This is a genomic window from Clostridium sp. SY8519 (assembly GCF_000270305.1).
In the GTDB taxonomy this organism is placed as follows: domain Bacteria; phylum Bacillota; class Clostridia; order Lachnospirales; family Lachnospiraceae; genus SY8519.
The window spans coordinates 2605921-2663591 of record NC_015737.1; the positions used below are offsets into that span (position 1 = coordinate 2605921).

Annotated in this window: 55 protein-coding genes, 2 tRNA genes and 1 other RNA gene (2 of these 58 only partly in view); 3 read left to right on the forward strand and 55 right to left on the reverse strand. The window is 51.6% G+C overall.

From position 1 onward, the window contains the following. The 40 genes from CXIVA_RS12045 to CXIVA_RS12235 all read right to left on the reverse strand — a co-directional run. Nucleotides 1-1468, reverse strand: partial view of a molybdopterin-dependent oxidoreductase gene (locus tag CXIVA_RS12045; protein WP_013978320.1) — the 5' portion only. Its footprint begins 1121 nt before the window's first position; only the first 1468 of its 2589 coding nucleotides appear in the window; the start codon lies at nt 1466-1468; the stop codon falls past the left edge of the window. A 197-nt stretch (nt 1469-1665) separates the two neighbouring features. Continuing rightward, the gene (locus tag CXIVA_RS12050; protein WP_013978321.1) at nt 1666-2676 is read right to left on the reverse strand and encodes an MBL fold metallo-hydrolase; all 1011 of its coding nucleotides are present in this window, start codon (nt 2674-2676) and stop codon (nt 1666-1668) included. A 119-nt stretch (nt 2677-2795) separates the two neighbouring features. After that, nucleotides 2796-3275 carry an 8-oxo-dGTP diphosphatase gene (locus CXIVA_RS12055; RefSeq protein WP_013978322.1) on the reverse strand — a complete coding sequence of 160 codons (480 nt, stop codon included), beginning with the start codon at nt 3273-3275 and terminating at the stop codon, nt 2796-2798. 3 nt (nt 3276-3278) lie between these two features. Further along, nucleotides 3279-4322: a tRNA preQ1(34) S-adenosylmethionine ribosyltransferase-isomerase QueA gene (gene queA / locus CXIVA_RS12060; protein WP_013978323.1), complete on the reverse strand. Its 1044-nt coding sequence runs from the start codon at nt 4320-4322 to the stop codon at nt 3279-3281. Between the two features lie 93 nt (nt 4323-4415). Continuing rightward, nucleotides 4416-6833 (reverse strand): phenylalanine--tRNA ligase subunit beta, encoded by a 2418-nt coding sequence (gene pheT, locus CXIVA_RS12065; protein WP_013978324.1) that lies wholly within the window; start codon nt 6831-6833, stop codon nt 4416-4418. A gap of 15 nt (nt 6834-6848) precedes the next feature. Next, the gene (gene pheS, locus CXIVA_RS12070) at nt 6849-7868 is read right to left on the reverse strand and encodes a phenylalanine--tRNA ligase subunit alpha (protein ID WP_013978325.1); all 1020 of its coding nucleotides are present in this window, start codon (nt 7866-7868) and stop codon (nt 6849-6851) included. A 35-nt stretch (nt 7869-7903) separates the two neighbouring features. Beyond that, on the reverse strand, nt 7904-9235 hold the full coding sequence (locus CXIVA_RS13570; protein WP_013978326.1) for a YihY/virulence factor BrkB family protein: 1332 nt from the start codon (nt 9233-9235) through the stop codon (nt 7904-7906). Nucleotides 9236-9337: 102 nt separating this feature from the next. Then, a non-coding RNA gene (gene ssrS / locus CXIVA_RS13680) (6S RNA) lies at nt 9338-9514 on the reverse strand. 78 nt (nt 9515-9592) lie between these two features. Further along, the gene (gene cdd, locus CXIVA_RS12080) at nt 9593-10114 is read right to left on the reverse strand and encodes a cytidine deaminase (RefSeq protein ID WP_083835033.1); all 522 of its coding nucleotides are present in this window, start codon (nt 10112-10114) and stop codon (nt 9593-9595) included. Next, nucleotides 10066-10710 carry a deoxyribose-phosphate aldolase gene (gene deoC, locus CXIVA_RS12085; RefSeq protein ID WP_013978328.1) on the reverse strand — a complete coding sequence of 215 codons (645 nt, stop codon included), beginning with the start codon at nt 10708-10710 and terminating at the stop codon, nt 10066-10068. The genes cdd and deoC overlap by 49 nt, the downstream gene beginning before the upstream one ends. A gap of 3 nt (nt 10711-10713) precedes the next feature. Next, nucleotides 10714-11103 carry a hypothetical protein gene (locus tag CXIVA_RS12090; protein ID WP_013978329.1) on the reverse strand — a complete coding sequence of 130 codons (390 nt, stop codon included), beginning with the start codon at nt 11101-11103 and terminating at the stop codon, nt 10714-10716. Nucleotides 11104-11185: 82 nt separating this feature from the next. Further along, nucleotides 11186-12670: a threonine synthase gene (gene thrC / locus CXIVA_RS12095; protein ID WP_013978330.1), complete on the reverse strand. Its 1485-nt coding sequence runs from the start codon at nt 12668-12670 to the stop codon at nt 11186-11188. A gap of 55 nt (nt 12671-12725) precedes the next feature. Next, a complete protein-coding gene (gene leuD, locus CXIVA_RS12100) occupies nt 12726-13217 on the reverse strand; it encodes a 3-isopropylmalate dehydratase small subunit (protein WP_013978331.1) in 492 nt (163 codons plus the stop codon). A 14-nt stretch (nt 13218-13231) separates the two neighbouring features. Next, nucleotides 13232-14488 carry a 3-isopropylmalate dehydratase large subunit gene (leuC, locus tag CXIVA_RS12105; protein ID WP_013978332.1) on the reverse strand — a complete coding sequence of 419 codons (1257 nt, stop codon included), beginning with the start codon at nt 14486-14488 and terminating at the stop codon, nt 13232-13234. Between the two features lie 80 nt (nt 14489-14568). Beyond that, on the reverse strand, nt 14569-15585 hold the full coding sequence (ilvC, locus tag CXIVA_RS12110; protein ID WP_013978333.1) for a ketol-acid reductoisomerase: 1017 nt from the start codon (nt 15583-15585) through the stop codon (nt 14569-14571). A gap of 36 nt (nt 15586-15621) precedes the next feature. Continuing rightward, nucleotides 15622-16125 carry an acetolactate synthase small subunit gene (ilvN, locus tag CXIVA_RS12115; RefSeq protein ID WP_013978334.1) on the reverse strand — a complete coding sequence of 168 codons (504 nt, stop codon included), beginning with the start codon at nt 16123-16125 and terminating at the stop codon, nt 15622-15624. Nucleotides 16126-16272: 147 nt separating this feature from the next. Then, nucleotides 16273-16959, reverse strand: a complete 687-nt coding sequence (locus tag CXIVA_RS12120; protein ID WP_013978335.1) for a UDP-N-acetylglucosamine pyrophosphorylase — start codon at nt 16957-16959, stop codon at nt 16273-16275. Further along, a complete protein-coding gene (locus CXIVA_RS12125; RefSeq protein WP_013978336.1) occupies nt 16959-18998 on the reverse strand; it encodes a DNA topoisomerase in 2040 nt (679 codons plus the stop codon). Before CXIVA_RS12125 ends, CXIVA_RS12120 begins: the two co-directional genes overlap by 1 nt. A 155-nt stretch (nt 18999-19153) precedes the next feature. After that, nucleotides 19154-20239 (reverse strand): aspartate-semialdehyde dehydrogenase, encoded by a 1086-nt coding sequence (gene asd / locus CXIVA_RS12130; RefSeq protein WP_013978337.1) that lies wholly within the window; start codon nt 20237-20239, stop codon nt 19154-19156. Between the two features lie 148 nt (nt 20240-20387). Then, nucleotides 20388-21791: an argininosuccinate lyase gene (argH, locus tag CXIVA_RS12135; protein WP_013978338.1), complete on the reverse strand. Its 1404-nt coding sequence runs from the start codon at nt 21789-21791 to the stop codon at nt 20388-20390. A 32-nt stretch (nt 21792-21823) separates the two neighbouring features. Beyond that, nucleotides 21824-22504 carry an epoxyqueuosine reductase QueH gene (locus tag CXIVA_RS12140; RefSeq protein ID WP_013978339.1) on the reverse strand — a complete coding sequence of 227 codons (681 nt, stop codon included), beginning with the start codon at nt 22502-22504 and terminating at the stop codon, nt 21824-21826. A gap of 151 nt (nt 22505-22655) precedes the next feature. Beyond that, the gene (locus tag CXIVA_RS12145) at nt 22656-23558 is read right to left on the reverse strand and encodes a DUF5688 family protein (protein WP_041727936.1); all 903 of its coding nucleotides are present in this window, start codon (nt 23556-23558) and stop codon (nt 22656-22658) included. 278 nt (nt 23559-23836) lie between these two features. Beyond that, nucleotides 23837-23986, reverse strand: a complete 150-nt coding sequence (locus tag CXIVA_RS14140; RefSeq protein WP_158309843.1) for a hypothetical protein — start codon at nt 23984-23986, stop codon at nt 23837-23839. Nucleotides 23987-24235: 249 nt separating this feature from the next. Then, nucleotides 24236-24308 (reverse strand) — tRNA-Thr (locus tag CXIVA_RS12155). 70 nt (nt 24309-24378) lie between these two features. Next, nucleotides 24379-25929, reverse strand: coding sequence for a glycogen synthase GlgA (gene glgA, locus CXIVA_RS12160; RefSeq protein WP_013978342.1), 1551 nt, complete (start codon nt 25927-25929; stop codon nt 24379-24381). Continuing rightward, nucleotides 25926-27602 (reverse strand): DNA repair protein RecN, encoded by a 1677-nt coding sequence (recN, locus tag CXIVA_RS12165; protein WP_013978343.1) that lies wholly within the window; start codon nt 27600-27602, stop codon nt 25926-25928. The genes glgA and recN overlap by 4 nt, the downstream gene beginning before the upstream one ends. A 26-nt stretch (nt 27603-27628) precedes the next feature. Continuing rightward, nucleotides 27629-28081, reverse strand: coding sequence for an arginine repressor (argR, locus tag CXIVA_RS12170; protein ID WP_013978344.1), 453 nt, complete (start codon nt 28079-28081; stop codon nt 27629-27631). Nucleotides 28082-28083: 2 nt separating this feature from the next. Next, the gene (locus CXIVA_RS12175) at nt 28084-28971 is read right to left on the reverse strand and encodes an NAD(+)/NADH kinase (protein ID WP_041727939.1); all 888 of its coding nucleotides are present in this window, start codon (nt 28969-28971) and stop codon (nt 28084-28086) included. A 2-nt stretch (nt 28972-28973) separates the two neighbouring features. Beyond that, entirely contained in the window at nt 28974-29801 is an 828-nt protein-coding gene (locus CXIVA_RS12180; protein ID WP_013978346.1) for a TlyA family RNA methyltransferase, read from the reverse strand. After that, on the reverse strand, nt 29798-31663 hold the full coding sequence (dxs, locus tag CXIVA_RS12185; protein ID WP_013978347.1) for a 1-deoxy-D-xylulose-5-phosphate synthase: 1866 nt from the start codon (nt 31661-31663) through the stop codon (nt 29798-29800). Before dxs ends, CXIVA_RS12180 begins: the two co-directional genes overlap by 4 nt. Nucleotides 31664-31707: 44 nt before the next feature. Next, nucleotides 31708-32595, reverse strand: coding sequence for a polyprenyl synthetase family protein (locus tag CXIVA_RS12190; protein WP_013978348.1), 888 nt, complete (start codon nt 32593-32595; stop codon nt 31708-31710). Nucleotides 32596-32626: 31 nt separating this feature from the next. Beyond that, nucleotides 32627-32866, reverse strand: a complete 240-nt coding sequence (xseB, locus tag CXIVA_RS12195; protein WP_013978349.1) for an exodeoxyribonuclease VII small subunit — start codon at nt 32864-32866, stop codon at nt 32627-32629. Further along, entirely contained in the window at nt 32863-34152 is a 1290-nt protein-coding gene (gene xseA, locus CXIVA_RS12200) for an exodeoxyribonuclease VII large subunit (protein ID WP_013978350.1), read from the reverse strand. Before xseA ends, xseB begins: the two co-directional genes overlap by 4 nt. Next, complete coding sequence (nusB, locus tag CXIVA_RS12205) at nt 34149-34559, reverse strand: transcription antitermination factor NusB (protein ID WP_013978351.1); 411 nt, start codon at nt 34557-34559, stop codon at nt 34149-34151. Before nusB ends, xseA begins: the two co-directional genes overlap by 4 nt. A gap of 71 nt (nt 34560-34630) precedes the next feature. Beyond that, entirely contained in the window at nt 34631-35008 is a 378-nt protein-coding gene (locus CXIVA_RS12210; RefSeq protein WP_013978352.1) for an Asp23/Gls24 family envelope stress response protein, read from the reverse strand. 106 nt (nt 35009-35114) lie between these two features. Beyond that, entirely contained in the window at nt 35115-37118 is a 2004-nt protein-coding gene (ligA, locus tag CXIVA_RS12215; protein ID WP_013978353.1) for an NAD-dependent DNA ligase LigA, read from the reverse strand. Next, nucleotides 37105-37944, reverse strand: a complete 840-nt coding sequence (locus CXIVA_RS12220; protein WP_013978354.1) for a pseudouridine synthase — start codon at nt 37942-37944, stop codon at nt 37105-37107. Before CXIVA_RS12220 ends, ligA begins: the two co-directional genes overlap by 14 nt. A gap of 107 nt (nt 37945-38051) precedes the next feature. Then, nucleotides 38052-39398 (reverse strand): SH3 domain-containing protein, encoded by a 1347-nt coding sequence (locus CXIVA_RS12225; RefSeq protein WP_013978355.1) that lies wholly within the window; start codon nt 39396-39398, stop codon nt 38052-38054. A 131-nt stretch (nt 39399-39529) separates the two neighbouring features. Beyond that, nucleotides 39530-43825, reverse strand: coding sequence for a Cna B-type domain-containing protein (locus CXIVA_RS13575; RefSeq protein WP_013978356.1), 4296 nt, complete (start codon nt 43823-43825; stop codon nt 39530-39532). A 59-nt stretch (nt 43826-43884) separates the two neighbouring features. Next, nucleotides 43885-44319, reverse strand: a complete 435-nt coding sequence (locus CXIVA_RS12235) for a hypothetical protein (protein WP_013978357.1) — start codon at nt 44317-44319, stop codon at nt 43885-43887. Nucleotides 44320-44574: 255 nt separating this feature from the next. On the opposite strand from CXIVA_RS12235, the gene CXIVA_RS12240 reads away from it, so the two are divergent. After that, nucleotides 44575-44646: transfer RNA gene (locus CXIVA_RS12240), tRNA-Arg, on the forward strand. A gap of 150 nt (nt 44647-44796) precedes the next feature. On the opposite strand, the gene CXIVA_RS12245 is transcribed toward CXIVA_RS12240, so the two are convergent. Together CXIVA_RS12245 and aroD are read right to left on the reverse strand one after the other, a co-directional pair. Then, nucleotides 44797-45324: a shikimate kinase gene (locus CXIVA_RS12245; protein WP_013978358.1), complete on the reverse strand. Its 528-nt coding sequence runs from the start codon at nt 45322-45324 to the stop codon at nt 44797-44799. After that, nucleotides 45321-46097, reverse strand: a complete 777-nt coding sequence (gene aroD / locus CXIVA_RS12250; RefSeq protein WP_013978359.1) for a type I 3-dehydroquinate dehydratase — start codon at nt 46095-46097, stop codon at nt 45321-45323. Before aroD ends, CXIVA_RS12245 begins: the two co-directional genes overlap by 4 nt. 198 nt (nt 46098-46295) lie before the next feature. Here aroD and CXIVA_RS12255 point away from each other — a divergent pair, with 198 nt between their 5' ends. After that, nucleotides 46296-47165 (forward strand): shikimate dehydrogenase, encoded by an 870-nt coding sequence (locus CXIVA_RS12255; protein WP_013978360.1) that lies wholly within the window; start codon nt 46296-46298, stop codon nt 47163-47165. 21 nt (nt 47166-47186) lie between these two features. Further along, the gene (locus CXIVA_RS12260) at nt 47187-48215 is read left to right on the forward strand and encodes a 3-deoxy-7-phosphoheptulonate synthase (protein WP_013978361.1); all 1029 of its coding nucleotides are present in this window, start codon (nt 47187-47189) and stop codon (nt 48213-48215) included. Here the strand turns inward: CXIVA_RS12260 and CXIVA_RS12265 are convergent. From CXIVA_RS12265 to rny, 13 genes are all read right to left on the reverse strand, one after another. Continuing rightward, a complete protein-coding gene (locus tag CXIVA_RS12265; RefSeq protein WP_013978362.1) occupies nt 48212-48751 on the reverse strand; it encodes an NUDIX hydrolase in 540 nt (179 codons plus the stop codon). The two genes, CXIVA_RS12260 and CXIVA_RS12265, sit on opposite strands and share 4 nt — an antisense overlap. A 22-nt stretch (nt 48752-48773) precedes the next feature. Further along, on the reverse strand, nt 48774-49265 hold the full coding sequence (queF, locus tag CXIVA_RS12270; RefSeq protein WP_013978363.1) for a preQ(1) synthase: 492 nt from the start codon (nt 49263-49265) through the stop codon (nt 48774-48776). Between the two features lie 138 nt (nt 49266-49403). Continuing rightward, complete coding sequence (gene queC, locus CXIVA_RS12275) at nt 49404-50084, reverse strand: 7-cyano-7-deazaguanine synthase QueC (RefSeq protein WP_013978364.1); 681 nt, start codon at nt 50082-50084, stop codon at nt 49404-49406. 118 nt (nt 50085-50202) lie between these two features. Further along, entirely contained in the window at nt 50203-50787 is a 585-nt protein-coding gene (gene folE, locus CXIVA_RS12280) for a GTP cyclohydrolase I FolE (RefSeq protein ID WP_013978365.1), read from the reverse strand. Nucleotides 50788-50790: 3 nt separating this feature from the next. Then, the gene (gene queE / locus CXIVA_RS12285) at nt 50791-51468 is read right to left on the reverse strand and encodes a putative 7-carboxy-7-deazaguanine synthase QueE (protein ID WP_013978366.1); all 678 of its coding nucleotides are present in this window, start codon (nt 51466-51468) and stop codon (nt 50791-50793) included. Nucleotides 51469-51502: 34 nt separating this feature from the next. Continuing rightward, nucleotides 51503-51922, reverse strand: a complete 420-nt coding sequence (queD, locus tag CXIVA_RS12290) for a 6-carboxytetrahydropterin synthase QueD (RefSeq protein ID WP_013978367.1) — start codon at nt 51920-51922, stop codon at nt 51503-51505. Nucleotides 51923-52118: 196 nt separating this feature from the next. After that, the gene (locus CXIVA_RS12295; protein WP_013978368.1) at nt 52119-53090 is read right to left on the reverse strand and encodes an SseB family protein; all 972 of its coding nucleotides are present in this window, start codon (nt 53088-53090) and stop codon (nt 52119-52121) included. Further along, entirely contained in the window at nt 53083-53556 is a 474-nt protein-coding gene (locus tag CXIVA_RS12300) for a hypothetical protein (protein ID WP_013978369.1), read from the reverse strand. Before CXIVA_RS12300 ends, CXIVA_RS12295 begins: the two co-directional genes overlap by 8 nt. Nucleotides 53557-53631: 75 nt before the next feature. Further along, the gene (locus tag CXIVA_RS12305; protein ID WP_013978370.1) at nt 53632-54327 is read right to left on the reverse strand and encodes a S1 RNA-binding domain-containing protein; all 696 of its coding nucleotides are present in this window, start codon (nt 54325-54327) and stop codon (nt 53632-53634) included. Continuing rightward, complete coding sequence (gene lepB, locus CXIVA_RS12310; RefSeq protein ID WP_013978371.1) at nt 54327-54983, reverse strand: signal peptidase I; 657 nt, start codon at nt 54981-54983, stop codon at nt 54327-54329. Before lepB ends, CXIVA_RS12305 begins: the two co-directional genes overlap by 1 nt. Before the next feature lie 14 nt (nt 54984-54997). Continuing rightward, entirely contained in the window at nt 54998-55906 is a 909-nt protein-coding gene (gene epsC, locus CXIVA_RS12315) for a serine O-acetyltransferase EpsC (RefSeq protein ID WP_013978372.1), read from the reverse strand. A 36-nt stretch (nt 55907-55942) separates the two neighbouring features. After that, on the reverse strand, nt 55943-56695 hold the full coding sequence (locus CXIVA_RS12320) for an exodeoxyribonuclease III (RefSeq protein ID WP_041729159.1): 753 nt from the start codon (nt 56693-56695) through the stop codon (nt 55943-55945). A 226-nt stretch (nt 56696-56921) separates the two neighbouring features. Continuing rightward, nucleotides 56922-57671, reverse strand: partial view of a ribonuclease Y gene (rny, locus tag CXIVA_RS12325; protein ID WP_013978374.1) — the final stretch only. The gene runs 813 nt beyond the window's last position; 750 of the gene's 1563 nt are visible here — the last part of the coding sequence; its start codon lies off the right edge, out of view; it ends in the stop codon at nt 56922-56924.

Consider the following 57671-nt stretch of genomic DNA (forward strand, 5'->3'; position numbering starts at 1 on the left):
CCCTCAGCATATAGGCAAAGGACATTCCCGCTGCGGAACGGTTCGGCTCATCCGGCACGCTCCACCACTGCCCGGTACTGGAATACCGCAGCTTGTACTGTCCGGCATAGGTGGACAGGCCGTCCCCCAGATGTCCGTAATTCCCGGTCAGCGCGCAGAGCAGGGCCATTGCCCTTCCCTTCAGATCCCCGTGATACCACTGGTAATTGGAAGCTCCGTAAATAATATGCAGCGGTTTGACCGTGGCAATCTCCCGTGCCAGCCGCTTGATTTCCGAAGCCGGCATATCAGACATTTCTTCCACACGTTCCGGCGTGTATTCTGCCAGCATCTGTCTGGTCAGTTCAAAGGTCGGACAGCAGGTCACCGTCTTCCCGTTTTTCAGCGGTACCTTTATTTCTCCTTCCAGCTGCGTATTCAGCGGCAGATTCAGTTTTTCCGGATTTACCGTAATGAGCTTTCCGTTATAAGCCACATAGGCTTCCCGGTACTCCGGCATTCCCGCAGGCACAGACAGTCCTTTGACCTCTCTGGCCAGCAGACGTTTTTTCGTGTCTTTCCGTATCAGAAGCGGCATATCGGTATAGGTACGCAGGAAATCCGCATCATACAGTTTTTCATCCAGGATCACTTTGGAAAATCCGTTTGCCACTGCCGCGTCACAGGATGGCTTAATGGAATACCACTCATCCGCCTTGGATGCGGTCGCTGTGAAGCAGGGATCAAATACCAGGACTTTGGTTCCGTTTTCCCTTGCTTCCGTCAGAAAATGGGCATCCGGAATACGGGTCTGCAGCGGGTTGGATCCAAAGACAATCAGATATTTCGCGTCTGTCCAGCAGTAGGTATCCAGTTCTTCACTTTGTACGCCGAAGGTTTCCGGCGCGGACATGGGAAGATCCCCGTTCATTTCATAACCACCCAGAACGCTGAATCCGTTCAGGGTCGCCAGGCGAATCAGCGCACCCTTGCATACATGTCCGGTACCTGCCACCTGAACGGTCACAGCCACCGACTCCGGGCCGTATTTTTTTATGATTTCCCGCAGTTTATCTCCGGTATAATCCAGGGCAGTGGTCCAGTCCACATTCTTATAGTCCGCCGGGTTTGTGGAACCCGGTTTGCCGACACGGATCTGCGGCCCTTTCATGCGCTGGGGGCCGTAAATTAAGTTGGAGTAGGACAGCCCTTTCAGACACCCCCGGGGATTATGCTCCGGGTCCTCATAATCCGATGCCTGTATGATATATTTGATCTCCTCATTCTGTACACATGCCTTCTGGCCGCATCCTCCGGTACAGTTGGGAGAACAGGTCGTTCTGACATACTTCAGATCCGGTGCTTCCGCCGCTGATGCCTGATGCTCTTCTGCCGCGTATTCAATTCCGCCTACAGCGGCAGCCGCCCCGGCGGCAGCAGAAGCTTTCAGAAATGATCGTCTGGTCATTTTCAGCTTATCTTCTAACAAATCATTCTCCTCCTTTTTCATGCTCCAAAGCAGATTCCGCGTACATAGCTTCCCTGCTGTCTGCTTTTCCGTTGTAATCATTTTAGAAAAAAGCATAAAAAAAAGAATCGGGGGATTCCCTTTCCGTTCCATGGGGGATTCCCTCGATTCGATTTCATTTCTCTTCTGTTTTTTTGGTTCTGTCTGAAAAACAACTGCTAAAAATCTGTCAGGCTCCGCTCGCCCGGCTCATTGCGCAGGATCCCATCCTGCATGACCGTCTGCACATATCCTCTCCGGCGCAGAAATTCCAGACAGGCAACGGTCTCATTCATCATTCTTCGTTTTTTCTGCTCAGAGGCCGGGATCTGCTTTTTCTGCTGTTTCAGAATACTCAGCAATAACTCATAGGCAGACAGGCCCGGACTCCGGTTCACCGTCTGATACAGCTGAAGAATCATCAGATAATACTGATTCCAGATGGCCTGAATCCGCCCGCGGTATTCCCCTGTCAGATCCCCGTGTCCCGGAAGCGCCCGCTTCACCATCAGCTCCTTCATATAATCCAGGCTGTCCAGCATCTTTTCCACCGCGCTGCCCCCTTCCGGCCAGAGTTCCACCGACGGCGTACCGTCGTACTGCAGCATATCGCCGGTAAAAAGCAGGCCTTCCTCCGGAAGGAGATAACAGATATGGCCCCGGGTGTGTCCGGGGGTATGAATTCCGCGAAGCGTCACTTCGCCAATGGGAATCTCCGCTCCGTTCTGCACCGGCTGATAATTCAGGTTCTGCTGTACTTCCTCCTGTATCTGCAGAATCTGCTCATAGACCCTGACCTGTTCCGGCGGAAATCCTTCCCGCAGATACAGACAGGTCAGAAAGCGTCTGGAAGATGTGCCGGTCAGATTCGGAAGATCCTGTGCGCCGATATAGACCGGACATTTTTCCGGAAGAAACGACGGAATTCTGGTAAGCCGTCCCTCGTGGGCATGGGTAAACAAAAGCTTCAGCCGGGAGGGATCCACTGCCCATGCGTCCAGGCGTCTCTGTATTTCTGCCCGGGTCGCCCGTTCGTGAAGCGGAAGCCCGATAATCCCTGCCTCTGCCCCGCTGACCACCAGATAACAGTTGCCGATTCTTCCATCCGGTTCTTCATACCGGATACGCTCAATGACCGGCGTCTTTCCTACACACTCCGCCATATCCTCTGTGTCCTCTCTTTCAGGCATTCCGCCGAATTATCCTTTCTGCATGCGCACGTCTGTACAGCCGCGCAGAAGATATCATCTATCATACAGGAGTGTGCCAGAGGAAAAAAGAGGGAATCCCCCAAAAAATACTGAAATTTTTATGAAGAAACCGGGAGAACCGATACGCCGTCTACCCGGCACTCCGTGAGCGTATCCCCCCGGTAGGACAGCTTCATGGAAAAAAACGGATCCTGCCGCATCAGTTTCTTCAGAAAAATCCGATCCCCTTCCCACAGGTTCAGCGACCCGATCCGGGATTTCGGCACCCATTCCAGCTCCCCCTCATTGCAGTCCGTCAGTGTTCCGGTAAATCCATCCGCTGTATACAGGCAGATAAACTCTTCTTCATAATCCTCCGCCAGAAAGGTCAGAAATCCGCGAAACTGCCAGCTGGTCAGCGTCAGCCCCGTTTCTTCCCTTACTTCCCGCAGCAGGCATTCTTCCGGCGACTCCCGATCCTCAAACTTGCCGCCGACACCGATCCATTTATCCCGGTTGATATCATTTTTCTTGGTGGTGCGGTGCAGCATCAGATAGCAGTCATTCTGTTCGATATAGCATAACGTAGTCATCAGCATCGGCTATTCTCCACATAAATCATCGGTAAGAAACATCGCGTCCCCAAAACTGAAAAACCGGTATTTTTCTTTTACCGCCTCCCGATACGCCGCAAGCACATGCTCTCTGCCGGCCAGCGCCGAAACCAGCATAATCAGTGTGGACTGGGGCAGATGAAAATTCGTAATCAGGCAGTCCATGACTTTAAACCGGTACCCCGGATAAATGAATATATCGGTCCATCCGCTGCTTTCCTTCAGATTTCCCTCTTCATCCGCGGCAGATTCAATGGTCCGGCAGCTGGTGGTTCCGACACAGATCACCCGGCCGCCGGCCCTGCGGGTCGCGTTGATCTGTTCCGCGGCCTCTTTTGTAATGGAATAGTATTCGGAATGCATATGGTGTTCGGTCACTTCTTCCACCTTTACCGGGCGAAAGGTTCCAAGTCCCACATGCAGAGTCACTTCCGCGATCCGGATTCCGGCGTCCCGAATCTGCTGCAGCAGTTCCGGCGTAAAATGCAGGCCGGCGGTAGGTGCGGCAGCGGATCCGTCATATTTGGCATAAACCGTCTGGTAACGATTCCTGTCTTTCAGCTGGTGGGTAATGTAGGGCGGAAGCGGCATCTGTCCCAGCTGATCCAGGATTTCCTCAAAAATCCCTTCGTAGGAAAACCGGATCAAGCGATTGCCCTCTTCCGCAATTGCCTCCACCTCTCCGGTCAGCAGACCGTCGCCGAAAATCACCCGGGCACCCGGCTTCATCTTTTTTCCCGGGCGCACCAGCGTCTCCCACAGATCTTTTTCTATACGCTTCAGTAAAAGAATTTCAATCTGCGCGCCGGTGCCTTCCTTGACCCCGTACAGTCTGGCCGGTATTACCTTTGTGTTGTTCAGCACCAGGCAGTCGCCCGGTTTCAGATACTGCGGAATCTCATAAAACCTGTGGTGGCGGATCTGACCGGTATGTTTGTCCAGTACCATCAGTCTGGACGCGGAGCGGTCTTCCAGGGGGTCCTGCGCAATCAGCTCCTCCGGCAACTCATAGTCAAAGTCTTTTACATTCATGTTTGTTTCTCTCCAGTTTCTGTTTCTTTTAAAACGCCAGCAAAGCCGTGAACAAACGCAGGCATGCTTCGTCTGATCACGGCCTTGGCATCATTATTGTCTTAAATCAATTCCCAGGGAATGCAGTCCGTCCATGATCTTTGTCATCAGGGACTGGATATCTTCCTCTGTCAGGGTACGGTCTGCCGCACGGAACGTCAGCTTATAAGCCAGGGATTTGTATCCCTCTTTAACCTGCTCTCCTTCGTAAATATCAAAGAGCTCGATTTCTTCCAGTTTTCTGCCGCCCCGCTGCAGGAACAGGTTCTCGATCTCGCCTGCGGTCACTTCCTTCGGTACCATCAGGCTGAGGTCTCTGGTTACTGCCGGATATCTGGCAATGCCGGTGTATTTCTTATCGAAGTTGACATACAGCATCAGCGACGGCAGATCCACGACGGCAAGCAGCGCCCGCCCTTTCATGCCGTATGCGGCAATCACCGTGGGATGCACTTCTCCCAGCCAGGCAATCGGCTGTCCGTCATAATATACTTCCGCCTGCCGGCCCGGATGCAGATAGGGCCGTCTGCCTTCTGCCCGGTATTCTCTGCGTTCCTTCAGTCCCAGCTGGTCAAAGAGTTCTTCCAGCACACCTTTCAGATCGAAGAAATCGCCGTCTCCATACATGCCGTAAGTCAGCTGCATGCGCTCATCCGGCAGTTCGGTCAGCGGAAGGGCCTTCGGGATGTAGATATTGCCCATTTCGTACAGGCGGCAGGTTTTGTTTCTTCGGTTGTAGTTTGTGGCCAGGGAAGTCATCATTCCGTTGACGGAAGAGGTACGCATGATACTGTAATCCTCTCCCAGCGGATTGGAAATCACAATCGCCTGACGCAGGGGATCCTCCGCCGGCAGAAGCAGCCGGTCAAACACCTTCGGACTCTCGAAGGAATAACACATGCCCTGGCTGAATCCGCAGAATTCTGAAACTTCCCGCACTTTTGCCTCTACCCGCAGTTTGAAAGAAAGTCCGCCGGCTGTGGCCTCTCCGCTCGGCAAAGTCTCCGGGATTCTATCGTAGCCGTAGAAACGCGCCACTTCTTCCGCAATATCCGCGTCCCGCAGCAGATCCTGCCGCCAGGAGGGGCAGAGGATTTCATTGGTTTCGGGATCATAGGTCAGATAGACACGGGTCAGATATTCCAGCATTTCCTCTCCGGTCAGATCGGTTCCCAGAAGGGAATTGATCCAGTCCGGCTCAAAGGGAATCCGGTGTCCTTCTTTTTTCACCGGATACACGTCCACCGCGCCGCCGACTACTTCTCCGGCGCCCAGCAGCTCAATCAGATAGCAAGCCCGGTTCATCGCTTCCATGGCGAGGTTCGGATCCAGACCCTTTTCAAATTTTGCAGACGCGTCGGTACGAAGTCCCGCCTTCCGGCTGGAAAGACGGATATTGGTCCCGTCAAAGCATGCCGCCTCAAAGAGCATGGTTTTCACCTGATCCGTAATCATGGAATTCTCGCCGCCCATGATGCCGGCCAGTCCGATGGGCTTTTCACTGTCACAGATCATCAGCATGGAATCGTCCAGTTTCCGTTCCTGGCCATCCAGTGTGACAAAGGTCTCACCGGCAGTTGCCCGGCGCACCTGAATCTCATGTCCGGCAATCGTATCCAGGTCATAGGCATGCATCGGCTGGCCCATTTCCTCCATGACATAATTGGTGATATCCACGATATTGTTGATGGGCCGTATTCCATGGGCTGCCAGGCGGTGCTGCATCCAGGCCGGCGAAGGCGCCAGATGAATGTTTTTTACGACACGGGCCGTATAGCGGGAGCACAGATCCGTATCCTGTACGGATACCCGGATGTAGGAATTCACGTCTTCTGCGTTTCCGGTCTCCTTAATTTCCGGTGCCCGGTATGGAAGCTGAAAAGTAGCGGCTGCCTCCCGGGCAATTCCCATAACGGAAAAGCAGTCCACACGGTTGGAGGTGATCTCATATTCGATCACGGCGTCGTCCAGTCCCAGATAGGCCGCCGCGTCTTCTCCCACCGGCGCGTCTTCCGGGAAAATATAGAGGCCGTTTTCCGGCGCGTCCGGATAGAAATCCCTGCTGGAACCCAGTTCTTCAATCGAACACATCATTCCGTCGGATTCCACGCCTCTGAGTTTTCCTTTTTTAATCCGAATGCCGCCCGGTGTCCGGGAGCCGTCATGTCCGCCGGCCACTCTTCCGCCGTCCAGCACTACCGGCACTTTTGCGCCCTGCACAGCGTTCGGCGCCCCGGTGACAATCTGGATGGTCTCTGTTCCGATATCCACCTGACAGATCACCAGTTTGTCCGCATCCGGATGGGGCGCGATCTCCCGGATCTGTCCGATTACAATTTTGTCCAGATCCTCGTTCAGCACCGTAAAGCCCTCGCCTTTGGATCCGGACAGCGTCATCGCGTCCATATATTCCTGCGGGTCTTTGTCAAGTCCCGGCACATATTCCTTTATCCATGATAATGAGGTAACCATTTTCCATTTTCTCCTTTAGAACTGTTTTAAGAAACGAAGGTCATTTTCATACAGCAGACGCATATCGTCAATCTCATATTTCAGCAGCGCGATACGCTCCAGGCCGACGCCGAAGGCAAATCCGGAGTACTCCTTCGGATCAATTCCCACCATTTCCAGCACATGGGGATGCACCATACCGCAGCCGAGAATCTCGATCCAGCCTTCCCCTTTGCAGAACCGGCAGCCGGATCCGCCGCACTTAAAGCATGTCACATCCATTTCCGCGCTTGGTTCGGTAAACGGAAAATGATGGGGACGGAATTTGACTTTGGTATCTTTTCCGAACAGTTCCTGGGCAAACACTTTCAATGTGCCCTTCAGATCCGCAAATGTAATATTTTTATCGATTACCAGGCCTTCCACCTGATGGAAGGAGGGGGAATGTGTCGCGTCCACTTCATCCGCCCGGAAGACACGTCCCGGCGCAATCATACGAATCGGCAGACGTCCCTGCTCCATCATATGAATCTGTACGGAAGAAGTCTGGGTACGCAGAAGGATGTCCTTGTTGATGTAAAAGGTATCCTGCTCATCCTTTGCCGGATGGTTGGCGGGAATGTTCAGTGCCTCAAAATTATAGTAGTCATATTCCACTTCCGGGCCTTCCACTACTTCATAGCCCATGCCGACAAAAATCCGTTCTACTTCTTCCAGCGCGATGGTATTCGGATGACTGTGTCCCACCCGGTTCTTCGGCGCCGGAAGTGTCACGTCGATCGTCTCGTTATCGAGGCGGCGCAGCAGTTCCTGCTGCTCCATTTCCCGTTTTCTGGCATCCAGCTGGCCTTCAATTTTTCTGCTGGCCTCATTGACCATCTGCCCCACTTTCGGGCGGTCCTCCGGTGCCACATCCTTCATTCCTTTTAATACCGCTTTTAATGTGCCCTTCTTTCCGAGCACAGACACCCGGACTTCATTCAGGCTGTTCAGATCCTCTGCAGCGGCAATCTGAGCCATTGCCTCATCCAGAATCTTTTTCAGTTTTTCTTCCATAAAAACTCTCCCTGTATGCTATCAAAATACTTTTTTCAGCGTCTGCGGCGCTTTCTGCGCTGCAGTTTATAGGACTTGCGGATTTTGTTTCCTTTGTCCGCAAGACGCACAATCCGATCCGGCGCTTCTTCCACCACCGGCCGGGTAATTCCCGGAAATGGCAGGATACTGAACGGATCGTCTTTTCTGCTGTCTTTTTTTCTGCTGTCTATCTCTTCCTGCGATGCAGTGCTGTTTTCCGACGGGTTTTCCTGTTCCTGCGGTTTTCCGCCGCTGTCGGAAGTCTGCTGTTCCGGCGGTTCCGTCAGATCATGCAGCAGAGGTTCTCCGGCCGCACCCGGCTTCCGTTCGGATCCTGGCGGGAAAGAAGCGGACCGTCTGTTTCCCCTTCCTGCAGCGGATTTGCTCCGACCGGCCGATGGCGCCGGCTGGTTATAATCATCCTCCAGTACCCGCCGCTGCCGCAGTTCCCGCAGTTTTTCCTCGAAGGGATCTTCTTCATCCGGCACATATTCCAGTCCCTGGGCAGCCGCCCGTTTGGCGGCTTTGCTCCGTTTGAACTCGGCAATAATCATCTCCAGGGCATAGTTTACTTCCCCGCAGGCAAAGAAAATGATCATGCAGATGTCCAGCCAGAACGCCACAATGACAATGGTAGTCAGGCTGCCGTATAAGGAAAATCCGTTAAAAAACCGAATGGCAATAGACAGGAAGAAGGAAAACACATACCAGGCCGCCGTACAGCCAATGGCTCCAACCAGCTGACTGCGGAAAGTACAGACATGGTTCGGAATCGCCTTGTAAATAAAGGCAAAAATAATAGTCAGAACCGCAAAAATGATCAGCAGTCTTCCCTTCAGCAGAAAATCAAAGATCTGACTGGCGGCTGTAAACCGTCCGGCGCCCAGCGCTTTCAGCTTCTCTCCGAATACCACCAGAATCAGTACCAGAATGATCCCGAGAATCAGCAGAAATGTCTCTATCATGGCCCGGGCCCGCAGTTTGAACCAGTTACGGGTCTCTTTCACTTCATATATTTCATTCAGCCCGTTTCGCAAGCTGTGGATACATTTCGCAGATGAGTAGACAGCAAAGATTACCGTAATAATCATGGCTTTTGCTGAATTGGTATATACTTCTTTTACAATCGATGCCACCCAGGGAGACACCTCGCCCGGCAGTATATAATGAATCGTCTTTACCACCGTATCCTGAGAAATCGGCGTATAGCGAATCAGTGAAACAAAAACAAGCAGAAAAGGAATCACCGACAAAATGATAAACAGAGCTGCCTGCGCTGCATAAGCCGTGATATTATCTTTCGTTATTTTCTTTGAAAAGTAAGCAATAATCGACTGGTAATTCATGGAATTTATACACCTACAGAGCCTGTCCCCGGATTCGCGATCCCCCGGATGCTCTGAACTGGAAAAAGAAGCTGCGGCATAACGCAGCTTCTTGATCTTAAATATACTCCCAAAATGCCGGCCCTGTATTTTGAGTCCTAGCGTGTGCTAGGTGGGAATCCGCAGCATATCCCTCTGTCATCCGTTCAGGACGGCACGACATAAGAACAGCAATTATGAGAAGCCCTGATAAAAAATGTAGGTTCAAAATTACAGGGTTGTCGCACATCTCAGGATATTCGTTTATTTTCTATAAAGTATTATACTAGTTCCTGTCAGTTTTTCAATACTTCAATTTCACGAAAATGGTATCTGTGTTCAGACAGTTTCCTCTGACTGTCTTCCAAGACTGCCCTTTTTCAATGAAAACCCGTGGAGAAACAGCTGCTCTAACGTCATCACCCGATACGCCTTGTCCTTTCTGCACATAATCACGGCAAATTCGCCGGAGCAGAATTCCGACAGTACCTGTCTGCAGATTCCGCAGGGGGACACATAATCCGTACTGTCGCTGATGATTACCAGCTGGGTAAACGCTCTTTTTCCATCACTTACCGCTTTCAAAAGGGCTGTGCGCTCCGCACACACTGTGGCGCCGTAGGAAGCATTTTCCACATTGCACCCGGTATAGACGCTCCCGTCATCACACAGGAGCGCTGCTCCCACATGAAAGCCGGAATAAGGGGCATACGCTTTTTCACGCGCTTCTTCTGCCCGGTCAATCAGTTCTTTTATGGATGTCTGCATCTGTACCATCTCCTTATGGGCTGCTTTTCCGGATAGGAACCGCCTTATTCTTCCAGCATGCAGATGGCGCTGCTGGTCCCGATCCGGGAGCAGCCGGCTGCAATGTAAGCCTCAAATTCCTCCCGGGTGCGGATCCCGCCGGAGGCTTTGATCTTAACATCCGGACCGATGTGTTCCCTGATCAGTTTCACATCCTCCAGCGAAGCGCCTGCCGTGCCAAATCCGGTAGAGGTTTTGATATAATCTGCACCGGCATCTGTCACGACCTGACACATGCGGATCTTTTCCTTATCCGTCAGATAACAGGTTTCAATAATCACTTTTAAAATTTTATCCGGAATCAATGCGCGGACCGCGCGGATCTCTTCCTCAACTTCCCGGTAAAGCCCTGCTTTCACCATGCCGATATGAACCACAAGATCAAATTCATCGGCACCATCCTGCAGCGCCTGGCGGGTTTCGGCCAGTTTTGCCTCCAGGGAGCAGTTGCCCAGGGGAAACCCGATCACGGTACCGATCTTCAGATTCCGGAAACAATCGTGGGCCTTTTTTACATAACTGCTGGGAATACATACGGAGGCCATCCGAAAGGTCAGGGCTTCCGTACACAATTTCTGAATATCCGCCCAGGTCACATACGCTTTCAGCGCTGTGTGATCCACGTAGCGGAACAATGCTTCTTTTTTCATAATTTACACATACTTCTTCTTTGCTTTTTTCAGCGTAATAAAAAACCAGACAATCGCAATGACAAATGCTGCCAGAACGATCATCTCCAGCTTTCCGAGATGCAGCCAGAAATCTGTGATGATCCCGAAAAAGCCGTAAAGAATGCACAGAATTCCAAAGATTCTGGTCTTCGGTGACATATAATTGCAGAATGCATTCGGTTTTCTTGCCCGGAGCAGTTCCTCGTTTGATAAGAGCCACTGCATCGGTTCGCCGGTTTTCTGCATTTTATTGGCCGCGTACACGGAGTAGGCCCCGTAAATCAGCAGAATCACATTGAATACGGTCATAAAATGACCCTGCGTAATGTCAAGACTCTGCGCACTCTGTGTCAGAAACGCCACTTCTGTCATGCTGTTTTCCTCATATCCGTATGCGTTCCCGGCAGGACACATTCCTGTGCTCCGCCGGGAACCACTGTCTTTGTTTTACTGTCTATTTCAGAAAATCTCTTACCACATCCGGCATCTCATTGATCTCGCATACCGTCTTATGGCGTACCGGCGCGCTGCGGATCTCCTCGATTGCCCGCGGCACTTTCACGCCGGACAGTTCGGACAGTTTGTCCACCAGTTCAAAATCTCCCAGATCCACGGATTCCGGATGGATGGCGTTCATGACGCTTCTGGAAAACTTAAACGGACTTGCCGTGGAAGCGATCACTGTTTTTTTCGTATCCCCGGTTTCTGCCAGATACTTTTTATACACTTTAGCGGCAACAGCCGTATGCGTATCAATGACATATCCGGTCTTTTCATAAATCTCACGGATGACATCCGCAGTCTCCGCCTCCGTCGTGTAATTCCCGTAAAAGACAGCCAGCTGCTCCCGCATTTCCGGGGTGATTTCATACTTTCCGCTGGTAACCAGCGCCTGCATCAGCGCTTTGTTCTTTTCGGAATCATTCCCGCAGATCCGGTAAATCAGACGCTCCAGATTGCTGGAAATCAGGATATCCATCGACGGGGAAGAGGTCAGGATAAACGGTCGGTTTTTATCATAGGTGCCGGTGGAGAAAAAGTCAAACAGCACTTTGTTCTCATTGGAAGCGCAGAGCAGACGGGCAATGGGCAGTCCCATGCAGCGGGCATAGAAAGCGGCAAGAATGTTGCCGAAATTGCCGGTGGGAACCGTTACATTGATCTGCTCTCCCTCCTGAACCGCGCCCCGGCGGATCAGCTGCGCATAGGCATAGACATAATATACAATCTGAGGAACCAGACGGCCGATGTTGATGGAATTGGCAGAGGAGAACTGGAATCCCCTGGCATTGATCTCAGCGTTTAATGCCGGATCGGAAAACATCTTCTTTACTCCGGTCTGCGCCTCGTCAAAATTGCCGTGGATTCCCACTACCATGGTATTCTCACCCTTCTGGGTAACCATCTGTTTTTCCTGAATCGGGCTGACACCGTTTTTCGGATAAAATACAACGATCCGTGTGCCTTCCACATCAGCAAATCCGGCCAGGGCCGCTTTTCCGGTATCTCCGGATGTGGCGGTCAGAATCACAATATCATTGGTGACTTTGTTTTTTCTGGCTGCAGTAATCATCAGATGGGGCAGAATGGACAGCGCCATATCTTTAAAAGCTATTGTGGCTCCGTGAAACAGCTCCAGATAATAGGCTCCGTCTTTTTCCACAAGAGGCGCGATCTCTTCTGTGTCAAACTTGGAGTCATAGGCGCGGGCAATGCAGGTTTTTAATTCTTCTTCGGTAAAATCCGTCAGAAATCTGCGCATTACCTCATAGGCCACTTCCTGATACGTCATTTTGCTCAAAACGTCCATTGGCACATCCAAACGGGGTATTTCCGTCGGAACATAGAGTCCGCCGCCGCCGGCCAGCCCGTTCAGAATCGCCTGGGAGGCTGTTACCTTTTCCGATGAATCTCTGGTATTTTCATATAAGATTGCCATTCTCAATCACTCCTGTATTGTATTTCTCTGTCAGACCCGGGTAGCAGTCTGTCTGTTACTTTCCCTGATTAATGTAATTGACCAGACCTTCACAGTCAATGATTTTCTGCATAAACGGAGGAAACGCCTGTCCCTGATAGGTTTTTCCGGTTGTCTGATCGGTAATCACACCGCTGTCAAAATCAACTTCCACCCGGTCTCCCGCCGCAATCTCCTTTGCGGCTTCCGGACATTCAATGATCGGAAGGCCGATATTGATAGCATTGCGGTAGAAAATCCTGGCAAACGTCTCTGCGATAACGCAGCTGACACCGGCAGCCTTGATCGCGATGGGCGCATGCTCCCGGGAAGACCCGCAGCCGAAGTTTTTTGCGGCTACCATAATGTCTCCCTGCTGTACTTTATGCACAAACTCCTGATCGATATCTTCCATACAATGCTGCGCCAGCTCCTTCGGATCCGAAGAGTTCAGGTATCTGGCAGGAATGATTACATCGGTATCTACATTGTCTCCGTATTTGAAGACGGTTCCGTTGGCTGATTTCATCTGTACTCCTCCTTTTATGCTTCCGGTCCGCTGATTTTTCCGGTCAGGGCGCTTGCCGCTGCCACTGCCGGGCTGGCCAAATATACTTCAGAATCCACATGGCCCATACGTCCCACAAAGTTGCGGTTGGTCGTGGATACGCAGCGCTCACCGGCCGCAAGGACTCCCATGTATCCGCCCAGACACGGACCGCAGGTGGGTGTGCTGACCACGGCGCCTGCCTCGATAAATATCTTCAGAAGCCCCTCTTCCATGGCCTGCAGATAGATCTCCTGTGTAGCGGGAATAATGATGGTTCGGACATGATCAGACACTTTCTTCCCCTTCATGATCTCTGCGGCCATCCGCAGATCGGAAATGTGTCCGTTGGTGCAGGAACCGATCACGACCTGATCAATCCTTACGTCGCCTACTTCATCAATGGTACGTGTGTTTTCCGGAAGATGCGGGAAGGAAACCGTCGGCTTCAGTTCGGACAAATCGATGGTGTAAGTTTCTTCGTATACCGCATCCTCATCGGCGGTATATTCTGTATATTCCTGCGCGCAGTGCTCTTTCAGGTACGCGCGGGTAATATCATCCACCGGGAAGATTCCGTTCTTTCCGCCTGCTTCAATCGCCATATTGGCAATCGAAAAACGATCGTCCATATTCAGATACTGAATGCCGTCACCGGTGAATTCCATGGATTTGTACAGCGCGCCGTCCACACCGATCCTACCGATGATGTGCAGAATGACATCTTTGCCGCAGACATATCTGGACGGTTTTCCGGTCAGCTCAAAACGAATGGCGGAAGGTACTTTGAACCATGCCTTGCCCGTGGCCATTCCGGCTGCCATATCTGTACTGCCCACTCCTGTGGAAAATGCACCCAGCGCCCCGTACGTGCAGGTATGTGAATCTGCTCCGATCACCGCGTCGCCGGCCTTTACCAGTCCCTGTTCCGGCAGGAGGGCGTGCTCGATTCCCATTTTGCCGACATCAAAGAAATTGGTGATTTGGTTGCGGCAGGCGAATTCCCGGACACATTTGGTGTGTTCTGCCGATTTGATGTCCTTGTTGGGCACGAAATGATCCATGACAAGGGCAATCTTGTCTTTATGGAACACCCCGTCCACCTTCATTTTTTCAATTTCGTGAATGGCTACCGGCGAAGTGATATCATTCCCGAGTACAAGGTCCAAATCCGCTTCTATGAGCTGTCCTGCTTCCACAGAATCCAATCCTGCGTGTGCCGCAAGGATCTTCTGGGTCATCGTCATTCCCATATATTTTCCTCCGATATATCAATAACGGGCTGCCGTATAAGCGACAGCCCACAATTTTCCCATAAAAAGTATGATGCTTATTAGTTGTTGATCAGCTTGTCTTCGTTGCTCCAGCTGTACATCTTTCTGATCTCTTTGCCCACCTGCTCCAGCTGAGTTTCTGCTGCTTTCTTTCTCATGGAACGGAAATGAACCTGTTTGCCTGCGTCAGACATATCAAGCAGGAACTCTTTTGCGAAAGAACCGTCCTGAATATCTGCCAGTACTTTCTTCATTGCCTTCTTGGTCTCTTCTGTAACGATTTTCGGGCCGGTGATGTAGTCACCATACTCTGCTGTGTTAGAGATGGAATATCTCATGCCTGCAAAACCGGACTGGTAAATCAGATCAACGATCAGCTTCATCTCATGTACACACTCGAAGTAAGCATTTCTCGGATCGTATCCGGCTTCTACCAGAGTTTCAAAACCTGCCTGCATTAAAGCGGTTACGCCGCCGCACAGGACTGCCTGCTCACCAAAGAGGTCGGTCTCTGTTTCTACACGGAATGTGGTCTCAAGGACACCGGCACGGGCACCGCCGATTGCCAGTGAATAAGCCAGAGCCAGATCCAGCGCTTTGCCGGTTGCATCCTGCTCTACCGCGATCAGGCAGGGAGTTCCTTTGCCGGCCAGGTATTCGCTTCTTACAGTATGACCCGGAGCTTTCGGTGCGATCATGGTTACGTCCACATCTGCCGGAGGTACGATTGTGCCGTAGTTGATGTTGAAACCATGGGCAAACATCAGCATGTTTCCTGCTTCCAGGTTCGGAGCGATGGAGTCTGCGTACAGTTTTGCCTGTTTCTCATCATTGATCAGGATCATGATGATATCTGCTTTCTTTGCTGCTTCAGCAGATTCATATACCTCAAATCCCTCGTTTTCAGCTTTTGCCCAGGATTTGCTTCCCTTGTACAGACCGATGATCACATTGCATCCGGAATCTTTCAGGTTCTTTGCGTGCGCATGACCCTGGCTGCCATATCCGATGATTGCAATTGTTTTTCCGTCTAAAAGGGAAAGGTTACAGTCTTCCTGATAATAAATTTTTGCCATTTTAATTTGACCTCCATAACTATATATAGTATTTAATTATACCAGCAAATTGGACACATTCGCGGAACCCCTGCTCAGGCCGGAAGCACCGGTTCGCGCAAGTTCCAGAATGTTATAATCTTTGACCAGATCCACAAAGGCGTCTAACTTGCTCTGTGTTCCCGTCAGCTCGACGATCATGGAATCCTGTGATACATCGATAATGTTGGCCCGGAAAATATTGGCCACGGAAAGGATTTCGGAGCGTTTGTCCGCATCTACGTGAATCTTAACAAGAATCAGTTCCCTGGTCACGGAATCTTCCGGACGAAGCTGTTTGATGTCAATGACATCTTCCAGCTTTGCCAGCTGCTTCTCGATCTGTTCCAGGATATCATCGTCTCCGGTGGATACGATGGTGATCCGGGTAAACCGCGGATCTGCGGTAATACCTGCAGAAAAACTGTCGATATTGTACCCTCTTCTGCTGAACAGACCGGAGATATGACTGAGCACTCCGGATGTATTCTCAACCAGCAGGGAAAAGATAACTTTTCTCATAAAGCATCTCCCTATACAAGGCTTCTCCGTAAAGAATCCGCCTGCATCAATTGAATCCAGTATGTAAAAAAATTACGCAAGATTAATTCTAGCAACATACATTTTCTTTGTCAATAGTTTATCGCACTAAAGTATTTGCCCTGCAGCTCATGATCCTGACGGATCCTCCGGCTTTCTCCGGATGATATGGGCCGGATCCTTGTAGATACTGTCTGCCGGAATCACTCCGCGGACACAGGACACCGGGTAAATATTTGTGGTTCTGCCGACTACGGTCCCGGGATTCAGGACGCTGTTGCATCCGACTTCCACCAGATCTCCCAGCATAGCCCCCACTTTTTTCCTGCCGGTGGCGATCTGTTCTGCTCCGTCCCGGATCACAACCAGGGCTTTGTCCGATTTTACATTGGATGTAATGGATCCCGCTCCCATATGCGCCCGGAATCCGAGGATCGAATCCCCGACATAATTGTAATGGGGCACCTGTACGCCGTTAAACAGTATCACATTCTTCAGTTCGGTGGAATTGCCCACTACAGCGCCGCGGCCTACGATGGCGGAACCGCGGATAAAAGCGCAGTGACGCACTTCCGCGCCCTCGTCAATAATCAGAGGGCCGCCCAGATAGGCGCTGTCAAATACTTTTGCGTTTCTGGCCACCCAGACTTCCTCGCCTCTTTGCTCATAAACTGCCGGATCCAGTGTCGGCCCCAGCCGTCGGATGTAATCCGCCAGGCCTTCCAGCAATTCCCACGGATACTCCGCGGTTTTCATATAATCTGCCGCTATGGTCTCGGAAAGGTCATAGAGGCTGCTGATTTTACAAGATTCCATTATTGTTTCTCCTTATCTCCCGCCGCCCTGCGGCCGGAAGATTTGTCTGTCTGTTTGCTGTAGTATCCCGCGTCTCTGCGGAAAAATTCGCTGATCTGGTACTGGTTGTGCAGCTGAAGCACCTGGGAGGTCTTTTTCTGGATAAAAGCCTCCAGCTTGTCCATATATTCCTGTTCGGTGATGCTGCCCTCCGCCACATAAGTCAATCCTTTTTCCCAGCTGGCCGTCAGTTCCGGATTCAGCAGGGATCGTATGGATGACTCCACGATATCATAGATCAGTTCCCCCTGCAACATCGGTGTGATGATCTGGGTCTTCCGGTTGTTGGTCAGGTACCGGTTGCGGATCAATTTTTCCAGGATGCCGCTTCGTGTGGCGCTGGTGCCGATGCCGCAGCCCCGGATCTGTTCCCTGAGTTCTTCATCTTCGATGAGCTGGCCCGCGTTTTCCATCGCCAGGATAATGGATCCGGAATTATACCGCTTCGGAGGTGATGTTTCGCCTTCCCGGATCGCATAATCTGTGACCGGCAGTTTCATTCCTTTTTTCAGAGTGGCAAGCGCATCTACCGCCGATCCGTCGGACAGGCCGTCCTCCTTTTCTTCCTTTTTCTTTTTTAAAAAAGAATACTTCATTACCGTCTGATATCCCGGTGTCCGCAGGACTTTAAATCCGGCAAAGAACTTTTCCCGGTCAAGATCCGCTGTGAGTCTGATCCGCTGATACTCAGCCGGCGGGTAAAAAATCGCCAGAAATCTGCGGACAATCACTTCGTACACTTTCGACGAAACAGCCGGCAGTCCCCGCAGCGCGGAAAATCCCTGCCCCGTAGGGATGATGGCGTAATGGTCTGTGATCTGACTGTCATTGACATAGCGGCCTGACCCGATTTTCTTATAGGAGCCTGACGCAAGGATCTGTTCCGCGCAGTCTTTCACCCCTGGGATTGCCCTTAAGCCGCGGAGATTTCGGTCGATCTCCTTGGCGATGGCGGAAGACAGCACTCTGGCATCGGTACGGGGATAGGTGACCAGTTTTCGTTCATAGAGTTCCTGCACAATTTTCAGGGTTTCCTCCGGGCTGATTTTGAAAAACCTGGCGCAGTCATTCTGCAGTTCTGCCAGATTATATAACAGGGGAGGATTTTTCTTCTCTGTTTTTCGCGTCACGGAGGAAACCGTCATCTCCTGCGGACTGACGGTCCGCAGGGTGTCAATCAGCTCCTGCGCGTCTTCTTTTCTGCGGAATCCATTGTCTTTATACAATTTTGGCGAACCGAAATACCGGGATCCCTCCACGGCTTTCCATTCACTGTCAATCGAAAATCCATTGTACTCCAGCCCGGCAGCCACACGGTAAAACGGCGTTTTTACAAAATTGCGGATTTCTCTTTCCCGGCGTACCACCATTCCCAGAACGCAGGTCATGACCCGACCCACGGAAATCACCGCATACTTCTGATGCAGAAAAGCAGCCAGCGCATTGCCGTATTTCAGCGTAAGAAGGCGGGAAAAATTAATTCCCATCAGGTAGTCTTCCTTTGCCCGCAGATAGGCAGACGCCGACAGATTGTCGTATTCCGACCAGTCCTTCGCCTCACGGATCCCCCGCAGGATCTCCTCTTCTGTCTGCGAATCAATCCAGACCCGTTTTCGTTCTTTGCCTTTCACCTGGGCCATCTGATCCACCAGACGGTAAATATACTCCCCTTCCCGTCCGGAGTCCGTGCAGATATAGATCACGTCCACGTCCGGCCGGTTCAGCAGCGCAGATACATTGCGGAACTGCTTTTCATTGGAAGCAATTACTTCATATTTAAACTTCTCCGGAAGAAAGGGAAGGGTATTCAGGCTCCACCGCTTCAGTTTCGGATCATACGCCTCCGGATAGCTCATGGTTACCAGATGCCCGTAGCACCAGGTGATCACTGACTGCTCCGACTCCATATAACCGTCGAAACGCTTCATATTTTCTTTCAGCGCGGCCGCGAAATCACGGGCCACACTTGGTTTCTCTGCAATATATAGAGACTTTGACATGCCATGCTCCTTTTTTTGTCACTGTTTCCCTGGAACTCCGGATATCATCAGAGCACGTTCCGCCTGTCAAAGTATAAGGAAGGCTCTGTCGGAGCCTTCCTTATACATAAGTGATACATAAGTACTGCCGCAGAGCGGCTGTCCAGCTGTACGGATTATTTTTTCTGAATATATCCCTGTTTTGTCAGCAGTTCCGCGCAGAGAACCGCTCCGCCTGCCGCGCCGCGGATCGTATTGTGTGCCAGACCGATGAACTTCCAGTCATATACCTTGTCTTCACGGATCCGTCCGATGCTGACGCCCATGCCATTGCCGAAGTTTACATCTGCCTGTACCTGCGGACGGTCCTCTTCTTCCATGTACTGAATGTACTGTTCCGGCGCGCTCGGCAGCTTTAACTCCTGCGGAAGTCCGCTGAAGTGCACCAGTTTCTCGATCAGCTGCTCTTTGGTGGGATTTTTGCGGAATTTCACAAAAACAGCTGCGGTATGTCCATATAATACCGGCACGCGTACACACTGACAGGTGATCACCGGTTCGGAAGCCGGTACGATCTCTCCGTCTTTGACTTCGCCCCAGATACGCAGCGGCTCTTTCTCGGATTTTTCTTCTTCGCCGCCGATATAAGGAATGATGTTTTCCACCATTTCCGGCCAGTCCTTAAAGGTCTTGCCTGCGCCTGAGATCGCCTGATAAGTAGTTGCCACTACTTCATAGGGTTCAAACTCTTTCCATGCGGTCAGAGCCGGCGCGTATGCCTGAATGGAACAGTTCGGTTTTACGGCGATAAAGCCGCGTTTGGTTCCGAGACGTTTTTTCTGTGCTTCAATGACCGCGAAATGCTCCGGATTGATTTCCGGTACAACCATGGGCACATCCGGTGTCCAACGATGGGCGCTGTTGTTGGATACCACAGGAGTCTCTGTCTTGGCGTAGGCCTCCTCGATCGCCTTGATCTCTTCTTTGGACATATCTACCGCGCTGAAGCAGAAATCCACTTCCGAAGCAACCTGTTCGATTTCGTTGACATTTTTTACGATGATATCTTTTACGCCTTCCGGCATGGGTTTTTCCAGTTTCCACCGGCTGCCTACCGCGTCTTCATATCGTTTGCCCGCGGATCTCGGACTTGCTGCAATCGTTGTCACCTCAAACCAGGGATGGTTGTCCAGCAGGGAAATAAACCGCTGCCCCACCATGCCGGTTCCGCCTAAAATACCAACTTTTAATTTTTCACTCATGAAAAGATTCCTCCGTATTTTGATTTAGATTCACGCTGCAGCTGACCGCCGTAGTCCGTCAGTCGCGAACATTTGTCTTTCAGTTAGACATTGTACGGCAGCCGCCTGAAAAAATCAAGTACGAAAAAGCCAACATTTTTCATCTGTTTTATTCTTCCCGGTCGGTCAGCCTGCCCTGCTCCGCAAGGTACTGATCGTTCAGCGCAATCACCTGCTCCATTGCGCTGCGGGAAGGCGCTCCGATGGTCAGACGTTTTTCCACGCAGGTATGAATGGATACCGCATCGTAGATGTCTTCCTCAAAGGCATCCGAAAACTGACGGAACTCCTCCAGGGTCAGGTCGTCAATCGCTTTGTGGGCATCGATGCAGTAAAGTACCATACGGCCGATGATTCCATGGGCATCCCGGAACGGCACGCCTTTGTTCACAAGATAATCTGCCGCGTCTGTGGCATTGGTGAATCCATGGCGGGCGCTGTCTTTCATCCGTTCTTTGTTGAATTTAATCGTGGAAATCATACCGGTAAACAGACGAATGCATCCTTTTACCGTATCCATAGCGTCAAAAGCCAGTTCCTTATCTTCCTGCATGTCTTTGTTGTACGCCAGGGGGATTCCCTTCATAACGGTCAGCAGGGACACCAGCGCGCCATAGACCCGTCCGGTCTTGCCGCGAATCAGCTCCGCGATATCCGGGTTCTTCTTCTGGGGCATAATGCTGCTGCCGGTACTGTAGGAATCATCGATTTCCACAAACTGGTATTCGTTGGAGTTCCACAGGATAATTTCCTCGCAGAAACGGCTCAAATGCATCATGATCGTAGCGGAAGCTGCCAGATACTCAATCAGATAATCCCTGTCAGACACGCCATCCATGCTGTTTAAGCAGGGACCGTAAAATCCCAGAAGCTCTGCCGTCAGATCCCGGTCCAGGGGATAGGTTGTGCCTGCAAGCGCTCCGGAACCCAGCGGGCAGTAATTCATCCTGCGGTAAATATCTGCCATGCGTCCCCGGTCCCGTTTAAACATTTCAAAATACGCGCCCACATGATGCGCCAGCGTCACCGGCTGGGCCTTCTGCAGATGGGTAAAGCCGGGCATCACCGTATCCAGATGCTGTTTCATAATCTCCTGCAGCTCTGTTAAAAGATCATACAGCAGACTGTCTGTCTCCTGCACTTCCGCTCTGGTAAAAAGACGCATATCCAGCGCCACCTGATCGTTGCGGCTTCTTCCGGTATGCAGTTTTTTGCCTGTATCACCCAGACGGTCAATCAGATTGGCTTCCACAAAACTGTGGATATCCTCATACTCCGGTGTGATCTCCAGTCTGCCGGCTTCCACATCGGCCAGAATCTCCTTCAGTGTGCGGATGATGTCCTGTGTCTCCTGTTCCGTCAGGATGCCGGTTCGTCCAAGCATCGTCACATGGGCAATACTGCCCTGAATATCCTGACGGTATAATTTCCGGTCAAACGATATGGATGCATTAAAATTATAGACTAACTGATCGGTCTCCTTGGTAAAACGTCCACCCCATAACTGAGCCATTTGGTACCTCCATTTTATCCTGTTCTTGTTTTTTATCGGCTGGTTTCGGCTGTTTCCGCCGGGTCTGTCCCGCCAGCCGCATGCCGTGCCTCACGTTCTTCAGCTTCCCGTCTGGAAAAAACGCAGCCGCAGTAATTCTGCCGGTACAGATGATACCGGGCAGACAGCTCTACTGAGCGCTTATAACCGTTTCTTTTTTTAAAATCCGACGGGAGAAACCGGGCGCCATATTTTTCCGCTGCCTGCTGTCCCACCTGGTTAAGCAGTTCCGCGTTTTTTAACGGACTGATCGTCAGCGATGTGGTAAACCAGTCAAACTGCCTGTCATGTGCCAGCCTGGCTGTCTCCTCCAGGCGTAGCTCGAAGCAGCGTCTGCATCGGATGCCCCCCTCCGGCACATCTTCATAGCCTTCCGCCATCTTCAGAAAACGCTCCGGCTCATAGCGTCCGTCAATCACAGAGATCGGATGCCGGACTTTCATTTCCCGGATCATTCGTTTCTCCTCTGCGGCGCGTTTTTCATATTCCGCCTGCTCCGTAATATTCGGATTGTAAAAAAATACGGTAATGGAAAAATAATCAGACAAATATTCCAGTACATAACTGGAGCAGGGCGCGCAGCAAGCATGCAGCAGCAGTGTAGGAACTTTTTCCTCTGTCTGCTGCTGTGCCAGCACGGCATCCAGCTGCTTCTGATAATTGATCTTGTTCATATCTGTGCGTTCTCTCCTCTATCTGGTTCCATGAGGCACAGGCCTGGGCCTGCAGCCGTCCGTAAATCCCGAAGCATCCACGGACACTGTACTTTACACTACCATAGATCACCGCTCACGTCCAGCCGCAATCCTTTTATCATCAACAGCATTAGCAGCAGCTTACCGCATGATCCGTCCGCCGATAGTAATACGCATGATCCGATAAAATCTCCTCTTCCATCAGAGAACTCTGGTTTACCTCCCGCACCATCCGGGACAGGGTCTCCGGATTCAGCGCGCGTGTAGCCGGCACGAGAATCACCTCATGAATACTGCTGGGCAGAATATACAGGTCCGCGTTCAGCTTCCGGGCAAAATTTTCCAGAAGACCTTCATAGAGCATACAGGCCGCACCGAAATAGCTGCTTTCATTCGTCAGCACATACATGGGCAGTTCCGGTTCTTCCGGCCGGTTTTCTTCCCACTCCGCCGGATTCTCCTCCAGTTCCTGAATCACCTGACGGATATTCTTCAAGGAACTGCCCAGCATATGCTCCGTATTTTCTGCTGCCGCTTCCAGCAGAGTCCCGGCAGTCACCTGCCAGTACTCCATATGGGTATCTGTGACCAGAATCGTGGCATTTCCATACGATGCATCCATTCTGACCAGACAGAAAAATACAATTGCCAGATCAAGATAAGGCACATGGGGCACCTGTGTCAGAAGCTCTCTGTTTTTTTCATAATTGACCAGTTTATACGCAATCCGGTGCTTCACCTTCCGGTAATCCGTAAAAAAGCTGACATCCACACTGGTGTCCGCCCGATGGGACTGATAGCTTAACAGGATCCTGTGGTAGACCTCCTCAAAATCCCTTCCTTCCCGGTACAGCCGGTAGAAAGAATCCAGATAGATGGCCGGGGCAATATTTCTCCCCTCTTCCAGGATCACAAGTCCATCCAGGATCTGACCGTTATTTTTTGTGATTTTATAAATTTCGATTGTTTTCGGGTCCGGTACATCTGCCTCTAGGCGCTGCTGCACCGAAGCAATGAAACTCTGATATGTCATAGGCATAGAACCCGGGATAAACGGGAAGCAGAAACTCCCCGGAAAGAAAAATCAGGAACAGAATTCTGATTTCGATACTACACTTCCAACGAAACTCCGTCAATGGTATATGTGCATAAAGTTCCTGAGACGCAAGGCGTCTGCCATTCCCTTCTTTTCCTCTGTAAATTTGTGGCAATCCACTGATTTTCCTCTGCCGGAGGATCCCCGTACGGATTGTTTTGCTGCATAAACCATCTTCTTACCGAATCCCACAGCAGTCTTTCCGGATTTTGCAGTTACCGTAACCGTATATTTTTCCCCCGTTTTACCTTGACGGTCTTACTGGTTGCTTTTACTTTGTAGGTCTTCTTTCCTACTTTTACCTGGTAAGCCGCGCCTTTGACCTTTGTCCATTTAATCGTCAGTTTTCCTGAACCTTTTTTCACCTTGACTTTCAAGTCTTTCTTTACGATTTTGAAGGTTTTTTCCGCGGACAGACCGGTATAAGAAGCAGTTTCTTTGACAGCTGCCCGATTGATCACAGGGGACTAAAATGGGTGCATATATGGGTGCATACGAAAATGTAAAAAATCGTTAGTTTTAGTATAAATGTAATAAGAACATATATTCTTTTTTCAAAAGCAAAAAGCCCTGAACCCCTTATAAACACTGGAGTTCAGGACTTCTCATACACAAGCTAACGATCGGACTCGAACCGACGACCTATTGATTACGAATCAATTGCTCTACCAACTGAGCCACGTTAGCATAAACATACAGGATTCACCCGCATGCTTAATTATTATATAGAATGCCTTCCGGTTTTGCAATAGTTTTTTTATTTTTTTGCGCGGGAACCGGATCTGGATTTTCCTGTTTTTCCCTTTTTGCGATTTTTCGCGGACTTGGACTGGGCAACCGCTCTTCTGCCCCGGGGCGCCGCAGGCGGCATCAGACTTTCGTAAAGCTTCTGGTAGATTCCTGCCGAATGCTTCCAGGAAAAGTCTTTCTGCATACCGCGCACCGCGATCTGCTCCCATGCGGAGTGATTCTGGAAAAACACTTTTGCCGCATACGCAATGATGTCACTCATTTCGTGCGCATTATAATGTGAAAAAGAAAATCCCGTCCCGGTATTTTCGTATTCATTGTAAGGCTCTACCGTATCTTTCAGACCGCCGGTTTCTCTGACGATCGGCACTGTACCGTAACGCAGGCTCATCATCTGCGTCAGACCACAGGGCTCAAACATGGACGGCATCAGAAACGCATCGCAGCCGGCATAAATCTGATGCGCAGCATCTTCCTGATAGGCAATCTGCGCCGCAGCCCTGCCGGGATAACGCGCTGCAAGCTCCTGGAACATATGCTCGTAACGCTCCTCGCCTGTTCCCAGAACCACCAGCTGAATCCGCTCCTCGGACTGAAGCACATAATCTATCCGGCAGGCAATGAGGTCCATGCCTTTCTGGTCTGTGAGACGGGATACAATTCCAATCAGAAACGTATCCGGATCCTGTTTCAGTCCCATCCGCTCCTGCAGCACTGCTTTATTCGACGCCTTATACGCGGAAAAACTGTGCGTATAGGGATATGCAATCAGCGGATCTTTCCCGGGGTGGTAGACCTCATAATCCAGTCCGTTAAGGATTCCCTGCAGTGAGCTTCCGCGGGCGCGCAGGGCTCCATCCAGACCCTCGCCGCCTTCCGGTGTGCATATTTCTTTACAGTAAGAGCTGCTGACCGTTGTGACCGCATCCGCGTATACAATGCCGCCTTTCAGAAGATTTGCCTTCCCGTAGGATTCCAGTCGGTCGTAAGTAAAACAGTGATCCGCAAGACCGGTAATATCGCGGATTGCATCGATAAACCACCGGCCCTGATAACGCAGATTGTGAATGGTAAATACTGTTTTTATCCTACGATAGAACGGATCCCCTGCAAACTGTTCCTTTAAAAAAACGGGAAGCAGTCCGGTCTGCCAGTCGTGGCAGTGGATGATATCCGGCTGGAATCCGATAAGCGGAAGCACCGTCAGCACAGCTTTGGAAAAATACGCAAATTTCTCCGCGTCCAGATAAATCGCGTCATAGGGTGAGGGACCGGAAAAATAATATTCGTTATCAATCAGATAATAGGTCACACCGGCTGCCTGGGTCTGGTATACACCGGCATACTGGGTCCGCCAGTTCAGGGAAACCTGACACTCCAGAATCCGCTTCATGTTCTTCTTCCGTGCCGGATCCATACAGGCATACAGCGGCAGAATCACCCGTACATCATACTGGTTTTTCGGAAAATTTGCCGGCAGCGTGCCGGCAACATCTGCCAGCCCCCCTGTTTTTATAAATGGAACTGCTTCGGATGCAGCAAATAATACTTTTTTCATAAAATATTTTCCGCCATTTCTTTCATTTCCCGCGCATTATCGCGCACCGTATCTGTAATTTCCGCGCCTCCCAGCATACGGGCCAATTCCCGGATGCTGTCCTCCCGGTCAAGGGCGCGCACCTCAGAAACAGTCCGGCCGGCGTCTGTGGATTTTTCAATCAGAAAATGTGTGTCCGCCATGGCTGCGATCTGGGGCAGATGCGTAATACAGATCAGCTGATGATGCCGTGCCGTTTCCCGCAGTTTTTCCGCTACACACTGTGCGGTACGGCCGCTGATTCCGCTGTCAATTTCATCAAAAATCAATGTACCGGTATGATCTTTTCTGGCCAGCACCGTCTTCACTGCCAGCATGATCCGCGACAGCTCGCCGCCGGAAGCTACCTGATCCAGCGGACGCACCGGCTCCCCGGGGTTCGTGGAAATCAGGAAACGAACCCCGTCTATTCCGTGCGCAGCCGGTTCTTCCAGACGGCTGAATGCCACGGAAAATTCCACATGCGCGAAATTCAGCTCTTTCATCACTTTGCATACGGCCTGTTCGAAAACCGCCGCCTTTTTCTTTCGAACCGCGGAAATCCGCTCCGCGCAGGCATAGAGTTTCTCTTCTGTCTGTCCCAGATCCTTCCGCAGCTGTCCCAGATATTCCTCATAGTGATTCAGCTGTTCCAGACGCCGGATCTTTTCTTCCCGAAGGGCAAGAATATCCGCGATCGTATGACCGTATTTTTCCTTCAGGCGGTTGATTTCGTTTAATCGTTTTTCCGCCTCTGCCAGCGCCTGACCGCTGTCTTCCGTTTCTTCCATGGCGGAAGACAGATCCATGTTAAAATCATCCAGCAGGCTGCTGATTTCCGAAAGCCGGTCTGCAAATTCCGAGGCCTCTTCCGAATAGCGGGATGCTTCCAGCAGTTCCCGCAGCGCTCTTCCGATCTGTTCTGAGGCGCTGCCCTCACCGGAAGCGCACCATCCGTTCACTGCGGCATAACTTTCTGCCGTTTTCTGACTGTGGCTCAGTCTGCGGTATTCCTTTTCCAGGGTTTCATCTTCCCCGGGCGTCAGGGAGGCTTCTTCAATCTCACGGATTTCAAATTCCAGGAAGGAAATTTCTCTGAGCTGTTCTTCCCGATTGATGGAATTTTCCTGCAGAATCTTTTTCTGTTTCTGCCAGGTATGATAAAGGTCCTTCATATCTGCCAGCAGCGTCTTCAGATCCTCCCCCGCGTAGGCATCCAGGAATGTCCTGTGATTTCCGGCCGTACGCAGTGATTCATGGGAATGCTGGCCATGCACATCAATCAGATGGGCTGTCAGTGTTTTTAAAGCGGACAGAGATACGGTTTCTCCGTTCACTCTGCACACACTCCTGCCGGCAGCGGTAATCTTGCGGGTGATGATGATTTCTCCGGATGCGTCGTCCAGATCCATCTGCCGCATGAGGTCACGTACTTCCTCCTCGTCTGTGTGAAAGGTCAGTTCTACCAGCGCGGATTCCGCGCCGTCCCGCACCAGCCCCTTCGGGGCCCGTCCGCCCATCGCCAGATTCACGGAACCGATGATCATGGATTTGCCGGCGCCGGTCTCACCGGTCAGAATATTCAGTCCCGGTCCGAACGCAATCTCTGATTCATGAATCAGCGCAAGATTCTTTACATAAAGATTCCATAACATACGGCAGTCTTCTCCTCTTTCTGCAGCTATTCCAGCATGATTCCCCGCAGCCGTTCCTTTAAGGTTTCCGCCTCTTCACAGGTTTTGACCGCGCACATTATCGTATCGTCTCCCGCTATCGTTCCCACGATTTCCTCACAGTCCATGGAGTCCAGCGCCACCGCCACTGCCATGGCCATACCGGTCACCGTATGGATCACCAGGATGTTCTGGGCGGTTTCAATGGATACTGCTCCTTCCCGGAATACTCTGCCATACTTATCTTTTAAGTGAAGTTCATTTTTTGTAAAAAGCGTGTATTTCTGATGTCCGCCGGGCATCGATACCTTGGTCAGCTGCAGCTCCCTGATATCCCTGGATACTGTGGCCTGTGTGACACGGTATCCTTCCCGGTTCAGATAATCGCACAGCTCTTCCTGTGTTTCCACATCGTGTTCCCGGATGATTTCCAGAATTTTTGCGTGTCTTTTTTCTTTCATACTCAAATACTGTCCATTTTTTTGCTGAGGATCTGAAGGAAACTTACTTTATTCAGTTTCAATATCTTAACATCCTCACTGGTCCGGTGTGCCGTGATCTTATCCCCGACTGACAGTACCGCGCAGCTGTCTCCGTCAAAATCAACCGTTGCCTGTTCATCCTGCTCCGGACGCCGGGGCAGCAGTTCCACCTCAATCGTGGAATCAGAACCGATGACAATGCTGCGGGACTGCATATTGTGCGGATTGATGGGGGTCAGAAGAATCATATCCGCCTTGGGATCCACAATCGGTCCCCCTGCAGACAGACTGTAGCTGGTGGAGCCTGTCGGCGCCGCGATAATAATTCCGTCCGCATGATAGGAAGTCAGGAATTCTCCGTTGACGGAAATACGCAGATTGATCAGCTGGGTCGGCTCTTTCCTGTGAATTACGATGTCATTCAGAGCACGTATGTATTCTCCGCTGCCGCCGCACTTGATTCCCTCCAGCATCATCCGGTGTTCCACTTCATATTCATCCTGAAACAGCCGGTCAATCGCGTGAAATACATTGCTGCGCTCCAGCTCGCAGAGATAGCCCAGCGTACCGAGATTCACTCCGATCACAGGGATCTTCAGCTCTGCAAGATCCCTGGACGTGCGTACAAAGGTACCGTCTCCGCCGAATACCATAATACAGTCCGGCGCTACCGCCCGTGCCAGCCCTTTTCGTATCTGTTCCGGCAGATAACTGTCTGTCCTGCTGTCCGTCTCTGTCTTGTAATTTTCCTTACCTGTGACAATACTGCAGGCTTTTCCCCCTTTGTCTGTAATATAACGGATGACCTGACGTGTAAATTCCAGATCCTTGTCCCTGCTTTTGTTGGTAATCAATAAAAAATTCTTCATTATTATCTGTCAAGTTCCCCATGCGCCTGATGTACCACTGTTTCTGCTGTATCTTCTGAAAATCCGGAGATATCCTGTGAAAATCCGGATGAATTCTGCGCGCTCTTACGCAGATAAATCAGGTATTCAATATTCCCTTCCGGCCCCTTTACCGGAGAATAGTCAAGCCCGCAGACGGAAAACCCGGCTTCCCCTGCAAACCCGATTACCTTGCGAATGACTTCCAGATGTGTTTTCCAGTCCCGCACGACGCCTTTTTTTCCAACTTTTTCTCTTCCCGCCTCAAACTGCGGTTTGATGAGGCAGACCATTTCTCCGCCTTCTTTCAGCAGATTCCAGGCCACCGGAAGCACTTTGCTCAGTGAAATAAACGACACATCTACGGAGGCAAAATCCAGCAGTTCACCGATCTGTTCCGGCGTTACATAGCGGATATTGGTTTTTTCCATGCATACCACCCGCTCATCCTGGCGCAGTTTCCAGGCAAACTGTCCGTAGCCCACATCCACCGCGTATACCTTTGCGGCTCCGTTCTGCAGCATACAGTCTGTAAATCCACCGGTAGAAGCCCCGATATCCATGCATACCTTGTTTTCCAGCACGATCGGGAAGGAATTCATGGCTTTTTCCAGTTTCAGTCCGCCTCTGCTGACATATTTTAATGTTTTTCCCCGGATTTCGATCGCCGCGTCATCCGGAAACATGGAGCCGGGCTTGTCTTCTCTCTGCTGATTCACAAAGACATTTCCTTCCATGATCATTGTTTTTGCTTTTTCTCTGGATGGCGCAAGATTTCTCCTGACCACCAGCACATCCAGTCGTTCTTTCACAGATCTCTCAGTTTCCTTTCAATTCGTTCGGCTGCCGATTCGCTGTCGATCCGCAGCGCCTGTCTGAGTACATCCACATTTCCATGCGGTACAAAACAGTCTTCGATTCCGATGGTCAGCACATCGGTATGGATGCCTGCCTGTTCCAGCACTGCTTCCACACTCTGGCCGAATCCGCCGGTCAGTACATTTTCCTCCATCGTGACAAGCAGCGGATACTTCTCTCCCGCCCGGAGAATACTCTCCCGATCCAGGGGTTTTAAAAATCTGGCATTCACCAGCGCGGCGTGGATGCCCCTCTGTTTCAGTATCTGCACGGTTTTCCATGCTTCCGAAACCATGGAGCCCAGCGCGTAGATCACCAGGTCATCTCCCTGTGCCATCTCTTCTGATTTGCCCGGTGCGATCTCTGCCCGCATTTCCTCAAATTCCATGCAGGCTTCTCCCCGGGAATAGCGGATTGCTACCGGCCCGTCCTGCCGCATGGAAAATCGCAGCATATCCGCAAGTTCCTTCGCGTTTTTCGGAGACATAACCATCAGGTTCGGCACCAGATTCAAATAGCTCAGATCAAAAATTCCCTGATGGGTATCTCCGTCCGCGCCTACCAGTCCGGCCCGGTCAATGGCAAAAAGCACCGGCAGTTTCTGCAGACAGACATCCTCAATCAGCTCATCAAATCCCCGCTGAAGGAAAGAAGAATATACCGCAAACACCGGGCGCATCCCGGCGGCCGCAAGCCCGGCGGCAAAGGTCACGCCGTGGCCTTCCGCGATTCCCACATCAAAGAAGCGGTTCGGGAAATTCTGACGAAACCGGTTCAGTCCGGTGCCGTCTGCCATAGCGGCCGTGATCGCCACAATCCGGTCATTTTTCCTGGCCATATTGGTAATGACTGTGGAAAACACCTCTGTATAATCCGGGTTGTTTTTCTTTTTTTTCAGTTTTCCGGTTTCCGCGTCAAACGGTCCCACGCCGTGGAACTTGTCCGGATGCTGTTCGGCCGGAAAATAGCCTTTGCCCTTCTTTGTCATCACATGCACAAGGACAGGCCCCTGAATTCTTTTGGCTTCCGTAAGAATATGGACCAGATCGGCAAGATTGTGTCCGTCAATCGGTCCCAGATACGTAATGCCCATGTTTTCAAAAAGCATGCCAGGAATCAGGAGCTGCTTCAGACTGTTCTTAGCTTTGTGCATCCGTCTGGCTACACGCTCCCCGTAAGGCAGCTTTTCCAGTTTGCTGTGTACGCCGCTCTTAAATTCTTTATAGCCGTCGGCCGTGCGCAGCGAAGCCAGATGGTTGGAAAATCCGCCTACATTCGGTGAAATAGACATCTGATTATCATTCAGCACAATAATAAAATTACTGTGGAGCGCGGTGGCGTTATTCAGTCCTTCAAAGGCGAGCCCGCCGGTAAAGGCGCCGTCTCCGATGACAGAGACCACTTTATAATTTTCCCCCAGGATTTCCCTTGCCTCCGCCATGCCGATGCCGGCGGAAATTGCGGTAGAGCTGTGCCCTGTATCAAAACTGTCGCAGATGCTTTCCGACCGTTTGGGGAATCCGCTCATACCGCCATACTGACGCAGGGTATCGAATCCGTCCTTTCTGCCGGTAAGTATCTTGTGGGTGTAAGACTGATGCCCCACATCCCAGATTAACTTGTCTTCCGGAAAATCCAGAATCAGATGCAGCGCCATGGTCAGTTCCACCGCGCCCAGATTGGATGCCAGATGTCCACCGGTCTCGGACACATGCCGGATCAGAAATTCCCGGATCTCATCCGGCAGAAGCAAAAGTTCCTCCGGTGTCAGCTTTTTGATATCATTTGCGTGATTGATTTTATCCAGTATTGCCATACGATTCTTTCTCTTTTCCATGTCCTGCCTGTCCGGCAGAACCTTTATTTTGTACGGTGTACCAGATGCCCCATCAGTTCCTCCAGGAAATAATTTCTCCTGGGAAGGCTGCGTAGGACATCCAGTCCCCGCTCCGACAGCATCTGTACATCCTCGGAGGCACGTTCCAGCCCCCGCAGCGTTACATAAGTATCTTTCTGATTGCGGCTGTCGCTGCCCACCGGCTTGCCGATCTGCTCCTCGGTACCCGTCACATCCAGAATATCATCCCGGATCTGAAAAGCCAGGCCGAAGTCTGCTGCCGCAGATTCAATTTCTGTAATCCTTGCATCCTCCGCGCCCGCCAAAATCGCGCCGGTCATCATCGCCCCTTCAATCAGCGCCCCCGTCTTGTACTCATTAATATAATCCAGCGTAGGAATATCGATGGATCTGCCGTCATTCTGCACATCCACTGCCTGCCCGCCGACCATTCCGTATATGCCTGCCTTTCGGGCCAGATTGGCAAAAGCAGCTGCGGCGCCTCGGCATTCCGGATGTGCCAGAATTCCGTCTGCGATTGTTTCGTAGGCCAGATTCAGCAGTCCGTCACCCGCCAGAATTGCCATGGCTTCTCCATAAACCACATGCGCTGTCTTATGGCCCCGCCGCAGTTCATCGTTGTCCATGGCCGGCAGATCATCATGAATCAGAGAATAGGTATGAATCATCTCAATGGCAGCCATAAAAGGTTCAATCACTGTGCTGTTTCCGCCAAACAGCCGGTACGTTTCCCGCATCAGAATCGGCCGGAGGCGCTTGCCGCCGGACCGGACACTGTAATTCATCGCCTGAATCACCATTTTCTGCATGCCGGTTTCTTTCGGCAGATAACGGTATATCGTCGCCTCGGCCTCTTCGATGCGCCGGGACAGTTCCTTCTTGAATTCCATGCAATCACCTGCTCTTTTCCTGTGCCGCAGATCAGTTCTGCTCCTCTTCCGCATCCAGCGGTTCCATGGTGCCGTCCCCGGACAGTACCAACATCTTCTTTTCTATGCCGTTCAAAAGATCCGTACAGATGCGGATGTCTTTCATTCCCTGCTCATACAGCCGGAATGACTCGTCCAGAGTGACATGATCTTCCTGCATGCGCCTTACTATTGTATCCAGATGTTCAAACAGTTCCTCCAGTTCCGGTGTCTTGTTTGTTTCTTCACTCATTCTGCTTCTCCTGTCCCGTGTTTTTCTGTTTCCTTCACTTCCGCAAGGATTCTTCCATCTGCCAGATCCGCAGTCAGAAGGCTTCCCTGTGTCAGCTGTTCCACGCTGTGCACCGGCCTTCCCTGGGTATCGCTCAAAAACGCATAGCCGCCCGACAGCTTGCGCAGCGGCGAAAGCCCCTCCAGACGGGACGCGTAAAGAGACAGCGCATGCCTTCGGGCGGTGTACTTCTGTTCCATGGCCGCCGGCAGCTGTTCTGCCAGGTGTGTCAGCCGGAACCGGCAGACAGACAGGCTGTGTTCCATTCGCTCCCGCAGACGGTCCGTGTATTCATCCACACGCTGACGGCTGCTTTCCAGCCGGTACTGCGGGCTGAAGGCAGCGATGGCTGCGGCCCTCTGTTTCAGTGTCTCACGGAAAAAATCCAGCCGATGGCGCATCCGCTGCTGCAGGGACCGGGAGATATGTTCCAGCCTGTCACTGGCTTCCCGGATGTCCCAGACTGCCAGCTCTGCCGCCGCTGAAGGTGTCGGGGCACGCAGGTCCGCCACAAAGTCCGCAATTGTTGTATCTGTTTCATGTCCCACTGCAGAAATGACCGGAACGGAACATTCGAAAATCGCCCGGGCCACGGCCTCTTCATTAAAGGCCCACAGATCCTCCATGGATCCGCCGCCCCGGCCGACAATCATCACATCGACCCCGGTTGCTTCCAGTGCATGAATTCCCTGGATAATCGAAGCCGCTGCCCCGTCTCCCTGCACCTGCGCCGGATACAGAATCAGCTGGACACATGGGTTTCTGCGGTGGGAAATGTTCTGAATATCCCGGATCGCGGCTCCTGTAGCCGCCGTAACCACACCGATCGTCTTCAGAAAGGGCGGAATCTGTTTTTTGTATTCCGGAGCAAACATGCCCATTTCGGCAAGTTCCCGCTTCAGTGCCTCAAATCTGCGGTACAGTTCTCCCGCGCCGGCCGGTTCGATTTCCTCTGCGTACAGCTGATAGACACCGGCGCGTTCATAAACGCGGATGCCTCCCCGGACAATCACCCGGTCCCCGTCTTTCATGCGGAACGTAAGACCTTTGGCCCGGTTTCCCGAAAACATGACTGCCGCGATTACGCCGTCACTGTCTTTTAAGGAAAAATAAATATGTCCGGAAGAATGGTACCTGCAGTTCGACACTTCACCCCGGACATAGATTCTTCGCAGCATAAAATCCTGCGCAAACATATTCTTGATATAGGAATTGATCTGTCCGACAGAATAAATGTTTTTTGTCATAATACCTTTGCCAGCAGACCATTGACAAATTTCGGCGCGTTGTCATCGCCATATTTCTTGGCCAGTTCCACTGCCTCATTGATAGCAATCGCCGTTGAGATACTGTCTTCCTGAAAAATCTCATATACCGCCAGACGGAGAATCGTCAGCTCCGCTTTTCCGATACGTGAAGTCTTCCACTTGTCTGCAGATTCGTTAATCTTCTGATCGATACTCTGACAGCTGTGCAGAATATCCAGTACCTTGTCGTGAATATATTGATAGTCTTTTTCCGGAACTTTTTTTTCTTCTCCGGACTGCAGTTCCGCCAGCGCAAGCCTGATCTGCTCCTCCTGGCTGTCTTTTTCATAAAAATCCAAACTGAAAAGAATCTTGAAGATCTCTTCTCTGATCTCTCTTCTGGTCATAACACTCCTTAATCCCTGCGGCAGAAAGATCAGCTGCCGGACTCCGCCGGCGCTGATCAGCCGCTCTGCCTCTATGCCTCTGCCTTCATATCCACATCTGCAATACGGATATTGACAGCGGATACATGCAGGCCGGTCATCGTCTCGATGGACGCCTTCACTTTGTTCTGTACATTAACGGTTACATCCGGAATGGAATATCCGTAGGCGATATTCAGCGCAAGCATGACAGCCACGGACTCCTCCTGCCGTTCCACACGCACGCCCTTTGAGAGGTTCTTCATTCCCAGCCGGCTGATGATCTCGTTGGTAATATTGCCTACCATGGATGTTACGCCATCCACCTCTGTTGCCGCCAGTCCGGCGATAATAGCCACTACCTCGTCCGCGATCTGCACCTTGCCGGATTCATCACTTTTTATAATAAAGCCTCTTCTGTCTTCTGCCATAATACTCTCCTTAACATGCACACAGGCCATTTTCTTCTGTTCTCATGAACTAAAGTATATCAAAAATTACTCTGTTTGAAAACTGTTTTTCCCGGTCTGCCGCCGGTCACCGGGGCTTTCGGATCATCTCCAGAAACTCCTGCTCGTTTATAATCGGCACACCAAGGCTCTTTGCCTTCTCCAGTTTGGATCCGGCTGCCTCGCCGGCAAGCAGATAATCTGTTTTTTTACTCACAGATCCGGTGCATCGGCCCCCATGGGCCTCAATCAGCTGCTGTGCCTCTTTCCGTCCCAGGGTCGGCAGGGTACCTGTCACTACAATCGTCAGACCTTCCAGTTCATCTGCTGCCGCGACATGCTGCTCAGACTGCATATTTACGCCGGATTCCTCCAGGTCCCGGAGTATCTGCAGATTGTCCTTTTCATGAAAGAAATCATAGATTGCCTGTGCCGTGATCTGCCCCACATCCGGAATCATGGTCAGTTCCTCCACAGAAGCTTCTGACAGCGCCCGGATATCCGGAAAATGCTTCATAATTTCCCGGGCAGAGGTACGCCCCACATTTCGGATCGCCAGCCCGGTCAGAAGACGTGCCGCGTCATTCTGTTTGGAGGCTTCGATGGCCGCAAGAATTTTGTCTGTATTTTTTTCCCTGCCCATAATGCCCCGGTCAATCAGTTCCTCTCTGTGATCTTTCAGATGATAAATATCCGCGTAACTGGTCAGGTAGCCCAGGTCCGTCAGGGTATTGACATACGTCTGTCCGAAGGACTTGATATCCATGGCATCCCTGCCGGCGAAATAGGCAACCGTCCGCTTCAGCTGTGCCGGGCAGGAGGGGTTTTCGCAGTAAATATCCGCGGTATCCGCCTCCCGGACCAGTGTGTGCCCGCAGACCGGACAGACTGCCGGAGGCTGATATTCGGTCCCTGTACTGTGTGTAACGGAGATAATCGCCGGTATGATTTCTCCCTGTTTCCGGCAGATGGCCCGGCAGCCTTCATCAATTCCGAGACTGTGGATGTAGTCAATATTGTGGAGGGTCGCGCGCTGCACGCTGGTTCCGCACAGGCGGACCGGCTCGCGGAAAAGTGCCCGGAAGGTCAGTTTGCCCGTACGCCCCACATCCACTTCAATGGATTCGATGGTAACTTCTTTTTCCTCCGGCGGATATTTGTAGGCAATATGCCCTGCCGAGTACTTGCTTCCGGCCGGAAAATCGCCGCGGTAGGCAATCTGATCGATCTTCACCACCGCTCCGTCAATATCATAATCCAGGGTGCCCCTGGATTCCCCGATCCGGTCAATCTCTTCCAGTGCCTGCTCCGGCGTGCTGCAGAGCGTATGGCGTACCGTTTTCATTCCCAGGGTTTCCAGCTGGTCCATCGCCTCGGTGTGGCGGACCAGAAAGCTGTGATTTTCTTCGGAAGCATCCTGCACATTAAACAGGAACAGTTTTAATCCGCGCTGTCGTGTTACCTCCGCATCCAGCTGACGCAGGGTTCCTGCCGCCAGGTTGCGGGGATTGGCTGCCGGTTTTTTCCCCAGTTCCGTCTGCTGCGCATTGAACGCGTCAAACTTTTCATGGGACATATACACTTCCCCGCGGACTTCCAGATAACCGGTCAGCGGGATCTTAAGCGGTACATCCGGGATGGCCTTCGCGTTTAACGTCACATCCTCCCCCACCAATCCGTCGCCGCGGGTTTCCGCCAGCGCCAGGTTTCCATTTTCGTATCGGAGCGTCATGCTGAGGCCGTCGATTTTTTCCTCCACAGAAAACCGGGCATCCGGATGCATCGCAAGCACCTCTGTCATCCAGGCATGCACCTCTTCTTTGGAAAACACATCCTGTATACTGAGCATCGGCACACGGTGCGTCACCGTGACCCCGGCTTCTCTTTTCACAGTGCCTCCGACTTTCTGGGTCGGTGAATCCGGTGTAACCAGATCGGGATACTCCTTTTCCAGCGCCTTCAGCTGCTGCATCAGACGGTCGTACGCAAAATCAGTGATTTCCGGCGCATCCTGATTATAGTACAGATCCATATGGTGCTCTATGATTCCGCGCAGTTCTCTGATCCGCGCTTCTGCTTTACTTCTTTCCATCCTCTGTCTCCTGTGGGGATTCTTTCAAAACTCCTGTCTGCCCTTCGGACGCTGTACGCAGTACGCGGCCTTCAGAAGCAGGAATTCGGTACTTTCCCGGAATATTACTGGAATCCCGGGTCAGTTTCCGAATCGTTTTCCATTCTTCCGGAGTCGCCGGCCGCCAGGCCCCCGGTTTCAAACCTTTCAGGGTAAAATTCATAAACCGGACCCGAACCAGGCGTTCCACCTTTCTGCCAAAGACCTCGCACATGCGGCGGATCTGCCGATTGTAGCCCTGGGTCAGAACAATCTGGAACCGGTATCTGTCCAGCTGACGGATCCGGCAGGGCCTGGTTTTCACCTGAAGCTCCGGCAAATACACACCGGCAGCCATTCTGTCCAGAAACTCCTGACCCACTGGACGGTCCACGGTCACCACGTACTCTTTTTCGTGGAAATTTCCTGCCCGCATCATTTTATTGCTCAGATCTCCCTGGTTGGTCAGCAAAATCAGGCCTTCGGATTCCTTATCCAGCCGTCCCACTGTATACACCCGTTTGGGATAATTCAGATAATTGATGATGTTGTCCGGCTCCGAAGGATCCGAAGTACATACAATTCCCCTGGGTTTATGCAAAAGCAGGAGGATCGGCTCCTCCTCCCGGCTCACCGGACGCCCCTGATATTCCACCCGGTCCCCGGGCCGCACCCGTGTGCCTTTCTTTGCGGGATTCCCGTTGATGCGCACCTGACCGCTGTCGATGGCCCGGTCGGCGGCTCTGCGGGAACAGACCCCCGCTTCACTTAAGAAACGGTTGATCCTGATTCCTTCCTGTTCTTCCACCAAACGCTCCTTTCCGCAGGTCCGCGCAAAAAGGACTGACGCTCTGCAGCGGGAGAATCCGCCCGCAGTACGCCAGCCCTGTATGACATACGGACCGCTTTCTGCGATCATCTGCCAACTACATAATCAGAATTCACATATCCTGTGACATTGCCGGTTTTTATATAAAACCATCCGTTCTTTGTCTGTCCCAGCAGATACAGTCCCTCATTCGCGAAGGCGGTTGCCAACGCTTTCCCCTTTTTGGAAGGAGACTTGCGGATGACAATATTGTCAATCGGGTAGACTTTTGTGCCGGTTTTATATTTTTTTACCAGTTTTACTTTTTTTGCCTGTTCCTGTTTCTGCTGCGCTGTGCCGGCAGCCGTATTCCAGGCGCTCAGATTCTTTCCGTTTCCGGTAGCGGAAAGCCATGCCTGATCCACCTTGTTCTTGGCATCGATGGCGGCTTTTAATGTGGGATCCGCGGCTGTGGCTTCCCCCTGCTTTTTCGCGATCGCGTCATAGACCGTTTTCTGATTGTCGGCCAGGTACTTGTCAAATGCCGTCTTTACGTTCTGGTCAATCTCTGTATTCGGGTAGTTCCGATTGTAAAGGCTGTAGCGGTTGTTAATGATATACGCGCCCTGGTCATTCTTTTCGATGACAAAGTAGGAATATCCCGGATACGCCGTCGACGCGTTTTTCATCGCCATATTGTATACAGCAGTGACAAAATACTGATTGTCCGCAGTTCCCCGGCTCTTTGTACAGCTTACGTCTTTATATCCGTCAATATACTGCGTATCTGCGGAAATATAAGACTTTTCACTGTCGCTTAAGGGCGCCGCGTAAGTCCCGAGTGTGGCGGTGTCACCAGAAGCATAGGTATTCAGGTAATTCGTTACCACTGCGGTAATATTCTGATCCACCAGATCCTTTGCCGCCTGTTCCTGCTCCTGTTTCTTTTGCTCCGTCTGCTGGATTTTTTCCTGTCCGGCACGGTAGGCACTGTACTTTTTCCAGCCGAATACGCCGCATACGCAGGCTGCCGCCGCTGCCACAATAAGGATCGGCAGTCCCCGGCGCAGGAACCTGCGGCGGCGCAGAATCCTGTATTCGGTATGATCCGTTCTGCGCCGGGCCGTTTTGGCATGCTTTAGCTCTTCCGCCCGGGGTTCCTCCGATCCTTCTGTCTCTGCAACCAGTTTGGAACGGTCTTTCACGCTGTCAGTATCAATAAATGTAAAATCGTCTTCCCGGTCCGTCTCCGCATCCGCGGCATCTTCTGCCGCCGGATTCCCGTCTGCGGTTTCCCCTGACACAGGCTCCGCATCCGCGTGCCGGCCGGTTTCCGTATCACGCAGACCGGCAGTTTCCGCGGGAGTCTCTGACGGTTCCGCCAAAGGTTCTTCCGCGGCCTGTCCGTTCCGCGCCGTATCGATGTCAGACTGCAGTTCTTTTTTGTCTGTCATGAATTACACACTCCTTGTAAATCTATAATTCCTACAGCATCTGTCAGATACTGGTAAACTTGCTTTTTAAGCTTTCACACCATTATCTATATTTTCCCGCAGTCTGTCAAATTATTTTTCCTGCTGACCTTTCATGCCTTTCTTTTCTTTTGCAGGATTCCAAGGACTCCAAGGGCGGCCCCCAGAAGGATCAGGTAGCCCGCCGCCCGGTTCGTGTCGCCGGTTTTGGGCTTGCTTGCGGACTGGGTCCCCGATGTATTTTTATTCCGGGTTCCCGATGTGTTACCGGTGTGTTTTCCCGAGGTGTTCTTTTTGTCGGAATCCTGATGTTTCACCTTCTGCTTCTTTTCCACAAGCGTATTGGTTACCATGAACCCTTTCTCTGCGCTGCCGATGATCTTTGACTTGTACTCTTTTACTTTCGTTTCAGAAATCGAATAAGATACCTCCTTGCCTTCCCGGTACTTCTCCAGCTGTTGAAAACTGCCCTTCCATCCGGAAGCTTTCTTCAGCGTCAGTGTTTTCCCGGTATCTTTTCCGTCCGCCAGAAGATGAATGGTAACATGATCCGGACGTTTTCCCTTCCGGTTTCCATCATCCATCCACTTTTTCGTTACAGAAACCCTGCGCGTTTCCGGTACATGCCGGTTGCGAATCCGGTAGCCGGTTTCGGCTGTTCCGGTAATTTCAGACTGATAGCCTTCCGGTACATTCACTTCTGTTACGGTATACCGGATGATATGTTTTCCGGCTTTTTGTTTCAGTTTGTCCCAGGTTCTGCTCCATTTGCCGGCTTCATTCAGTTCCTCCGGTTTTCCGACCGGCTTTCCGTCTGCGTACAGCTGCACCAGAATGTGATCCGGACGGATGCCGTCCTGGTTGCCGTTGTCCTCCCAGGCCTTGGTCACCGTTACACTGGTTTCTCCCGGGGTATAGTGATTGATCAGATCCGCGCCGTCTCTCTCCGAAGAATAATCCGGCAGCGCGTCTTCCGTTACCACATAATCGATTTTCTCTCCGTTTTCGTACAGCGGGAGTTTTCCAAAGGACCAGCGCCAGCCATCCGCGGCGGTTACCGTCTTTTTCGCGATTTCCGTCCCGTTGCTGAGCAGTCTTACCGTGATCTGATCCGGACGGATTCCTTCCCGGTTCTCCTGGTCCTTCCAGATCTTTTTGCCCTGGATCTCCTTTTCCTGATAGGTATTCGTCAGATAAATCACTCCATCTGCCCCGGATACACTTCCCCGAACTTCACTCCGGTATTCCAGCGAATCCTTCTCGTCAAGCTGTTCCCGGACCGTATATACGTAGTAATTTCCCTTTGCATCAGCATCTGCCAGGCGGGAAAATTCGGTTTCCCATTTGCCCTCCGCGTCCGGACGCAGTATTTCATGTCCGATATAAGTCGGATCTCCGCTGCTTCCCTCTGTCTGCCGATACAGGCCGACCCGTACCGATTTCGGGCGCGCGCCCCGGGCGTTATCGTTATCCTTCCAGATCTTCTTTACATGTACCGCGATCTGTCCGCCGGTTCCGATATATACATCTCCGTTGGTTCCGATTCCGCCGCCGCGTTTTCCCGCATGATTCCCGATGATTTCCACCGCAGCCAGCTCTTTTGCGGCAGCGATCCCTTCTTCCGATACATCATTGGCCAGATTCAGTTTCCCGGACGCAAGCTTTCCGTGCAGACGCCCATGGGACAGTTCCCTGCCGTTTTCTTTATCAGAAGTATCATCGACTTTCCAGTGATAGGGAGCACCTCCCAGCATGGATTCCGCCAGTTCATATTCCGGCTGCGCAGACTTTCCGTGCCAGATTACGGATGCATTGATATGCACTTCTCTTCCGGTCTTCGCCTTATTTCCATATACCGCGGCACCGTTTTTCAGGCGCACCACTGTTTGGGATGTGGGGCATGCCGCGTAGCCGCCGCCGGATTCACCGGCATCATTCTCTGTAATAATGGCATTGGTCAGATAGAGTTCCCCGGAATGAAAACCCGACAAATCATGTCCGCCGTTGACGTATATTCCGCCGCCGCCGAAGGCTCCGTTTTTCGCGGTATTGTCCCGGAAACTGCCTCCGCTGACATATGCCCGGGAATATCCCTCCTGCTGTCCGCCCTGCACGTACAATCCGCCGCCGCAGGTTTCTGCCACATTTCCCCGGAAAGACCCGCCGGTCATATGCAGCTGCGGCGAAGCATGAAACACACGGGATACACCCAGAGACAGACCGCCGCCGATGCCTTCCGACTGGTTGTCCGCAATGGTTCCTCCGCTGATATTGATATCGGAAGCGTACCAGGCGGCAATTCCGCCGCCGCAGGCTGTTTCATCCCGGCTGCCAACTGCCTGATTCTGCGCGATCTGTCCATCCTTCAGATCCAGTATGGAATCCTGGAGAAAGATTCCGCCGCCCCAGACCGCCGTGTTTCCACGGACTGTGCCGCCGTCTATCGTTACCGCTGCATGGTTTGCGGCGAAAATCGCGCCGCCGGCTGCCGGAGGATAAGCAGTCCTGTCGGTGAGACAGTTGTTCTGCAGATACGCTCCTTTTTCCAGCGTCAGCTTCCCGCCATTCACAGAAATCAGACTGTTCTTTCCGGCATCTGCCACTTTTCGGCTGCCATCCAGCACAATATTTTTCAATGTCAGGCTGCCCTGTGTTCCCACCTTGACCAAATGGCCGGAAAATTCCGGATCCCGGTACAGCGTTACCCGGTCCGGATGCGCCAGTTCCCAGACCGCTTCGCGATCCACTGCAACCGTACCGGTTACCAGGATCATGGCCTTTTTCCGGCTCTCAGCCAGGGCTTTTGCCCGTTCAAAGGTTTTGACCGCTGTTTCTTTTGTACTGCCGTCCCCGGTATCATCTCCGTCTTTTCCGTTCAGATAAATCCTGTCTGCCGTATCCTTATGAACCACAAGGTTCCCATTCTCCACGGACGCGCTCACCAGGGGATTTTTGACAGCAGACAGTTTTACCATGTCTGCCAGCGTATTGTCCGCATGACGGGCGATGACGATGTCTTCAACCGGTTTGTCAGGGTCATTCAGATCCGCCGTTTCCGCCAGCCGCACCTGAAATCCGTCTTCTTTACCGGTATAGCGAAAATCCTTCCCCAGTGTCACCGGCAGGCTCTTTCCGCTGTTTATCTTCGAATCCATATACAGTTTCAGCGTATCATGGGTACCGTCAATCACCGTATTCCCGCTGGGATAGATCCAGTTCTTCACACGCATACGGCCGCCGATGGTCAGATGGCTGTCTTTGTCATCACAGTACAGGGAACCCTGAATGGAAACTTCTTGTTCCCCGGAGTTTGTCAGCGTCAGATCTGCCGACGCACCGTGGAGACAGAACGACCATCCGCTTTCCGAACTGATATTCCTTCCATTGAGATCGATGGTAATCCGTTTTGTAATCCAGAGCTGATCTGCAGACACTTCCCGCGTATCTCCGGTTTCCGTGGTATGAATCAGGCGGATGGTATCTCCGTCTTTTGCCGCGGCAAGCGCCTCTTTCAGAGTTTTGTATTTGATACTGCCGATTTCTGCTTCATAGACCGGAACAATCCTGCGCACTGTCCCGTTTGCGTCAATCCCACAGTCACTGAAACTTCTGGAGGGATCCAGAGGGTCTTTCATACCCGTTACATCCGTTTTTTGCAGCGCAGTTCCAAAATCCGTGCGGCCGCCGGCGGAATTTATGTTGTCATAGACGGCGCTGTCCGTAAGTTCCAGGCTCTTCACATCTACACCTGCGGTTCCGTATTTCGAAGCGCAGCTGTTCTTTTTTACAACTGTACGGACGAAGGTATACTTCCACCCTCTGCTGTCATAGACCGCACCGAAATCTGTAGTGGCATTATTCTGAATCACACAGTCGGCATAGGTTCCGGCTGTACCAGTCACGCCTTGGACATTGCTGTTGTGCTGAAAGCTGCAATGATCAAATGTTTTGTCTCCTGTACCGCCAAGGGTTACCAGCATCCCCGGGTGTTCCGGTGTATTGCGGTCAAACCGGCAGTTCTGAAAAAGAATCGCATTTTTTGTTCCGCCCCGGACTGCATTGGTCTGATTTCCGCTGACAGACACATTGGTAAAATGAATGGTTCCGCTCAGATCCGAATAGGCGGATACTTCCACTGCATAGCCGTTTCCCGTACATCCGGTAATATTCAGATCTTCAAAATCCACGCAGGTATCCGTAATCTGTACTGCACCGACACTGGAAATATATTTGGTATTTCCGCCGGAAACCGTCCCGTTTTTCACCGTCACGGAACCGCCAGCATCTTCAATCAGCAGGGTCTGCTCCTGTGTATTCCCGTCGGATTTTTTCAGCGTATGCCCCTGCAGATCCAGCGTGATGGCTTTTCCGATCTTGACATTTTCTGTACGGTCTGCCGTAAGAAGCACCGTATCCCCGGCTTCTGCCGCGTCAATGGCGGCCTGCAGGGTTTCGTACTTCTTGCCATTTACAGACGCCGCTCCGGCTTCCCGGTCTGCGCCCGGGGCCTTCTGCAGTACTGCCTTTCTTCTGGTCTTTGCAGACCCGGCCTTTTGTTCTGCCGTCTGCTGCTTCGGCTTATTCTGCTGCTCTTTTCTTTGCCCGTCAGCCTTTGCAGAAGGTTCCGATACGTTCTGCTTTTTTTTTCTGCGGCAGCCGGCGTGCTGTCCGCAGGTTCTTCTGCGGGATCTGCTTTCCCTGCCTCAGTCACAGCGGCCGTTTCTTTGCGCGCTGCCTCTGACGCTTCTGTCCCGGAAACATCCGCCGGCTGTTCCCTGTGGATCGTCTGCTGCTCCCCGGCGGCCGGTTTCTCTGCTGCAGTCAGCGGCGGCGTCAATGTACAGATCAGGACTGCTGCCAGAAGCATGCAGAACAATTTCTTAAAAATCCCTTTCTTTCTCATTTGATATCCTGTCCTCCCTTCCTGGATATCTGCTGTTTATCTGCTACCTGTTATATTTTCTGCCCATCTTAAAAAACAAAAAGACAGAATAACCCGTTTCATTGTACTACTATTACAGTTATATAGACAGGCTTTCTCCCGCAAAAAATACTTGTTTTTCAACATTGTACGATTTTTTTAACTTTTTGCACAAAAGGTCTTTACTTTGTTTGGCTAAGTGTGCTAAGATATGCATGCTGTATGTGACAGCGCTTCGCAACTGTAGTCTAACGGATAGAACACAGGACTCCGACTCCTGCGATGTGGGTTCGATTCCCGCCAGTTGCATTCTGTTTTTTTGCAAAAAGCCCTTGAAACCCAACGGTTTCAGGGGCTTTTGATTTTTTTATGCCATTCATGTGTGGCAAATGTGTGGAAAAACAGCCGCAAGGCAAACCCATGCGTCTTGTCCCGCGGCTGTACATTTCGAAAATAAATTTAAGCATCTTTCGCTGGCTGCCCGTCTGCCTCTGACAGGATCTCCCGCGCGATCTCCTCCGGCGTCTTTCCATCGGTATCCACAGCAAGATCACAGGCTGATTCATAGGCGGCACGGCGCTGCTCCATCAGATCACGTATTGCGTCTACCCGCATCTGCCCGTTTAAAAGCGGCCTCGTATCGCTGTCTTTGACCCGTTCGTATACGGTCTCCGGCGCCGCTTTCAGCAAAACCACTATTCCGGACGCCTTCAGCAGGGCCACATTTTCCGGCCGCATCGCCACGCCGCCGCCGCAGGATACAACTGCGGGGGGGAGTTCGGCAAATCTGCGGCACATCTCTGTCTCCAGTTCCCGGAACCGCGGTTCGCCGTATCGGCTGAAAATTTCTTTAATACTCATCCCATTGTCTGCTTCAATCTGTTCGTCCATCTCGCAGACATCTGTGCCTGAAAGCCGCGCCAGCTCCCGGGCCACCGTACTTTTGCCGGTTCCCATAAATCCAATCAGAAAAATATGTCTGTTCATGCCTGTTTCTCCTCCATACGGGAATGCAGAATATCCAGAATCTGCGTCAGTTCCTCAAAAGGGATCTGCCCCGGAGCGGATTCTGCTCCGCATGTGCCGAAAGTGATGGCCGATCCTGTCAGTTCTCCGGATATCCGCGAAAGCACGCCGAGATTTCCCATGGCCATTGTCACCACCACCAGCTCCGGATACTGCCGGCCGGTATCCTCGGTAAACTTCATCAAACGCAGCACATCTTCCCGGCTCTTCGGATAAACCGCTATCTTTGCTATATCCGCGCCGCCGTTGTACATCTGGTCCATCAGCATATGGAGAATCCGGTCATCCGGTGTTTTCTCAAAGTCGTGATGGGACGCGATAACCCGGACCCCCTTCTTTTTCAGACGGGCAATTTCCCGGATGGGTTTCGACGCTTCAAAAAACTCCAGATCCACAAAATCCACCAGTCCCCCGGAAGCTGCCATCTCATTCAGACGGATAATCAGCTTTTCATCGATGGCGGCATGTCCGCCCTGATGTACGGTGCGGATGGAAAAAAGAAGCACGGTATCCTTCAGGATCTCTCTCAGCTGCCTGAGCACCGTCTCCACTGCGTCCATTTCTGCCAGCTGTGCAAAACAGTCTGCCCGCCATTCCACCATGGAAACCTGCAGTTTCGCCAGCCTGCGCGCCTGTTCCAGAATGCCTTCCGCATCTTTTTCCACGATTGGGATACAGATCACCGGCTTTCCGCTTCCAAAGGTGATCCCCCTTACTTCAAATGAACCATTCATATCTCTCTCTTCTGTACTCCCGGATGTCTGATCTGCTGATTCCTCCGGCACAGACTGCGGGGATCCGCTGCCTGTCAGGAGGGAATCATTGACTGGTAATCCTATCTGAAACAGTATATAATAGAACAGCACCTGTGTCAAAGACACAGCTGCGGGAACCAATCCACAGCTATGATTTACAGAAGGAAACCGATTACCATGATAGAAATTACCGGAAAAACAAGGCTTACCGGACTGATTGGCACCCCGGTTGCCCACAGCATTTCCCCTCAGATGCACAACGAAGCCTTTCGCACCCTCGGCCTCGATTATGTATACCTGGCCTTTGACGTCTCCAGAGAGCATCTGGCAGACGCAGTCAGAGGGCTCAAAGAGATCGGCATTCGCGGGTTTAATGTCACCATGCCCCATAAGCAGGCGGTTGCGAAGCTGGCGGACGAGCTGACGCCTGCCGCGCAGATTGCCGGTGCCTGCAATACCGTCATCAATGAAGACGGCCGGCTGATCGGACATACCACCGACGGCATCGGTTTTATGGACGCTGTGCGGGATGCCGGCTATGAAATCACCGGCAAACGCATGACGATTCTCGGATGCGGCGGCGCGTCCACTGCGATCTGCGCCCAGGCTGCTTTAGACGGCGTATCATCCATCGCGATCTTCGAGCAGCCTGCGGAACCCTTCGCTTCCCACGCCAGGGCGTTTGCTTCCAGAGTCATGGAACATACCGCCTGCGAAGTGACCGTTCACGATATTACAGATCCGGAAGATCTCCGCAGCTGCATTGCCGCATCCGATCTGCTTACCAATGCGACCAATGTAGGCATGGCTCCCAATACGGAGGGCTGCCTGATCCCGGATTCCTCTTTTCTGCGCCCGGGGCTGATTGTATGTGACATTATCTACAATCCCCAGCACACGAAACTGTATCAGATGGCGGAAGCCGCCGGCTGCTCAGTGTTCAACGGCATGTATATGCTTCTGTTCCAGGGCGCCGCATCCTTCCAGTGCTGGACCGGCAGGCAGATGCCCGTCGAGCATATCCGCGCGAAATATTTTACTGTCTGACACTTGCATAAGGAGAATCCCATGAGTTTTAAGTATTTAAATGAACTGCCCACACCGGAAGAAATCAAATCCCGTTATCCGGTCTCTTCCGAACTGATTGAGGCAAAAAGAAAAAGAGACGCCGAAATCGCTGCCGTGATCCGCGGCGAATCCGATAAATTCCTGATGATCATCGGTCCCTGCTCCGCGGACAACGAAGACTCCGTCTGCGACTACATCAGCCGTCTGGCTCCGATTCAGGAGGAAACAAAGGACCGGCTGATCATCATTCCCCGTATCTATACCAATAAACCGCGTACCACAGGAGAAGGCTACAAGGGCATTGCCACTCAGCCGGATCCGGAAGCCGCGCCGGATATGCTGGCCGGTCTCATCGCTGTGCGCAAACTGCATCTGCGTGCCATCGAAGAAACCGGTCTCTTCTGTGCTGACGAGATGCTCTATCCGGAAAACTGGGACTATCTGGATGACCTGATCTCCTACGTGGCCATCGGCGCCCGTTCTGTGGAGGATCAGCAGCACCGGCTGACGACCAGCGGCTTCAATATTCCAAGCGGCATGAAAAACCCCACCAGCGGCGACTTCAGTGTTATGCTGAACTCCGTCTATGCCGCACAGCATCCCCACCATTTTGTACACCGGGGATGGGAAGTGGATACCGACGGCAATCCGCTGGCCCATGTCATCCTTCGCGGCGCTGTCAACAAGCGGGGGGAAAGCAACCCGAACTACCACTACGAGGATCTGACCCGCTTAATCAGCATGTATCAGGCCATGGATCTGAAAAACCCCGCCTGCATCATTGACACCAACCACAACAATTCCGGCAAAAAATACCAGGAACAGGTGCGTATTTCCAAAGAAGTCCTGCACAACCGCCGGGAAAACACCGCCATCCGCACCATGGTCAAAGGCCTGATGATTGAGTCCTACATCGAACCGGGAAATCAGAAAATCGGCGAACACATCTACGGCAAATCCATCACCGATCCCTGCCTTGGTTTTGAGGATTCCAAAGAGCTGATTTATTATGTGGCAGAACACTGCTAGTGTGTTTTTGCGTAGTAGGCAAGAATCGCCGCAGCGGTCTTGGAGTCCTGTATCTCACCGGACAGGACCTTTTCCTTCAGTGCCTGCAGTGTCCATGTTTCGGTCTGAATAAACTCAAACTCATCCAGATGCTGCTCTTTGCTGTGTTTCAGTCCTTCTGCCAGATAAACGGGTATGACCTCATTGCAGAAGGCCACTGTGGTAGCCACAGTAAGCAGCGGCGTCAGGGACTCCGCCTGATACCCGGTTTCCTCTTCCAGTTCCCGGGCGGCGCAGATCTTCGGATCTTCCTCCCGCCCGTTTCTGGCGCCGGCCGGAATTTCCAGCGTATCGCGATCCAGCGCGTTTCTGTGCTGACGCACCAGAAGAATTTTTCCATCCGGCAGCACCGGCAGCACTGCCGCCGCTCCCATTCTGTGTTCGATATAATCCCAGGCTGTGTTTTTGCCGTCCGGCGCTTCCATGGTATCTTCATAAAAATCCACAATCGCGCCCCTGTATTTCAGCCTGCGTTCCTTCCGTTTCATTTGTTCCATCGCTGTCCTGCTCTCCCTGTGATTACCGGTTGTCTACCTTTTCCGGATACATGTCATGATGCATCAGGCGGTCCGTGGCCGCGGCCTCCCAGGGAGTGCCTTTTTTCCCATAATTGCAGTAGGGATCAATGGACAGTCCGCCTCTCGGCAGGAATTTGCCCCAGACTTCAATATACTTCGGATCCATCACCCGGATTAAGTCCTTCATGATCCGATTGACACAGTCTTCATGAAATTCTCCCTGATTGCGGTAGCTGAACAAATATAATTTCAGGGATTTGCTCTCTACCATCCGTTTTCCCGGCACGTAGGAAATCGTAATTGTGGCAAAATCCGGCTGACCGGTAATCGGACATAAGCTGGTAAATTCCGGGCAGTTGAATTTCACAAAATAATCATTGTCCGGGTGACGGTTCTCAAAGGTTTCCAGGATATCCGGATCATAACCTTCCGGGTATTTGACCCCTGCCGCGCCCAGCAGGGTCAGATCTTCTTCTTTTCTTTCAGTGCTCATACTGATCGATACTCCTTCGCATTTTTTCATATTTTACCGCATTCTATCCTGATGCACTCCACACCGATGCTTTCCATTGCGTTCCATACCGATACGTTCCATACCGATATATGCATACCAGTGCATTCTGCCGCAGCATCAGTCAAGGGCCGGGTCTTTCACCCCGTTCGCCGCAAAAGCCTGCGCCCGGTCCCGGCAGGTGCCGCAGACGCCGCAGGGGCGTTCCCCGCCTTCATAGCAGCTCCAGGTCAGTTCATAGGGCACCTCCAGAGACAGGCCGATCTTCACCACCTCTGCCTTCGGCATACGGATAAAGGGGGCCTTTATTTTCAGCTGTTTTCCGCTGCCCTCATAAACGGCCCGGTCCATGGCTTCATAGAATTCCAGGCTGCAGTCCGGGTATGCGCTGCCTGCCGCATCATCCGCATGGGCGCCGTACCAGATTTCCCCGCAGTTTTTTGACAGCGCCACACTTGCTGCACTGGAAAGGAACAGCCCGTTGCGGAACGGAACATAGGTGGACACGGGTCTCCCTTCTGCTCCCTGCTGCTGCTGCGCGTAACTTTCCTTGGGAATTTCCTGATCGGAATGGCTCAGCAGCGAACAGTCACTGTATGCAAAAATCTTCTCCAGATTCTGGTAAATGTGCTCCACCCCATAGTATTCCGCTATCTTTTTCGATGCTTCCAGTTCCTTTGTATGCTTCTGTCCGTATGAAACAGACAGCGCAATTACGTTTTCCTTTCCATAGGCATCCACTGCCATGGCCAGACATGTTGTGCTGTCCACGCCGCCGCTGGACAATACCATCGCCTTCATTCTTTCTCTCCTTTCCATTCCGCGGACTGCCGCCGCAGTCCGAAACGGTCTGCTGCTTCACCGGTTTCCGTACAGTCGCGTCCACCGGATCCGTCCGCCAATGCGGCGGGGATCTGTTTTACCGGTTCCCGTACAGACGCATCTGAAGCGCCGGATCCGTTTCAAAACGTCCCCGCAGGGTGCTGGTGGATGTCCGGGCCGTACTCTTTTTGATCCCTCTGGCTGTCATACAGCTGTGACATCCGTCGATCAGTACCGCCACATCTTCGGATCCGGTTACTTCCTGTATGATTTCCGCAATATCCGTACCGATGCGCTCCTGCAGCTGCAGACGTTTGGATACCATATCCGCGATCCGGGCCACTTTGCTCAGCCCGATCACCCTGTCTTTCGGCAGATACGCCACCGTGACTTTCATGTCATACATCAGGGCCATATGGTGTTCACAGTAACTGAAGATATCGATGTCACGGATAATCACCAGATCATTGCTGCTCTTTGAAAAACTGAGCTTATCTTCAAATGTCTTGTTGAACATCTCCGCAATCTCATGATTGGTGTAATTCATCCCTTCAAATACTTCTTCATACATACGGGCCACTCTGTCAGGTGTCTCTTTCAGGCCTTCTCGGTCCGGATCATCTCCGAGCGCTTCCAGCAGCCCTCTGATGTGCATTTTTATTGCTTCCCGGTCAATTGCCATTGTCTATACTCCTCTTTTCTCCGGATCCCAGATCACTTTGTGGATCTGAATCTGCAGGTTTACATTATTCATTTCATATTTTTTCATATATTCCACGATGGTTTCCGGATCAATCGAACCGAAAACAGGGCTCAGATACACGTGACAGCGTACCGTCAGGTCATAGGCACGGATCACTTCCCGGGCCCGATCCAGATCCTGCCGGTCAGAAACCACAAATTTTACGGTATCGCAGGGTCTGACCCGTGTAAGATTTTCCATACACATGAAGGATTCCATGCCGCTTCCCGGCAATTTGTAATCCATGGTAAATGTCACTTTTTCTCCCCAGGCTTCGGAGGACGGCAGCGCAGCGGTTCCGTTTGTTTCCACTTCAATCCGCAGCTGATCCGTCCGGGCCAGATACTCCAGCAGATGGATGATGCCTGGCTGGATTAAAGGTTCACCTCCGGTAACTGTCAGATTCGTTATGCCGCTCTTTCGCACCTGGGCGAGGATTTCCGCGTCACTCATCCGGATCACCGGAGTATCCGGCTGATTTGCCCATGCGGTATCGCAGTAGCTGCAGGCAATATTACAGCCTGCAAATCGCAGAAACTGTGCCAGCTGGCCGGCCCGGACGCCTTCCCCGTTAATGCTGGTAAACAGCTCTGCCACTTGATAGTAATACGTTTCTTCCATTCTGCCGCTCCTTCTTCCGGTGCCTGCCGGACTCCTATGCTTCATAGATTGCGCAGTTGTTCGGCGTTTCATACACTTCCACTGCACTGACCGGAAACTGAAGGGCAGTCAGTCGGTCAAAAATGTCTTTGGCAAAATTTTCCGCTGTGGGGCGGAACTCCACCTCCCGCAGGAGAAATCCTTCGCTCTCCAGCGCGGCAACTGTCGTATCCTTCATACTGTTTTTTTCATAAATCAGCGAATGGTCGAAGTAGGCGCTGATTTCCTTCAGCGCGTCTTTCACCGTTGAAAAATCTTCCACCATCCCCGTATCCTGGGGATCCTGACGCAGCCCCTCCCGGCTGATCTGTACCACCACCCGCCAGCGATGGCCGTGAAGATTCCTGCATTTTCCCTGATATCCGGCCAGGAAATGCGCCGCGTCAAAATGTGTCTCCGTCTGTATTCTGTACATATTTGCTCCTTCCGCGTCTGTAATTCCGGATGCTGCAATTTCTCGCAGATAAAAAAGCTGCAGCAAACTGATTTCTACCAGTGCGCTGCAGCAGCCCGACGGACAATGAATGGCTCATTTCCTGTTCCTATGCTTCTGTACAGCCCTGGTTTTTTTTAAGGACAGGATGGTGCCAACGAACTGTCCGTTTTCACAATCAGTTTTCTTTGATCAGATCAAGGATGTAGTACAATCCGCTGCCCAATGCCGGCGCGTCACCCAGGTTTTTCTGCTCACCCGTGTGATCCAGCTCAATCAGCTGATTTTCCTGATCTTCCGTTCCGCATGCGATAATGAAATATCTCGCCTGTTTCGTTTTCGGATTATACACTACATACAGGGCATGCGCAAGTCCCTCTTCCGAAGGAACCGGTACATCAATGGATGCCACCGCCGTATCCTCATCCACATTCAGCAGCATTACATCGAAGTCTGAGGCGCCGTAACTGCACGGAATATTTTCTCCATAAGGCTCCTGATACAGCTTTAGGACAAAGGCTTCCCGCTCCTTATCCAGCTGTTTCATAAACTCCTCGGTCCGGGTCATCAGCAGTTTCGGAAGAATGCCGTACTCGACGTTTTTCCTTGCAAACACAACAAACTCCGCCAGAGACATCTGCACCTCTTTGGTTCCTTCCGCCTCCGCCGCCGCAAGGTTCTGGTTCATCTCCTGCATGGCCGTGATGAAATTCGGGTGCAGCACCATCTTGGAGGTATAGGGATTCAGAAGAATGCCCTTGAGCTGAAGCACTTCCTGGGAAGCGATCCGCATCACTTCATCAAAATTCACATTAATCACTACCGGATACTCCTCATCGGACGCATCCAGCGCTTCCCGGGATGTAAACGCAGGGGCAAACTGCTCTTTGTTCTGATTTTCCACGAGAATCGGATGCATCTCCGGAGCTTTGCCTTTTTCAAACAGCTCGCCCCGGTTGATGACCTCCTGCTGCGCCGGGGTCAGTTCCGAATGAAACTTCGCCGGAATCAGCAGACGCGCCGTGCGAATAGTCGTCATCAGACGCACCAGATTGTCCCGGGTAGCCTCTTTCTGAAATGCGGCAATCGCCGCGTCCAGCTCCGGATTGCTGATATTCAGCGCCTCATCATTTACTCTTTGTTTACTCATACTGACTCTCCATCATGCCGGTTATCATATACTGATTCAGATCAAAGGTTTTGCCGTTTTCCTTGACGGTCACTCTGCCCTGCTCCGTCTCCAGAATCAGTGCCGCGAAAAGGCCCGGATTTCCTTCGAACATATGGGTGGAATGAATGTGGATATCACAGCGTTTTCCCAGAAACATCTCATAGGGATTTTTCCCTTCGTCCCAGTTTTCCTCCACAATAAGTTCCTGCTGCCGTTTCAGCTTCCGTTCATTCATGCGGCATTCCGTCAGATCTTTGATAAAGGATTTGGCTGCAATTCCTTTGCGGTCTTTATACTGGAAATAAATGTAATCTCTGCCTGAGCCGATAATTCCCACCTGCGCATAGCCGATATCATTTCCCACGAATGTAATGTTGCACCATTTGCCATGCATGGAAGATACATCAAACGCTTTGCCTTTTTCATGTACAATCTTATTTGCCATCTTAAATTCCGCCTCCCGGAAAAAGCCGGCAGATACGCGCGGCTAAGCAGCTTTGCAGGTCTGCCGGTGTGTTTCTTACAAGTTGATATTTTTCAGCAGATCGCCCAGACTGGTGCCGATCGCTTCGCTTTCCGGAAGATCCACTTTGACCTCTTCTTCTCTCTGTTTTTCTTCCAGAAGCGCCCGGATGCTGAGTCCGATTTTTCCGTCTTTATTGCTGATGACTTTCACAGTCACCGTATCCCCTTCCTTCAGCCGGTCAGAAGGATGTTTGATCCGTTCCCGTGCAATCTGAGAAATATGCAGAAGGCCGGAAACGCCGTCCCCCAGATCGATAAACGCGCCGTAGTCTTTGATGGTCTCTACCTTTCCCTCCAGCACGGTACCTGTCTTGATTTCGGAAACTCTGCGGGCACGCTGGCTGTCCCGCTCCTCCCGCAGAATCTCACGGGCGGATAGCACCAGTTTATTTCTCTCCGGATCCGCTTCAATGACCCGGACGCGCACCGTCCTGCCCAGCCATTCGTTCAGATCGCTGACATGCCGGAGAGACAAACGGGAGGCGGGAATAAATCCGCGTATTCCCTCTACCAGAGCGATGACGCCTTTATTGACGATACCGGAAATCTCCACTTCCAGATCGGTGCCCGCTTCCTTGTCTTTCCCAATCTTTTCCCAGGCCAGCAGCTCATCCGTATCGTGCACACCGTCCCCCATGGTTTTATAGGATTCTTCCAGTTCTTTTTCAAAATCTTTCATACTTTCTTCCATTACTTCTGCTCCTTTCCGTAATCCGCAGTGCCTGTCAGAAGATGCGGGGATTTGTAATATACCCAGATGGCTTTTCCTTTAATCGCGCTCTTTTTGACAAAAGAATATTGATTCGCTTCCTTTTCTGTCGTTGCTTTTCCTTCCAGGATGGCGTCTTCGGCCCAGCTTCTGGAATCTTCAGAATCATTCCGGTTGTCACCCATTACAAAATAAGAATCTTCCGGCACTTCAAAAGTATAATCCCCCGTCTTCCAGGTCCAGGTCTCCTTCAGGTAGTTTTCTGTCAGAGGCTGTTCGGAATCGTCGATATATACTTTGCCGTCATGAATTGTCACCGTTTCGCCCGGAAGCCCGATGACCCGCTTGATATAGGTTTCCGACTCATCCAGGGGAAAACGAAAAAGAATAATGTCTCCCCGTTTGGGGCTGGAAAACCAGTAACTGAACCGGAACCCAATCAGCCGGCTTCCGGTCTTAATCGTATTCTCCATGGAAGCGGAAGGCACCGTGGCATTGATAAATACAAAAAAGATCAGCACCAGCGCCACACCAATGGTAATGGCAAAGGTGCGAATCCAGCTGAATATTTCTTTTTTTCTGTCTGACTTTGCCTGGGGTTCGGAATCTTTCTGCTTTGGAGTTGTATTCTCGCTCATAGTCGCCTCTTTCCCTAATTTCGGTCAGATGATTCTGCGTCACTGTGGTATTTGGTTCCGTTATTTCTGGATACCACTCTGCTGTTGGCTGGAACAGATTTCGTTACAAACGCGTTGCTGCCAATGGTGACATCATGGCCGATCACGGATTCTCCGCCGAGAATGGATGCGCCGGCATAGATGGTGACATTGTCTTCAATCGTGGGATGCCGTTTGACCCCTTTCAGCAGCTGGCCGGCGCTGGTGGAAAGCCCGCCCAGAGTCACGCCCTGATATACTTTGACATGCTCACCGATGATTGTGGTCTCACCGATGACAATGCCGGTGCCGTGGTCGATAAAGAAATATCTGCCGATGATGGCACCCGGATGAATATCGATTCCGGTTCTTCCATGGGCATGTTCCGTCATAATCCGGGGAATCAGCGGTACCTCCAGTTTATACAGTTCATGGGCATACCGATATACCATAATCGCATACAGCCCGGGATAGGAATAAATAATCTCATCCATGCTGTAGGCTGCCGGATCCCCGTCATATGCCGCCTGCACATCGGTGGCCAGCACTTCCCTGACACTGCTGATGCTTTCCAGGAATTTCAGGCAGATCTTGTTTGCCTCCATCTCCCGCTTTTCCTCGCAGATCTCCGTCTGTCTGCCGCAGCACAGGCTTGCCTTGATAATCTGCTTCCGAAGATTATAGTGAATATCTTCTACCAGATTGCCCACATGGTAGGAAATCGTCTCTTCTTTCAGATGTTTCTGCTCAAAATATCCGGGAAAGGTAAGCTTCTGCAGATTGGCGATAATTCCCTTGATCACGTCTCTGTTGGGCTGTGTCATTCCATTGATCTTTGCGGTGCTGGGCGTCTTTTTATAATTCTCCACCAGATCTTCCACAATATAGTCAATATTATTATTCATCTTCTCGTACTCCTGCTGTATAGTATGGTGCGATCATCAGTTCAGATCCAGTTCCACCGGACAGTGATCGGATCCCATCACTTCTGTATGAATCTTTGCATCTGTCAGACGATCCTTCAGCCTGTCAGATACCAGGAAATAGTCAATTCTCCATCCGGCGTTTTTCTCCCGGGCTTTGAACCGGTAGGACCACCAGGAATAAACCCCCTCCTGATCCGGATAAAAATAACGCCAGGTATCAATCCACCCGGAATCCAGCAGCTCTGTGAACTTCTGCCGCTCTTCATCCGTAAATCCGGCGTTTTTGCGGTTGGTTTTCGGGTTTTTCAGATCAATCTCCTGATGGGCCACATTCATATCACCGCATACAATCACAGGTTTCTCCCTGTCCAGGCCGGTGAGATAAGCCCGGAAATCATCTTCCCATTCCATACGGTAATCCAGGCGTTTCAGTTCGCTCTGGGAGTTCGGTGTGTATACCGTCACAAAATAAAAAGTCTCGTATTCCAGGGTTATCACACGTCCTTCCTGGTCATGCGCCTCGATCCCGAGGCCGTAGGATACCGACAGGGGTTCTTCCTTTGTGAAAACCGCCGTACCGGAATAGCCCTTCTTTTCCGCGTAATTCCAGTACTGGAAGTATCCTTCCAGATCCAGCGCAAGCTGGCCCTCCTGCAGCTTTGTCTCCTGCAGACAGAAAATGTCTGCGTCTGCCGCATGAAAATAATCCAGAAATCCCTTGTTTACACATGCACGGATTCCATTTACATTCCAGGAAATAAATTTCATTCCAATTCTTCTCCGATTCTTCTGCTTTCTTATGCATTTCAAAGTTTTCAAATGTACATAAGCGAAATCAGTATAGCACATTCCCATGCATTCTTCCACACTTACCGCATAATTCATAGTCCTCCGATAGGAATATTAAGAATCGTTCCGGGAAATGAAAAAAGCCGGAATCCGGTTGCGTAATTACCGGATTCTGGCTTCATTCTCTTCTTGTTAACTGAAACAGTTACTTCGCATAATCGACCACTCTGCTTTCACGGATCACATTTACTTTAATCTGTCCCGGATATTCCAGTTCAGCTTCAATCTGCTTGGAAATATCACGGGCAAGAAGTACCATGTCAGCATCACTGATCTGGTCTGGAACGACCATCACGCGGATTTCTCTGCCTGCCTGAACAGCAAAAGATTTTTCGACACCTTTGAAACTATTCGTGATGTCTTCGAGTTTCTGTAAGCGATTAGAATATGTATCAATAGTTTCTCTGCGGGCACCCGGCCGTGCAGCAGAAATTGCATCTGCAGCCTGCACCAGACACGCAATCAGGGATTCCGGTTCGGTATCCCCATGATGGGATGCGACTGCATTGATCACAATCGGGGATTCCTTAAACTTCCGGCAGAGGTCCACACCAATCTGGATGTGGGATCCCTCCATCTCGTGGTCCACGGATTTGCCGATGTCATGAAGCAGTCCCGCACGTTTTGCAATGCGCACATCTTCGCCGATTTCGCCGGCTAAAAGACCGGTGATCTGAGCAACTTCGATGGAATGCTTCAGCGCATTCTGTCCGTAGCTTGTACGGAACTTCATGCGGCCCAAAAGCCGGATCAGTTCCGGGTGGATGCCATGCACGCCAACTTCCAAAGCAGCAGATTCTCCTTCCTCACGGATCATGGTCTCTACTTCTTTCTGTGCCTTTTCCACCATTTCCTCGATGCGGGCCGGATGAATCCGTCCGTCTACGATCAGTTT

Excerpts from the sequence above, each read along its gene's own strand:
- CXIVA_RS12050 (WP_013978321.1), bottom strand. The coding sequence starts at position 2,676 with ATGCCTGAAAGAGAGGACACAGAGGATATGGCGGAGTGTGTAGGAAAG.
- CXIVA_RS12055 (WP_013978322.1), bottom strand. The coding sequence starts at position 3,275 with ATGCTGATGACTACGTTATGCTATATCGAACAGAATGACTGCTATCTG.
- queA (WP_013978323.1), bottom strand. The coding sequence starts at position 4,322 with ATGAATGTAAAAGACTTTGACTATGAGTTGCCGGAGGAGCTGATTGCG.
- pheT (WP_013978324.1), bottom strand. The coding sequence starts at position 6,833 with ATGGTTACCTCATTATCATGGATAAAGGAATATGTGCCGGGACTTGAC.
- pheS (WP_013978325.1), bottom strand. The coding sequence starts at position 7,868 with ATGGAAGAAAAACTGAAAAAGATTCTGGATGAGGCAATGGCTCAGATT.
- CXIVA_RS13570 (WP_013978326.1), bottom strand. The coding sequence starts at position 9,235 with ATGAATTACCAGTCGATTATTGCTTACTTTTCAAAGAAAATAACGAAA.
- deoC (WP_013978328.1), bottom strand. The coding sequence starts at position 10,710 with ATGAAAAAAGAAGCATTGTTCCGCTACGTGGATCACACAGCGCTGAAA.
- CXIVA_RS12090 (WP_013978329.1), bottom strand. The coding sequence starts at position 11,103 with ATGACAGAAGTGGCGTTTCTGACACAGAGTGCGCAGAGTCTTGACATT.
- thrC (WP_013978330.1), bottom strand. The coding sequence starts at position 12,670 with ATGGCAATCTTATATGAAAATACCAGAGATTCATCGGAAAAGGTAACA.
- leuD (WP_013978331.1), bottom strand. The coding sequence starts at position 13,217 with ATGAAATCAGCCAACGGAACCGTCTTCAAATACGGAGACAATGTAGAT.
- leuC (WP_013978332.1), bottom strand. The coding sequence starts at position 14,488 with ATGGGAATGACGATGACCCAGAAGATCCTTGCGGCACACGCAGGATTG.
- ilvC (WP_013978333.1), bottom strand. The coding sequence starts at position 15,585 with ATGGCAAAAATTTATTATCAGGAAGACTGTAACCTTTCCCTTTTAGAC.
- ilvN (WP_013978334.1), bottom strand. The coding sequence starts at position 16,125 with ATGAGAAAAGTTATCTTTTCCCTGCTGGTTGAGAATACATCCGGAGTG.
- CXIVA_RS12120 (WP_013978335.1), bottom strand. The coding sequence starts at position 16,959 with ATGGAATCTTGTAAAATCAGCAGCCTCTATGACCTTTCCGAGACCATA.
- CXIVA_RS12125 (WP_013978336.1), bottom strand. The coding sequence starts at position 18,998 with ATGTCAAAGTCTCTATATATTGCAGAGAAACCAAGTGTGGCCCGTGAT.
- asd (WP_013978337.1), bottom strand. The coding sequence starts at position 20,239 with ATGAGTGAAAAATTAAAAGTTGGTATTTTAGGCGGAACCGGCATGGTG.
- argH (WP_013978338.1), bottom strand. The coding sequence starts at position 21,791 with ATGGCTCAGTTATGGGGTGGACGTTTTACCAAGGAGACCGATCAGTTA.
- CXIVA_RS12140 (WP_013978339.1), bottom strand. The coding sequence starts at position 22,504 with ATGAACAAGATCAATTATCAGAAGCAGCTGGATGCCGTGCTGGCACAG.
- CXIVA_RS12145 (WP_041727936.1), bottom strand. The coding sequence starts at position 23,558 with ATGACATATCAGAGTTTCATTGCTTCGGTGCAGCAGCGCCTAGAGGCA.
- glgA (WP_013978342.1), bottom strand. The coding sequence starts at position 25,929 with ATGAAAAAAGTATTATTTGCTGCATCCGAAGCAGTTCCATTTATAAAA.
- recN (WP_013978343.1), bottom strand. The coding sequence starts at position 27,602 with ATGTTATGGAATCTTTATGTAAAGAATCTTGCGCTGATTCATGAATCA.
- argR (WP_013978344.1), bottom strand. The coding sequence starts at position 28,081 with ATGAAAGAAAAAAGACACGCAAAAATTCTGGAAATCATCCGGGAACAC.
- CXIVA_RS12175 (WP_041727939.1), bottom strand. The coding sequence starts at position 28,971 with ATGAAGAATTTTTTATTGATTACCAACAAAAGCAGGGACAAGGATCTG.
- dxs (WP_013978347.1), bottom strand. The coding sequence starts at position 31,663 with ATGGCAATACTGGATAAAATCAATCACGCAAATGATATCAAAAAGCTG.
- CXIVA_RS12190 (WP_013978348.1), bottom strand. The coding sequence starts at position 32,595 with ATGGAATTCAAGAAGGAACTGTCCCGGCGCATCGAAGAGGCCGAGGCG.
- xseB (WP_013978349.1), bottom strand. The coding sequence starts at position 32,866 with ATGAGTGAAGAAACAAACAAGACACCGGAACTGGAGGAACTGTTTGAA.
- xseA (WP_013978350.1), bottom strand. The coding sequence starts at position 34,152 with ATGACAAAAAACATTTATTCTGTCGGACAGATCAATTCCTATATCAAG.
- nusB (WP_013978351.1), bottom strand. The coding sequence starts at position 34,559 with ATGACCAGAAGAGAGATCAGAGAAGAGATCTTCAAGATTCTTTTCAGT.
- CXIVA_RS12210 (WP_013978352.1), bottom strand. The coding sequence starts at position 35,008 with ATGGCAGAAGACAGAAGAGGCTTTATTATAAAAAGTGATGAATCCGGC.
- ligA (WP_013978353.1), bottom strand. The coding sequence starts at position 37,118 with ATGGAAAGAAGTAAAGCAGAAGCGCGGATCAGAGAACTGCGCGGAATC.
- CXIVA_RS12225 (WP_013978355.1), bottom strand. The coding sequence starts at position 39,398 with ATGACAGACAAAAAAGAACTGCAGTCTGACATCGATACGGCGCGGAAC.
- CXIVA_RS12235 (WP_013978357.1), bottom strand. The coding sequence starts at position 44,319 with ATGAGAAAGAAAGGGATTTTTAAGAAATTGTTCTGCATGCTTCTGGCA.
- CXIVA_RS12245 (WP_013978358.1), bottom strand. The coding sequence starts at position 45,324 with ATGAACAGACATATTTTTCTGATTGGATTTATGGGAACCGGCAAAAGT.
- aroD (WP_013978359.1), bottom strand. The coding sequence starts at position 46,097 with ATGAATGGTTCATTTGAAGTAAGGGGGATCACCTTTGGAAGCGGAAAG.
- CXIVA_RS12255 (WP_013978360.1), top strand. The coding sequence starts at position 46,296 with ATGATAGAAATTACCGGAAAAACAAGGCTTACCGGACTGATTGGCACC.
- CXIVA_RS12260 (WP_013978361.1), top strand. The coding sequence starts at position 47,187 with ATGAGTTTTAAGTATTTAAATGAACTGCCCACACCGGAAGAAATCAAA.
- CXIVA_RS12265 (WP_013978362.1), bottom strand. The coding sequence starts at position 48,751 with ATGGAACAAATGAAACGGAAGGAACGCAGGCTGAAATACAGGGGCGCG.
- queF (WP_013978363.1), bottom strand. The coding sequence starts at position 49,265 with ATGAGCACTGAAAGAAAAGAAGAAGATCTGACCCTGCTGGGCGCGGCA.
- queC (WP_013978364.1), bottom strand. The coding sequence starts at position 50,084 with ATGAAGGCGATGGTATTGTCCAGCGGCGGCGTGGACAGCACAACATGT.
- folE (WP_013978365.1), bottom strand. The coding sequence starts at position 50,787 with ATGGCAATTGACCGGGAAGCAATAAAAATGCACATCAGAGGGCTGCTG.
- queE (WP_013978366.1), bottom strand. The coding sequence starts at position 51,468 with ATGGAAGAAACGTATTACTATCAAGTGGCAGAGCTGTTTACCAGCATT.
- queD (WP_013978367.1), bottom strand. The coding sequence starts at position 51,922 with ATGTACAGAATACAGACGGAGACACATTTTGACGCGGCGCATTTCCTG.
- CXIVA_RS12295 (WP_013978368.1), bottom strand. The coding sequence starts at position 53,090 with ATGAGTAAACAAAGAGTAAATGATGAGGCGCTGAATATCAGCAATCCG.
- CXIVA_RS12300 (WP_013978369.1), bottom strand. The coding sequence starts at position 53,556 with ATGGCAAATAAGATTGTACATGAAAAAGGCAAAGCGTTTGATGTATCT.
- CXIVA_RS12305 (WP_013978370.1), bottom strand. The coding sequence starts at position 54,327 with ATGGAAGAAAGTATGAAAGATTTTGAAAAAGAACTGGAAGAATCCTAT.
- lepB (WP_013978371.1), bottom strand. The coding sequence starts at position 54,983 with ATGAGCGAGAATACAACTCCAAAGCAGAAAGATTCCGAACCCCAGGCA.
- epsC (WP_013978372.1), bottom strand. The coding sequence starts at position 55,906 with ATGAATAATAATATTGACTATATTGTGGAAGATCTGGTGGAGAATTAT.
- CXIVA_RS12320 (WP_041729159.1), bottom strand. The coding sequence starts at position 56,695 with ATGAAATTTATTTCCTGGAATGTAAATGGAATCCGTGCATGTGTAAAC.